The organism is Cohaesibacter sp. CAU 1516 (assembly GCF_005771485.1).
Classification (GTDB): domain Bacteria; phylum Pseudomonadota; class Alphaproteobacteria; order Rhizobiales; family Cohaesibacteraceae; genus Cohaesibacter; species Cohaesibacter intestini.
This window is the reverse complement of sequence record NZ_VANT01000008.1, coordinates 57672-115342: the sequence shown is the minus strand read 5'-3', so window position 1 is coordinate 115342 and position 57671 is coordinate 57672. Positions and strand designations below refer to the sequence as shown.

At 55.1% G+C, this 57671-nt stretch carries 59 protein-coding genes and 1 pseudogene (1 of these 60 only partly in view); 14 read left to right on the top strand and 46 right to left on the bottom strand.

What is annotated here, in order from left to right:
• A protein-coding gene (gene ppk2 / locus FDK21_RS17860) for a polyphosphate kinase 2 (protein WP_114010362.1) crosses the window boundary here: on the bottom strand, positions 1-152 show its 5' portion. The gene continues 673 nt to the left of window position 1, outside the view; the window shows 152 of its 825 coding nt (coding positions 1-152); it begins with the start codon at positions 150-152; its stop codon lies beyond the left edge, outside the window.
• A gap of 482 nt (positions 153-634) precedes the next feature.
• Between ppk2 and FDK21_RS17855 the strand changes: the two genes are divergently transcribed.
• The gene (locus FDK21_RS17855; RefSeq protein ID WP_138150313.1) at positions 635-916 is read left to right on the top strand and encodes a hypothetical protein; all 282 of its coding nucleotides are present in this window, start codon (positions 635-637) and stop codon (positions 914-916) included.
• A gap of 1156 nt (positions 917-2072) precedes the next feature.
• On the opposite strand, the pseudogene FDK21_RS17850 reads toward FDK21_RS17855, so the two are convergent.
• The 6 genes and pseudogenes from FDK21_RS17850 to FDK21_RS17825 all read right to left on the bottom strand — a co-directional run.
• Positions 2073-2303 (bottom strand): annotated as a pseudogene (locus tag FDK21_RS17850) (MerR family transcriptional regulator); the annotation flags it as partial.
• A gap of 165 nt (positions 2304-2468) precedes the next feature.
• Positions 2469-2780, bottom strand: coding sequence for an integration host factor subunit alpha (locus FDK21_RS17845; protein WP_114010360.1), 312 nt, complete (start codon positions 2778-2780; stop codon positions 2469-2471).
• A 334-nt stretch (positions 2781-3114) separates the two neighbouring features.
• Entirely contained in the window at positions 3115-4092 is a 978-nt protein-coding gene (locus FDK21_RS17840) for a beta-ketoacyl-ACP synthase III (protein ID WP_114010359.1), read from the bottom strand.
• A complete protein-coding gene (gene plsX, locus FDK21_RS17835) occupies positions 4093-5154 on the bottom strand; it encodes a phosphate acyltransferase PlsX (protein ID WP_171022147.1) in 1062 nt (353 codons plus the stop codon).
• A gap of 188 nt (positions 5155-5342) precedes the next feature.
• A complete protein-coding gene (locus tag FDK21_RS17830) occupies positions 5343-5945 on the bottom strand; it encodes a DUF177 domain-containing protein (RefSeq protein WP_138150312.1) in 603 nt (200 codons plus the stop codon).
• 151 nt (positions 5946-6096) lie between these two features.
• Entirely contained in the window at positions 6097-6654 is a 558-nt protein-coding gene (locus FDK21_RS17825; RefSeq protein WP_114010356.1) for a ubiquinol-cytochrome C chaperone family protein, read from the bottom strand.
• Between the two features lie 264 nt (positions 6655-6918).
• Between FDK21_RS17825 and FDK21_RS17820 the strand changes: the two genes are divergently transcribed.
• Positions 6919-7422 (top strand): outer membrane protein assembly factor BamE, encoded by a 504-nt coding sequence (locus FDK21_RS17820; protein ID WP_114010355.1) that lies wholly within the window; start codon positions 6919-6921, stop codon positions 7420-7422.
• A gap of 100 nt (positions 7423-7522) precedes the next feature.
• Here FDK21_RS17820 and thiL read toward each other — a convergent pair whose 3' ends face one another.
• From thiL to FDK21_RS17750, 14 genes are all read right to left on the bottom strand, one after another.
• A complete protein-coding gene (gene thiL / locus FDK21_RS17815) occupies positions 7523-8518 on the bottom strand; it encodes a thiamine-phosphate kinase (protein WP_138150311.1) in 996 nt (331 codons plus the stop codon).
• Between the two features lie 11 nt (positions 8519-8529).
• On the bottom strand, positions 8530-9021 hold the full coding sequence (nusB, locus tag FDK21_RS17810) for a transcription antitermination factor NusB (protein WP_138150310.1): 492 nt from the start codon (positions 9019-9021) through the stop codon (positions 8530-8532).
• The gene (gene ribH / locus FDK21_RS17805) at positions 9021-9476 is read right to left on the bottom strand and encodes a 6,7-dimethyl-8-ribityllumazine synthase (protein WP_138150309.1); all 456 of its coding nucleotides are present in this window, start codon (positions 9474-9476) and stop codon (positions 9021-9023) included. The genes nusB and ribH overlap by 1 nt, the downstream gene beginning before the upstream one ends.
• A gap of 161 nt (positions 9477-9637) precedes the next feature.
• Positions 9638-10249 (bottom strand): riboflavin synthase, encoded by a 612-nt coding sequence (locus FDK21_RS17800; RefSeq protein WP_138150308.1) that lies wholly within the window; start codon positions 10247-10249, stop codon positions 9638-9640.
• A gap of 12 nt (positions 10250-10261) precedes the next feature.
• Positions 10262-11437 carry a bifunctional diaminohydroxyphosphoribosylaminopyrimidine deaminase/5-amino-6-(5-phosphoribosylamino)uracil reductase RibD gene (gene ribD / locus FDK21_RS17795; protein ID WP_171022142.1) on the bottom strand — a complete coding sequence of 392 codons (1176 nt, stop codon included), beginning with the start codon at positions 11435-11437 and terminating at the stop codon, positions 10262-10264.
• 61 nt (positions 11438-11498) lie between these two features.
• Positions 11499-11981, bottom strand: coding sequence for a transcriptional regulator NrdR (nrdR, locus tag FDK21_RS17790; RefSeq protein WP_138150306.1), 483 nt, complete (start codon positions 11979-11981; stop codon positions 11499-11501).
• Positions 11982-12066: 85 nt separating this feature from the next.
• Positions 12067-13377, bottom strand: a complete 1311-nt coding sequence (gene glyA / locus FDK21_RS17785; protein WP_138150305.1) for a serine hydroxymethyltransferase — start codon at positions 13375-13377, stop codon at positions 12067-12069.
• A gap of 358 nt (positions 13378-13735) precedes the next feature.
• Positions 13736-13930: a serine hydroxymethyltransferase gene (locus tag FDK21_RS17780; RefSeq protein ID WP_114010347.1), complete on the bottom strand. Its 195-nt coding sequence runs from the start codon at positions 13928-13930 to the stop codon at positions 13736-13738.
• 33 nt (positions 13931-13963) lie between these two features.
• Positions 13964-15202, bottom strand: coding sequence for a L,D-transpeptidase family protein (locus FDK21_RS17775; RefSeq protein WP_171022141.1), 1239 nt, complete (start codon positions 15200-15202; stop codon positions 13964-13966).
• A gap of 574 nt (positions 15203-15776) precedes the next feature.
• Positions 15777-16289 carry a winged helix DNA-binding protein gene (locus FDK21_RS17770; protein WP_114010345.1) on the bottom strand — a complete coding sequence of 171 codons (513 nt, stop codon included), beginning with the start codon at positions 16287-16289 and terminating at the stop codon, positions 15777-15779.
• 305 nt (positions 16290-16594) lie between these two features.
• Complete coding sequence (gene mmsB / locus FDK21_RS17765; protein ID WP_246657616.1) at positions 16595-17551, bottom strand: 3-hydroxyisobutyrate dehydrogenase; 957 nt, start codon at positions 17549-17551, stop codon at positions 16595-16597.
• Positions 17548-17973, bottom strand: coding sequence for a hypothetical protein (locus FDK21_RS17760; protein WP_114010344.1), 426 nt, complete (start codon positions 17971-17973; stop codon positions 17548-17550). The genes mmsB and FDK21_RS17760 overlap by 4 nt, the downstream gene beginning before the upstream one ends.
• Positions 17970-18998 carry an enoyl-CoA hydratase/isomerase family protein gene (locus FDK21_RS17755; RefSeq protein WP_138150304.1) on the bottom strand — a complete coding sequence of 343 codons (1029 nt, stop codon included), beginning with the start codon at positions 18996-18998 and terminating at the stop codon, positions 17970-17972. Before FDK21_RS17755 ends, FDK21_RS17760 begins: the two co-directional genes overlap by 4 nt.
• An 85-nt stretch (positions 18999-19083) precedes the next feature.
• On the bottom strand, positions 19084-20223 hold the full coding sequence (locus FDK21_RS17750; RefSeq protein ID WP_114010342.1) for an isobutyryl-CoA dehydrogenase: 1140 nt from the start codon (positions 20221-20223) through the stop codon (positions 19084-19086).
• A gap of 382 nt (positions 20224-20605) precedes the next feature.
• On the opposite strand from FDK21_RS17750, the gene hemB reads away from it, so the two are divergent.
• Positions 20606-21568 carry a porphobilinogen synthase gene (hemB, locus tag FDK21_RS17745; RefSeq protein WP_246657615.1) on the top strand — a complete coding sequence of 321 codons (963 nt, stop codon included), beginning with the start codon at positions 20606-20608 and terminating at the stop codon, positions 21566-21568.
• Between the two features lie 17 nt (positions 21569-21585).
• Here hemB and FDK21_RS17740 read toward each other — a convergent pair whose 3' ends face one another.
• Complete coding sequence (locus FDK21_RS17740; protein ID WP_138150302.1) at positions 21586-22116, bottom strand: GNAT family N-acetyltransferase; 531 nt, start codon at positions 22114-22116, stop codon at positions 21586-21588.
• Positions 22117-22362: 246 nt separating this feature from the next.
• On the opposite strand from FDK21_RS17740, the gene FDK21_RS17735 reads away from it, so the two are divergent.
• A complete protein-coding gene (locus FDK21_RS17735) occupies positions 22363-23601 on the top strand; it encodes a threonine ammonia-lyase (protein WP_138150301.1) in 1239 nt (412 codons plus the stop codon).
• Between the two features lie 177 nt (positions 23602-23778).
• Here FDK21_RS17735 and FDK21_RS17730 read toward each other — a convergent pair whose 3' ends face one another.
• Complete coding sequence (locus FDK21_RS17730; RefSeq protein ID WP_138150300.1) at positions 23779-24072, bottom strand: hypothetical protein; 294 nt, start codon at positions 24070-24072, stop codon at positions 23779-23781.
• Here FDK21_RS17730 and FDK21_RS17725 point away from each other — a divergent pair.
• The 4 genes from FDK21_RS17725 (at position 24049) to FDK21_RS17710 (ending at position 28634) form a co-directional block, all read left to right on the top strand.
• A complete protein-coding gene (locus tag FDK21_RS17725) occupies positions 24049-24567 on the top strand; it encodes an RDD family protein (protein ID WP_114010338.1) in 519 nt (172 codons plus the stop codon). The two genes, FDK21_RS17730 and FDK21_RS17725, sit on opposite strands and share 24 nt — an antisense overlap.
• Positions 24568-24816: 249 nt before the next feature.
• Positions 24817-26649, top strand: coding sequence for an SLC13 family permease (locus FDK21_RS17720; protein ID WP_342635052.1), 1833 nt, complete (start codon positions 24817-24819; stop codon positions 26647-26649).
• Positions 26650-26733: 84 nt separating this feature from the next.
• Positions 26734-27480, top strand: a complete 747-nt coding sequence (locus FDK21_RS17715; protein ID WP_138150299.1) for an arginyltransferase — start codon at positions 26734-26736, stop codon at positions 27478-27480.
• Positions 27481-27602: 122 nt separating this feature from the next.
• Positions 27603-28634, top strand: a complete 1032-nt coding sequence (locus FDK21_RS17710; RefSeq protein WP_138150298.1) for an endonuclease/exonuclease/phosphatase family protein — start codon at positions 27603-27605, stop codon at positions 28632-28634.
• Between the two features lie 60 nt (positions 28635-28694).
• Here the strand turns inward: FDK21_RS17710 and parC are convergent, their stop codons facing one another.
• The 10 genes from parC to rpoZ all read right to left on the bottom strand — a co-directional run bounded on the left by parC (position 28695) and on the right by rpoZ (position 39836).
• Positions 28695-30935, bottom strand: a complete 2241-nt coding sequence (gene parC / locus FDK21_RS17705; protein ID WP_138150297.1) for a DNA topoisomerase IV subunit A — start codon at positions 30933-30935, stop codon at positions 28695-28697.
• A gap of 57 nt (positions 30936-30992) precedes the next feature.
• Entirely contained in the window at positions 30993-31733 is a 741-nt protein-coding gene (gene recO / locus FDK21_RS17700) for a DNA repair protein RecO (RefSeq protein ID WP_138150296.1), read from the bottom strand.
• 82 nt (positions 31734-31815) lie between these two features.
• Positions 31816-32286: a peptidoglycan-binding protein gene (locus FDK21_RS17695; RefSeq protein ID WP_210238833.1), complete on the bottom strand. Its 471-nt coding sequence runs from the start codon at positions 32284-32286 to the stop codon at positions 31816-31818.
• Between the two features lie 421 nt (positions 32287-32707).
• Positions 32708-33622 (bottom strand): GTPase Era, encoded by a 915-nt coding sequence (era, locus tag FDK21_RS17690; RefSeq protein WP_245418486.1) that lies wholly within the window; start codon positions 33620-33622, stop codon positions 32708-32710.
• Positions 33623-33689: 67 nt separating this feature from the next.
• Positions 33690-34397 carry a ribonuclease III gene (gene rnc, locus FDK21_RS17685; protein ID WP_114010330.1) on the bottom strand — a complete coding sequence of 236 codons (708 nt, stop codon included), beginning with the start codon at positions 34395-34397 and terminating at the stop codon, positions 33690-33692.
• A gap of 243 nt (positions 34398-34640) precedes the next feature.
• Complete coding sequence (gene lepB / locus FDK21_RS17680; protein ID WP_114010329.1) at positions 34641-35375, bottom strand: signal peptidase I; 735 nt, start codon at positions 35373-35375, stop codon at positions 34641-34643.
• A gap of 281 nt (positions 35376-35656) precedes the next feature.
• Positions 35657-36058: a holo-ACP synthase gene (gene acpS, locus FDK21_RS17675; RefSeq protein WP_114010479.1), complete on the bottom strand. Its 402-nt coding sequence runs from the start codon at positions 36056-36058 to the stop codon at positions 35657-35659.
• A 49-nt stretch (positions 36059-36107) separates the two neighbouring features.
• The gene (locus FDK21_RS17670) at positions 36108-36716 is read right to left on the bottom strand and encodes a DUF2062 domain-containing protein (protein WP_245418477.1); all 609 of its coding nucleotides are present in this window, start codon (positions 36714-36716) and stop codon (positions 36108-36110) included.
• 233 nt (positions 36717-36949) lie between these two features.
• Complete coding sequence (locus tag FDK21_RS17665) at positions 36950-39211, bottom strand: bifunctional (p)ppGpp synthetase/guanosine-3',5'-bis(diphosphate) 3'-pyrophosphohydrolase (RefSeq protein WP_138150294.1); 2262 nt, start codon at positions 39209-39211, stop codon at positions 36950-36952.
• 220 nt (positions 39212-39431) lie between these two features.
• Entirely contained in the window at positions 39432-39836 is a 405-nt protein-coding gene (gene rpoZ / locus FDK21_RS17660) for a DNA-directed RNA polymerase subunit omega (protein WP_114010326.1), read from the bottom strand.
• 374 nt (positions 39837-40210) lie between these two features.
• Between rpoZ and FDK21_RS17655 the strand changes: the two genes are divergently transcribed.
• Positions 40211-40798, top strand: coding sequence for an NYN domain-containing protein (locus tag FDK21_RS17655; protein ID WP_114010325.1), 588 nt, complete (start codon positions 40211-40213; stop codon positions 40796-40798).
• Positions 40799-40931: 133 nt separating this feature from the next.
• Here FDK21_RS17655 and FDK21_RS17650 read toward each other — a convergent pair whose 3' ends face one another.
• The 6 genes from FDK21_RS17650 to FDK21_RS17625 form a co-directional block, all read right to left on the bottom strand.
• Complete coding sequence (locus FDK21_RS17650) at positions 40932-41978, bottom strand: dipeptidase (protein ID WP_138150293.1); 1047 nt, start codon at positions 41976-41978, stop codon at positions 40932-40934.
• Positions 41979-42038: 60 nt separating this feature from the next.
• On the bottom strand, positions 42039-42767 hold the full coding sequence (locus tag FDK21_RS17645) for a gamma-glutamyl-gamma-aminobutyrate hydrolase family protein (RefSeq protein WP_138150292.1): 729 nt from the start codon (positions 42765-42767) through the stop codon (positions 42039-42041).
• 39 nt (positions 42768-42806) lie between these two features.
• Positions 42807-43103: an AzlD family protein gene (locus FDK21_RS17640; protein ID WP_138150347.1), complete on the bottom strand. Its 297-nt coding sequence runs from the start codon at positions 43101-43103 to the stop codon at positions 42807-42809.
• Complete coding sequence (locus FDK21_RS17635; protein ID WP_138150291.1) at positions 43103-43894, bottom strand: AzlC family ABC transporter permease; 792 nt, start codon at positions 43892-43894, stop codon at positions 43103-43105. Before FDK21_RS17635 ends, FDK21_RS17640 begins: the two co-directional genes overlap by 1 nt.
• 110 nt (positions 43895-44004) lie before the next feature.
• Positions 44005-44457 carry a YtoQ family protein gene (locus tag FDK21_RS17630; protein WP_138150290.1) on the bottom strand — a complete coding sequence of 151 codons (453 nt, stop codon included), beginning with the start codon at positions 44455-44457 and terminating at the stop codon, positions 44005-44007.
• A 102-nt stretch (positions 44458-44559) separates the two neighbouring features.
• Positions 44560-44970 (bottom strand): helix-turn-helix domain-containing protein, encoded by a 411-nt coding sequence (locus FDK21_RS17625; RefSeq protein ID WP_114010320.1) that lies wholly within the window; start codon positions 44968-44970, stop codon positions 44560-44562.
• 202 nt (positions 44971-45172) lie between these two features.
• Here FDK21_RS17625 and FDK21_RS17620 point away from each other — a divergent pair, with 202 nt between their 5' ends.
• A complete protein-coding gene (locus FDK21_RS17620; RefSeq protein ID WP_138150346.1) occupies positions 45173-45817 on the top strand; it encodes a cation transporter in 645 nt (214 codons plus the stop codon).
• A gap of 123 nt (positions 45818-45940) precedes the next feature.
• Positions 45941-46534 (top strand): hypothetical protein, encoded by a 594-nt coding sequence (locus FDK21_RS17615; protein ID WP_138150289.1) that lies wholly within the window; start codon positions 45941-45943, stop codon positions 46532-46534.
• Between the two features lie 58 nt (positions 46535-46592).
• On the opposite strand, the gene FDK21_RS17610 is transcribed toward FDK21_RS17615, so the two are convergent.
• Positions 46593-46913 (bottom strand): hypothetical protein, encoded by a 321-nt coding sequence (locus FDK21_RS17610; RefSeq protein ID WP_138150288.1) that lies wholly within the window; start codon positions 46911-46913, stop codon positions 46593-46595.
• A gap of 297 nt (positions 46914-47210) precedes the next feature.
• A complete protein-coding gene (locus FDK21_RS17605; RefSeq protein ID WP_138150287.1) occupies positions 47211-47516 on the bottom strand; it encodes a hypothetical protein in 306 nt (101 codons plus the stop codon).
• 239 nt (positions 47517-47755) lie between these two features.
• On the opposite strand from FDK21_RS17605, the gene FDK21_RS17600 reads away from it, so the two are divergent.
• The 3 genes from FDK21_RS17600 (at position 47756) to FDK21_RS17590 (ending at position 52921) form a co-directional block, all read left to right on the top strand.
• Positions 47756-48364, top strand: coding sequence for a PadR family transcriptional regulator (locus tag FDK21_RS17600; RefSeq protein WP_114010315.1), 609 nt, complete (start codon positions 47756-47758; stop codon positions 48362-48364).
• An 88-nt stretch (positions 48365-48452) separates the two neighbouring features.
• Positions 48453-49574, top strand: coding sequence for an efflux RND transporter periplasmic adaptor subunit (locus FDK21_RS17595; RefSeq protein ID WP_138150286.1), 1122 nt, complete (start codon positions 48453-48455; stop codon positions 49572-49574).
• 5 nt (positions 49575-49579) lie between these two features.
• The gene (locus tag FDK21_RS17590) at positions 49580-52921 is read left to right on the top strand and encodes an efflux RND transporter permease subunit (RefSeq protein WP_138150285.1); all 3342 of its coding nucleotides are present in this window, start codon (positions 49580-49582) and stop codon (positions 52919-52921) included.
• A gap of 86 nt (positions 52922-53007) precedes the next feature.
• Here FDK21_RS17590 and FDK21_RS17585 read toward each other — a convergent pair whose 3' ends face one another.
• The 5 genes from FDK21_RS17585 to gor all read right to left on the bottom strand — a co-directional run bounded on the left by FDK21_RS17585 (position 53008) and on the right by gor (position 57452).
• A complete protein-coding gene (locus FDK21_RS17585) occupies positions 53008-53889 on the bottom strand; it encodes a phosphatidylcholine/phosphatidylserine synthase (protein WP_138150345.1) in 882 nt (293 codons plus the stop codon).
• Between the two features lie 57 nt (positions 53890-53946).
• Positions 53947-54648 (bottom strand): phosphatidylserine decarboxylase, encoded by a 702-nt coding sequence (locus tag FDK21_RS17580; RefSeq protein ID WP_114010312.1) that lies wholly within the window; start codon positions 54646-54648, stop codon positions 53947-53949.
• Positions 54649-54892: 244 nt separating this feature from the next.
• Entirely contained in the window at positions 54893-55531 is a 639-nt protein-coding gene (locus FDK21_RS17575) for a gamma-glutamylcyclotransferase family protein (protein WP_138150284.1), read from the bottom strand.
• Positions 55532-55573: 42 nt separating this feature from the next.
• Positions 55574-56080 carry a GNAT family N-acetyltransferase gene (locus FDK21_RS17570; protein WP_138150283.1) on the bottom strand — a complete coding sequence of 169 codons (507 nt, stop codon included), beginning with the start codon at positions 56078-56080 and terminating at the stop codon, positions 55574-55576.
• Positions 56073-57452, bottom strand: coding sequence for a glutathione-disulfide reductase (gene gor / locus FDK21_RS17565; protein WP_138150282.1), 1380 nt, complete (start codon positions 57450-57452; stop codon positions 56073-56075). The genes FDK21_RS17570 and gor overlap by 8 nt, the downstream gene beginning before the upstream one ends.
• Positions 57453-57671 lie beyond the last annotated feature (219 nt).

Sequence of the window (57671 nt, the reverse complement as noted above, 5' to 3'; positions counted from 1 at the left end):
TCAAAGATGACGACCACCCGATGTCCGGTCTGCTTGATCCATTCCTGCATTTTCACAAGTTCAATCTGCAGGCGCAGCAACTCGCTTTCATACAGTTCGCTGGAGATCTTGCCGCTCTTTTTCTGGTCTTCGGAAGAGTTTTTCTTCGCCATCTGCCTGCCTCGCTGTCGTTACCGGAAAAAGCCTAACATAGGGAGACGCACAGTTTGCATACGTAAATTTCCCATGCCCCATAAAAAAGATGCACAGACACAGCTTGTTTGGCACTGAATGACAAACAAAGCCCAGAGCTGCTTGCTGACATCAAGACATGTCACATGAGTGCAATATCCGATGCCTAGGTTCGCTGCATCACATTGGCAGGGGTGACATCCACTGAGTCGCTCTTGTCGGAGATCGTTAGGCTCAGCGCATGGCCATTTGCCACGCTGGCCGAACCACGCACACCAGAGCGTCATGGTTTCTGACCGATGATGCCTATACTGGCCCTGTTGGATTGCGGGGCCATTTTTTTGTCCGGCAGTCTGTTCTGTCGTAACAGTTAACGACATTCTTACAAAAAGCACAGATTTTTGCGGTTCGGGCAAAAAGACGATTAAGATTTCGGCGCTATACTGAAGCAATGATACCAGCATTGTCCATAGCCTCCGCCGGAATGACGGCTGCAGCAGATCGCCTCGAGGATATCGCGATCGGCATCGCCAATCCTGTGCCCGACAATGCGCCGGAAACGACAGTCAAGGCACAGTCAGAGGTCAAGCCGACCGATCCGATTGCGCCAGTCTCCGCATCCCCCAGTCTTGATCCTGCCAAATTGGTGGAATTGATTGAAGCGGAGGTTGCCTTCAAGGCCAGTGCCTTGGCAACCAAGACGGTTGCATCTGCCTCTCAGGACCTGATGGAAGCCCTGCGCTAACCTCCCTGCCCTCATGGCGACCCTATCTGTCTTCAGAGCGAGCCTGATCAAGGATTCGCTTGCATTCGAGCAGTTCGAACAGCGTGGATTGCAGACGGCGAATATCGTCTCTTGCCATGCCGGCTTTGGGCTTTTCAGACTTGGCGGCATCTTCCGAGCGTCCACGCAGCCGATTGAACAGGCTGGTACCGCCGCTTTGTTCACCCAAGACGCGCTGCGCTTCGGAAACCGAAATAGACGCAGCCTCACCAGAAACGAATTTGGGTTCACCCATTGCCAGATCGCGGGGTAGCGCAACGCCGTGATGCTCGCCCTCATGCGGATGCATCCGCGCCAGATTGGCGGCCTTTGGCGGCTGCATGTCGCTGGTTGGGACCTGTTGCTGAGTTGACTTTGCGACGACTGGCTGTGGGAGGGTAGTGGATGAAAGCAGCTGCTGCGGTTCTTGCCAAACAGATGGCTGACCGACGGGCTGAGCTTGGTCCGGCTCCCTTGTGACAACAGGTTGGGCCGGTTGTGGGGCAGAAGACTGAGGCTGCTGGTCCTGATAGTGCGGCTCGGCCACCGGACGTTGAGCCAGAGCAGTTGCGGCATATGGCCCTGTCAGAGGCCCGGTCTGGGACCCAGTCTGAGGCCCGGTCTGGGACCCAGTCTGAGGCCCGGTCTGGGGCCCTGCTTGAAGTCCTGAAGGTGGCGCAGCTTGCGGGCCCGGTTGGTTCGGAGCGGGAGCGGCTGGGTGGGCAGGACCCGCGTCACCTTGTCCGAGCACTGCATTTGCTGCCGCCTGCTGGATCGCATGCACGGCCGCAGCCGGTTGCGGAACGGGTGCTGTAGCTGTTCCGTGATTGACTGGAGCTGAGGGAGCGGCTTGAGGGGCATTGTATCCCCCCGCAGCAGGATGCACAGGTTGGGCGGCAGAATGATCCGCTCCTTGCGCTGGCATCTGACCTGCCGGGTGAGCCATCTGTTGCTGAGGCGATTCCGGTGCCGAGGTGCGTGGCGCAACCAATGGCGGACGGGCCACTTCCAACTGATTGGGTTCAAGATAGTCCTGATGTGCGGAAGTCGCCCCTGCATCAGTCTGTGCGGCAGTTGCGGTTTCTGATGTCTCATCGGTGCCGACGATCGTGTCGATCACATGGCGGACACCTTGCTCTTTCAGAATGCGCTGCACGCCTTTGATCGTGTATCCCTCATCATAAAGCAGATGGCGGATACCCTTGAGCAGATCAATATCATCGGGACGATAGTAGCGACGACCGCCGCCCCGCTTCATCGGCTTGATCTGGGAGAAGCGGGTTTCCCAAAAGCGCAGCACATGCTGCGGCAGGTCGAGATCCTGCGCAACTTCGCTGATCGTCCGAAATGCATCTGGGCTTTTGCGCAAGATTCCCACCTAGCTCGCGTAACCGATTATCGCCGCCGCTAAAAAACAACAAAATATATCATGCCGCCAGACCATCCAACCCCGGCGCAATGCGTACATATCATACAAATCAGGCGTGATTTGGGTCACGCCCATCCGCACGATGAGAAAACAGCCTTCATGAAATCAGGATTTAACCGGAGCAAGCGAATCGTTGATCTTTTTCTTCAGTACGTTGGATGGCTTGAAAACCATGACCCGACGTGGAGAAATCGGCACTTCCTGCCCGGTTTTCGGGTTACGCCCGATCCGTTCACTCTTCTCACGCACGAAGAAAGTACCAAACGAAGACAATTTGACCTGTTGCCCTTCTACGAGGCTATTGCTTACTTCTTCCAGAACCATCTCAACCAGTTCGGCAGATTCTGTTCGAGACAGGCCAACTTTCTGATAGACCGCCTCACACAAATCCGCTCGTGTAACTGTCTTGCCCCCCATGCTACAACCCTCATCTAGAAGCATAAACTCTGACTCACCTAGGCTAAAATGGTATTGCCGGAATCGGGTTCCGTCAACTGCAAGAGTGCGCAATTGTCTGTATGGACGGTCATTAATTCGGCTATTGTTGGATGAAACGGCTATCGGCAGCTTCGTTGATGCCTGTCAGGTCCCATAATCTCGACAAGAGTCGTTGACCGTTGAAGTTCTGATTGAACCATGGATAGCAAGCCTCTGTATTGTCGCAGGAAATAATGACGCACAAAAAACCCGCCGAGCTTGCCATGGTGCAAGCCCTGCGGGCAAACCAAATATCTCAAAGGCCAGAAGTCGACTACCAGCGCAGCAGGACGGACCCCCAGGTGAATCCGCCGCCCATGGCTTCGAGCATCACCACATCCCCTTGCTTCACACGGCCATCGCGAACGGCGGTGTTGATGGCCAGCGGAATGGACGCTGCCGAGGTGTTGCCATGCAAGTTGACTGTAGTGACCACCTTGTCTTTGGCGATATGCAGCTTCTTGGCGCTGGCATCGATGATCCGGCGGTTGGCCTGATGCGGGATGAACCAGGTCAGATCGTCCGCCGACATGCCCGTCGCGGCGAAGGCGTCGGTGATCACATCGGTGATCATGCCCACCGCATGCTTGAAGACTTCCTTGCCTTCCATGCGCAAATGACCGGTGGTCTGTGTGGTGGAGGGACCACCATCGACCAGCAGCTTTTCCTTGTGGCGGCCATCAGACCGGATATGGCTGGTCAGAATGCCGCGATCGTCATTCGTCCCTTCCCCTTCCTGTGCCTGAAGCACAAGAGCACCGGCCCCATCGCCGAACAGCACACAGGTGGTCCGATCCTCAAAGTCGAGAATACGGGAAAACGTTTCGGCTCCGATAACAAGTACATTCTTCGCGCGACCGCAGCGGATATACATATCGGCAGTCGACAAGGCAAAAACGAAACCCGAGCATACGGCCTGCAAGTCGAATGCGGCACCATGATGAATGCCCAGACGGTTCTGGATGGCAACGGAAGTCGCAGGGAATGTGTTGTCCGGAGTGGCAGTGGCACAGATGATCAGATCAATGTCCTGCGCATCCATTCCGGCGTTGTTCAGTGCGTCGATTGCGGCATTGTACCCCAGATCAGAGGTATATTCGCCCTCCGCAGCAAAGTAACGCTGCTCGATACCAGTTCGCTGGCGGATCCACTCATCCGACGTATCGACGATTTTCGTCATATCGTCATTGGTGACGACATTTTGCGGCAAGTAGGCACCCGAACCTACGACGACTGATCGTAACACACTCACTTATGCGTTCTCCTCATCGGTCGCGAGTTCTTCTTCGATCGCGTACCGGTTTTTGTTGAAAACAGACAAATCCTGTTCAATATTTTGCGTCAGGCCATTTTTGACCATGTCATATCCAAGACCGATGGCAGATGAGAATCCCTCGCCGTCGGCACCGCCGTGACTTTTGATCACGATGCCATTGAGGCCGAGAAAGACACCGCCATTGACCTTGCTCGGATCCATCTTTTCGCGCAATCGGTCAAAAGCCGAGCGCGCAAAGACATAACCGAGCCGTGACATCCAGGTCCGCTTCATCGATTCCCGCAAATAGGTTGCCAACTGCTTGGCGGTCCCTTCTGCAGTCTTCAGCGCGATGTTGCCGGAAAAGCCTTCCGTCACAACCACATCGACGACACCCTTGCCCAAATCGTCGCCTTCCACAAATCCTTTATATTCGATATGCGGCAGCTTGAAATCGCGAAGAAGGCGGCTGGCTTCCTTGACTTCATCAAGGCCCTTCACATCTTCCTCGCCAATATTGAGCAGGCCCACCGTCGGGCGCTCAATGCCAAACAGGGATCTGGACATCGCACCACCCATCATCGCGAAGTCGATGAGTTGTGATGCATCGGCACCAATGGTTGCCCCAACGTCAAGCACAATAGACTCGCCACGTAAAGTTGGCCAAATGGCAGCAATGGCCGGACGTTCGATATCCGCCATGGTTCGAAGACAGAATTTCGACATCGCCATCAGGGCGCCGGTGTTGCCCGCCGAAATGCAGACATCGGCGGTCCCGTTCTTTGTAGCTTCGATTGATTGCCACATGGAAGACTTGAATCGGCCGCGCCGCAAGGCCTGACTCGGGCGCTCATCCATCTGGACACTCACCTCGCAATGGATCAGCGTGCTGGCAGCTTTGACCTTCGGGAATTGTTCCAGCAGCGGCTCGATAATGGCGCTGTCACCATAGAGCACATAACGGATATCCGGATACCGTTCGAGTGCGATGTCAGCCCCTGACAGCACAGTTGCAGGTCCCTTGTCACCACCCATCACATCGAGGGAAATGTTCACAATTTCTGCCATACCTGACTACTCTACGCCGCTTTCTGTTCGTTCGGACATCCGGTCCGCTGGCCCTGCGCCTGCTATCGAATATCGTCCTTTGGATTTTAGCCAAATCGCACCGTCACAAGATTGTGATGGACAATATCGATTTCTAATCAAGAAACAACCGCCTTATGGGTTAGTTGATCGAAAGGCCCTTAATTCTCGCCATCTGTTGACAATTGATCCTTCAGGCCTGCAAGGGCTGCAAATGGATTGTCAGCGCTGTCGGGGCCGCCTTTGTCCTCGATATGATCGTGGAAGTCGGCATCATCAGCACGCGGATAGTCATCAAGGGCCAGTGCGAAGAACTCTTCGGCATAGGCTCCGACATCAATCACTTCGCCTTCAAATACCTCCGGTGGATCTTCTCCTTCCGGATCGATGATCATTTCGCCACCAGAGAGCTCGTCATTGGACTTGCGGGCGAAGGGCGATCCTTCCGGCACCAGGGTCAAGGAGAAGGGTTCGTCAATCACTTGCAGAACTGGTTTCAGGGTGACGACGCAAGCTTGCTCCACCTCACCCATCACGCGCCCCTCCATCCGTGCTCCGGTTTTCTTGAATGGTGTCACACGCGCATCGATCGCGAAGGACTTGACCGACAAGATCCCCAATCGACGGCACAACTCGGCGCATTGGTCCGCGTCAGCCTTGGCCTTGACGACTTCGCCAAGGCTCTTGATGCGGGCTACGATGACCGGCAGGGACAAAAGGGGGTCACGTTTTTCAGTGACGGGGTCGTTGTGTTTTTGCGTCACGGGCGTTGCCTCGGATCGCGCATCTTGCTGCGCTGTTATCTTTATTGGGCTGTTTTCTTTGCTTGGTGTAGATTTAGAGGCTTTTGAGGCCGTTCCTAGGCCCGTTGGCAAATTCCTTAGGGCAAGGCGTCAATCATACACAGATTTGTTGTCAAACAGCCCCTGTTTTGCTCACCGCAATGATTGCCGGGAAGTGGATCTGTCCTTTGGCAAAGTTTTCGACGCTTTGTTCAGCCAAGGCTTGGGTGCAGGCCTGAACATAGTCGACCAATGCAGGGGCCTTGTCATGAATGCCATCTGTATCGGGATAGATGTTGCGGGTAAGGGCGGCAGCAAAGCTCTCGTCGCCCTCTTCGCGACTGGTGTCATAGGCACCCACATGGCCATAAAAGGCCTGTGCCATTTTCTTGATCTTCTTTGGCACCGACAGATCCCCAATACCGATTTCGCGCAAGGAATGGTCCATATCCTTGAAGAAGCGGTCAAACACAGCCTGCCCCAGATCCCGTGCCTGCTGGTCTTCGTCCCGCAACCGGTGAAACAGCATATAGGCATGCAGAACGATCATTTCGAACCGCCCCGTCACACTATCTTCTACTTGATAGTCGATATAGAATTCAGGTTGCCGTGCCTGGGCAACAATCTCGCGATAAAGAGCGTCGGCGGCCTTTTCCTGAGCAGTTTCCTTGTGAAATAGGCTGAAGATCATGCTTTAATCCGTCTTGTCGATCCAAAATGTGCGAAAGCGGGGCTTTGCTTGGTTGTTAGTATCACAATTGCCAGAAATCATCGCCCGATTTGCGACAAAGATTGCATTTAAACAGCAAAAAGGATACCGACTAGAAAAAATGACAGACATCGAGATGTCTGTGGTCTGGCGTTTGCATCGGCCGCGCCTCATTTTACCCATTGCGTTGCATGTTGCTCGTCAACAGGCATGTGGATCAGTCATCAGCAGGAGTAGCACACTCACATGTTCAGCCTCAGTCACCGCGCCGACAGTCGCGACGCCCGTCAAAACCACAAGATCCTATCGTCTGTCAAGGCCGTGAGCGCCGCTGTTTGTCTCGGTACTTTCCTGTTGGCAGGCTGCTTTACCGAAGAGACCTCGGTCCACGGCTTCGTGCCGAGCGATTACACGCTCGACCAGATTGCTGTCGGCTCCAGTCGTGAACAGGTGATCCTCACTCTGGGCTCCCCATCAACGACGGCCAACTTTGGCAATGAGGTGTTCTATTATATTTCGCAGACCCGCAAAAAGCCGGTTGCCTTTATGAATGCCAAACCCGTCGATCAGACCGTTGTCGCCGTTTATATGGACGAAGAACAGCGCGTGGCTCGCACCGCTCGCTATGGTCTCAAGGATGGCAAATTGTTCGACTTCACCAATCAGGTCACCCCGACCGGTGGTGCGGAAGCTTCGTTCCTTGGTCGTCTGATGGAAGGCCTTGGCCCGGCAAGCCCGTTCGGAAACTAGTTTCTTTGATCCGAACCTTTTCCGACAGATCAGCTCTGAATACCACAACACCGTCAGCCTCAGGTTGACGGTGTTTTTTATGGCTCCGATTGCATTGTGATCAAAAATGCTCGTAGGCGGTCATGTTGCCGATGGACTGCAAAGCACCCTGCTTGTCGCGCAAGTGCACATCGTTGCCTTCGCCAACGGAACCGACATGGGTGATCGGGACACCACAGGCCCTCGCCACGCTTTCCGCTTCGATGCGATGCTTCGGTGGAATCGTGAAAAGAAGCTCATAATCATCACCACCGCCCAACACTGACTGCCACATGTCGGGCATCAGAGTCACAACGGCGCGGGCCGCGTCGGAAATAGGAACGTTTTCCTGACTGATGGTGATTGCAACCTTGGCAGCCTGTGCCATCTTCGTGGCGTCTCCCAACAATCCGTCCGATATATCCATCGAAGCAGTGGCCAGACGAGCAATCATCTCGCGCAGGGCGACGCGTGGTTGCGGCAATAGAAACCGATCGGCCAGAAAGGCATGCTGCTCTTGTGTCAAGATATCGGCCAATTCGCCCTTGCATACCTGAAGCCCGAGCGCACCGTCACCGATGGTGCCAGACACATAGACCAGATCGCCGGGCGCGGCATTCTTGCGCAACACCTGCCGATGGTGATCTAGCAGGCCAAAGGCGGTGATGGAGAGGGTCAGTCGCTCCGGACTTTTGACCGTATCGCCGCCCAGCAGAGGAAAATCGAACAGCTTCTGGTCGCGCGCAAGCCCGACACAGAATTGCTCAAGCCAGTCTTCGGTCCAATCGAGGGGCAGCCCCAGACCGAGCATGTAGCCATAAGGCTTTGCACCCTTGGCGGCGAGATCGGACAAATTGACCCGCAGGGCTTTCGCGGCAATCAGGTCAGGGCGATCCTTGGCAAAGAAATGCACGTCGGCGACCAGCATATCTTTGGTGAGCACCAATTGCTGGCCGTCCGGCACGCTCAAAAAGGCCGCATCATCGCTCAGGCCATAGGCGGCATCCTCTTTGCACAAAGGGGCGAAGTAACGCGCAATCATCGCGCTTTCGCCAATCCGCCGCTTCTGGTCTGACATGAGTAGGCCTGTTACTTGTTGCTTTTCTTCTTCATTTCGTCGGCGCGCATGCCACGGGCCAGAGTATCCAGAACCGCATTCACCAGACGCGGCTCATCTTCTTCAAAGAAGGCTTTGGCAACATCGACATATTCAGTCAGGATGACTGGAACCGGCACTTCCTTGTGTGACATCAATTCATAGAGGCCACAGCGCAGAATGGCGCGCATCGTCTGGTCGATACGGGCCAGAGGCCAGCCCTTTTCGAGGGCTTGATGGATCATCGGGTCAAGGGTGCGCTGTTCACGCACCACACCGCTGACCAGTCCCTTGAAATAGGAATAGTCTGCAGGCAGATACAGTTCGTCATCGACTTCCTTGCCGAGACGATACAGTTCGAATTCCTGCAGAACTTCCACCAGCGGCGTTCCGCCGACATCCATTTGATACAGGGCCTGCACGGCACCAAGACGGGCGGAGCCGCGCTTGTTGGCCGTGCGCACCGGTTTCTCACTATCGGTCATTATTCGATTCCGAATTTTTCTCGCAGTTCAACCATGGCGAGGGCTGCTTTCGCGGCAGCGCCACCTTTATCCTTGTCCGTGACATTTGCGCGGGCCCAAGCCTGGTCTGAATTTTCAACGGTCTGAATGCCATTGCCGACAGCCACACAGCCCTCGACGGCCAGATCCATGATGGCACGAGCGGATTCGTTCGCCACAATATCATAGTGGCTGGTTTCTCCGCGGATCACCACACCAAGGGTGACATATCCATCATAGTCGGCTTCCCCTTCTTCCACGGCGGCCATCGCCATGGAGAGGGCAGCAGGAATTTCCAGCACACCTGGAACGGACACACGCTCATAGGTGACACCTGCTTCCTCAAAAGCAGCCATGGCACCTTTCGCCAACTCGTCGGCGAGATCGTCGTAGAAGCGAGCTTCAATGATCAGAAAGTGGGGGTCTTTTGCACTCATTGCTTTGTCCAATCGTCTTGTTCCAGCGATAGCGCTGTGAGGGCGTGTCAAACCACGAAAGGTGGAATTTGTCCAGCCCAAAAAGGCAATCAGGTGCGCCGAACCTCAATCCGCCGCACCTGTCGATCCATTATAGCATGGTCCGGTCAGACCGTCCCCTGTCAGGATGGGGTATATTCATTCAGTCGGGCAACATATCGGGCCATCATGTCGACTTCGAGATTGATCTGATCTCCGACCTGCTTTTCCGCCCAACTGGTATTTTCCAATGTGTGAGGAATGAGAAAGATGGTGAAGTCATCTCCCTCGACATCGTTAACGGTCAGCGAGGTGCCATCAAGAGCGACCGAGCCTTTGGCCGGAATGAAGCGCGCCAACTGATCCGGGGCGCGCAACTTGAAAAAGACGCTGTCGGGATGATCTTCGCGCTCGACGATCTGAGCGACGCCATCCACATGGCCAAGCACCAGATGCCCACCCAGCTCGTCTCCCATTTGCAGGGAGCGTTCCAGATTGAGCTTGCGCCCGACAGACCATTGACTAGCGTTGGTCAGATCGAGGGTTTCCTTGGCGGATTCGACCACGAAATAGTTACTGCCACCGTCCAGGGCACCACAGGCAATAACCGTATGACAAACGCCGGAACAAGCAATGGAAGCACCAATCTCGATGGTTTTGGGATCAAAACGGGTGGCAATCTTGACCCGCTGACCTGCGGGTATCTTTTGTTGTTCGATCACTTCGCCAACGTCGGTTACAATTCCGGTGAACATCTTTGCTTCCCTTTATTCCACTGGCGCCCAGTCAGAAGGGGCGCCATACAAGTCTGACAGGCTTTGAGGACGTATATAGACCTCCATCCGGTCCTTGCCCAGACTTTCCTGTCGTTCGCGATGCAATCCAGCCTGTTTCATCACTTGATCCGCTGAGGTTTTAAACGCGGGAATGCCGTCCGGGCCAACGCAGGATCCACTGCGATACAGGAAAAACTCATCAATCAGATCGACAGATATCAACGCAGCGGCCAGCGCAGCACCGCATTCGGCAAAAAGCGTGTTGATGCCCTCCCCGGCCAGCCTCCGCATCGCCGCATCCAGCGGAACATGACCGGACGGGCTTTCATCAAACAGGAACAACCGACAGCCAGCCTCCTCGAGCAACAGGGCCTTGTCGGCAGCAATGCGTCCTGTCGCCAATATCCAGACGGGGACATCGCGGGCGCTTTTGACCAACTGGCTATCGTGCGACAGGGTACCTGCACCATCCAGAATGATCCGGATTGGCGAGTGTTGCGTCAGGCCGGGGCTGCGCACGGTCAAGGCAGGATCATCGATGCGTACGGTTTGCGAGCCAATCAGAATCGCATCGGCTGTTGCACGTAGCGCATAGGTCTTGTTCTTCGCCAATTTGCCGGTAATCGGGTGGTTCGGCACATTGGGCATGCCGATTTTGCCGTCTTTGGACAGCGCCATTTTGGCTTGCAGCCAAGGCCGCCTGCGCACAGTGCGCGATAAGAATCCGGCCAGATCCCGGTGCGCGATGCTTTCCAGCAGACCGGTTTCGGTTTGAATGCCAACGGCCTCGAGCATGGCAAAGCCGCGCCCGCCGACACGTGGGTCGGGATCAGGATGCGCAGCAACGACGCGCGCAATGCCAGCTTCGATCAGGGCTTCGGCACAGGGGGGCGACTTGCCGTGGTGCGAACACGGCTCCAGCGTCACATAGGCAGTGGCCCCTCTTGCGGCAACACCCGCCTCTGCCAATGCGACGCGTTCGGCATGGGGACGTCCCCCGGTCTGGGTCCAACCGCGGCCAAGAATGGTGGTGCCATCGACATCCTGACGGGCAATCACGCAACCTACGGCGGGATTTTCGGCGGTATTGCCCTGCCCCCGGCGACCAAGCCGCAGGGCCAGTGCCATCAACTCTTCGTCGCTCAGTTGGCGTGTAAAGCGTTGCATGTCGTCCATGCCTCCCACTTTGCCTCGCTGTTCGAGCAACCCGGTTTGATGTCACGCTGCTCTAGCTGGCTGGTTCGCCGCCGTCTTTGACCTGATCTTCGGACAGCTCATCAAGCATATCCGAAAAATCCTTGGCTTCGCGGAAATTCTTGTAGACGGACGCGAACCGGATATAGGCGATCTCGTCAAGGCCTTTGAGCCCCTCCATCACCAGGGTCCCAATATGCTCGGCCTGGACTTCGGCGTCGCCGGCGCTTTCCAGCTGGCGCACAATGCCAGACACCATCCGCTCGACCTTCTCGTCTTCTACGGGGCGTTTGCGCAGGGAGACCTGTACGGAACGCATCAATTTGTCCCGATCAAACGGGACGCGGCGACCTGTGCGTTTGATCACCGACAATTCACGGAGCTGGACACGCTCAAACGTGGTAAAACGACCGCCGCAACCTGCGCAAACGCGGCGGCGGCGGATCGCGGTATTGTCTTCGGTGGGCCGGGAATCCTTGACTTGGGTATCATCAAATCCGCAATAGGGACATTTCATCGCTTGGCCTCACCTCAATTCTTGGCATGCCTCATAGTCAGGCATGCATGGGCGGGCTCAGGGAAGAGCCCTGCCCGCACCTTTTTTAGAGATCCGCATAAATCGGGAAGCGACTGGTCAGGGCGATGACCTTTTCCTTCACGGCTGATTCCACGGCTCCATTGCCTTCTTCGCCATTTGCGACCAGACCGTCAAGCACTTCGATGATCAATTGACCGATGAGCTTGAACTCTTCTGTGCCAAATCCGCGCGAGGTGCCCGCAGGCGTGCCAAGACGAATGCCGGAAGTGATCATCGGTTTTTCCGGATCAAACGGCACGCCATTCTTGTTGCAGGTGATGAAGGCACGACCGAGGGCCGCTTCGGCCACTTTACCGGTCAGCCCCTTTGGACGCAGATCAACCAGCAGCAGGTGGTTATCGGTGCCGCCCGATGCCAGCTCGACGCCACCAGCATAGAGGGTATCGGCCAGCGCCTGAGCATTGTCCTTGACTGCCTTTGCATAGACCTTGAACTCATCGGTCAAGGCTTCCCCGAAGGCCACAGCCTTGGCGGCAATCACATGCATCAGCGGACCACCCTGCAGGCCCGGAAAGACCGCGGAATTGACCTTTTTGGCGATATCCGCGTCGTTGGTCAGCACCAGACCACCACGAGGACCGCGCAGGGTCTTGTGGGTGGTGGAAGTGGCAATGTGCGCATGCGGGAATGGGCTTTGATGCAGGCCTGCGGCGACCAGACCGGCAAAGTGAGCCATATCGACCATCAGGTAAGCGCCGACGGAATCAGCGATCTCGCGGAAGCGTTTGAAATCGAATTCGCGGCTGTAGGCAGACCCACCTGCAATGATCATGGCGGGTTTATGCTCGTTTGCCAGCTCTTCCACCTGATCGAAATCGATGCGCCCGTCCTGCTTGCGCACGCCATACTGGATGGCGTTGAACCATTTACCGGACTGGTTCGGTTTGGCACCATGGGTCAGGTGACCACCAGCATCAAGGCTCATGCCGAGGATGGTGTCGCCCGGCTTGATCAGCGCCATGAAAGCCGCCTGGTTGGCCTGAGAGCCAGAATTGGGCTGAACGTTGGCAAATTCACAACCAAACAGCTTGGTGACCCGTTCAATGGCGAGATTTTCGGCCACGTCCACAAACTGGCACCCACCATAATAGCGACGGCCCGGATAGCCTTCGGCATATTTGTTGGTCATGATCGAGCCCTGCGCTTCGAGCACGGCCTTGGAAACGATATTCTCAGACGCGATCAGCTCGATTTCGTGCTGCTGACGACCAAGCTCGTCCTGAATTGCCTTGGCGATTTCCGGATCACCGGCGGCAAGATCGCGGGAGAAAAAGTCCGGGAAAATGACTCCCGCATTGTTATCATTGGCAGACATGAAACGTACCCCTTCGATTGGCGGAAGCAAGGATGGCGGTCAACACATGCCAGACCTGCTCGCGATTTTGAGTGCCTTTTGGTGTCCAAGGTGCCGAGGAAGCACAAGGGACTCAGCATTCCGTCTGATGCGCAAGACAAAAATGGAGGCTATTAGCTAGCACAAACAGCCTCGCAATGTCTGTCACAAATATCTCTATGAAACTTGATTTCATGATCACATATTGGCATCACTGTGGACACTTTTTGCGACTTCATGCTCGTCATATTTTGGGATTAGCACACTCGCTTCTCAAACCCAATAAGGATTTAGAGCGACAGTGGATGCAGAGGAGTGAATATTCCCCAAAAAGATGGTTTCAGGAATGGCCGAGTTGGCGCAAACGCATTTGCAGCTTTCGGACGGCCAGATTCTGCAGGTCATGCTGTGAAACGCTTGCCGGGCCGAAAACCGTCACCTCGACACCTGTGGTGGCATCGACCGCAACGGCTTTCACCTGCTGTCCGATCTGGAAGAATTCGATGTAGATTTCACCGGGTTTTGGCGCAACCATTGGCGATCCCTCAGCTTCAATCCTGTTGTCTCATCACAGTGGCTGGGAAGCCTGCAAGGTCGGCTCCATGGCGGACAGACCATCGCGGTTATAGATATCATCGCGGAAATGGATCATGCCGCCGTTGGTAGACCAAGCGGTGATGTATGTCATGTAGATCGGCACGCGACCACGCACGGAGACATCGACCCGCTCGCCGGCCCGGATCGCTTCATCAATTGCCAGCCGGTCCCAGCCCTGGGTATCCTTGAGAACCCATGTCACGAACTCGCGGACATTCTGCACGCGAACGCAGCCTGAAGAGTGGAAACGATAGCTCGACCCGAACAGCGTCTTGGACGGGGTGTCATGCAGATAGACCGCATGTTTGTTATGGAAGTTGATCTTGATCGACCCCATGGAGTTCTTGGCGCCCGGCTCCTGACGGAACTGATAGTTCAGAGCTTCATCGGTCGTCCAGTCCACTTGCGTGGCATCCAGCTCAACATTGTTTCTCAGATCGCGGATCTTGATCTTGTTGTCGGACAAATAGCTGGGATCCTTCTGCATCTTCGGAATCAGATCCTTGATGATGATGCTTTTGGGAACATGCCAGTAGGGATTGAAATTAATCTCGTGGATCTTGGAAGCCAAGACGGGTGTCTGACGGTCAATCTTGCCAACGACGCCGGTATGACGGGAATGGACATAGCCACCTTCGACGGTCTCGATCTCGGCGGCTGGGATATTGACCATTACATAGCGCTCACCGAGATAGCCGGACATGGAGCGCACGCGCACGAGATTGGTTTCCAACTGGCGCATGCGCACCTCTGCCGGCACATTCAAGGCTGCAAAGGTGTCCTTGCCAACAATGCCGTCCGGGGAAAAGCCATGACGGGACTGAAAGCGGCGCACGGCGGCATCGACGTAGGAGTCAAACACATCGCTCATGCCGACATTCTGTTGCAAATCACCGGACATCAACAGGCGACGGCGCAGAATGGCCACGGTTTGCGACCGCGCACCAATGCGCAAGGTCTGATCATCGGGCACCAGAGGCCAGCCACCCTGTTGAACAATGCCATAATAGGTCTGGATTGCCATCTGGATATTGTCGGCGGTGTTTTTTGAAAGAGTTGGCTCGGCGGTCCGTACCGCAGCGACGGTCTGGCCGGGCGTATCGAAACGATCCCCCCATTCGGCCGGTCGCTGCTTGAGCACTTCATCAATCGGATTGGTGCTTTGTGCCCAAACCGGAGTGGCTGTGAGCGAAGCGAGACCAGCAAGCATAGAGCCGCTCGTGGTCAAGAAGCTGCGCCGAGCGCTGTTCACGCCCGATGCCTTTGCGCACTCTGAGGAATAATTCGTCTTCTTCATCGCCTTCTTCACCAATTCTCACTCCATAGACGGTCTGTTTGCCACACAGCATCGGATTTGCAAAGTCATCTTGTGATGCCAAGCTGCTGGTGGTCCTGAATGACCGGATCAATGACCGCCGTGATGGGCGACCAGTCAGGCAGATCAAGCTATTATTGATTCTGCCACGTTCGACAACAACTTCACTGACGCGTGCCAGCATAATGTGGCAAATTCTGGATGAATGACAGATGAACCGCGCCAATCGCATCACTTCCCTTCACGTCGTTGTGAAAGGGCAACGGTTTACTGGGTCTGTTGGTTCCCCCTGTTGTCAATGAAAGGGGCATTATAACACAAAAAACCCCCGCAAGTGTCCTTGCGAGGGTTCGTGCATGTGGTCAGAACATGAACGCCGTCAAATTGTGTTCAAGTGTCGCAAACTTGAGCCCCACGGCCATGACGAGCCGTGACGACGTTCCAGATTTCTGCTGGACATGCCGCAGAATTAAAGACGGTAAAGAATCTGGTCGGTCCAGAAGCGTTCCAGACGCTGAAGCGATTTGTTCAGGACCATGAAGTCTTCGGACGACACGCCACCCAACTGCTCGATCGTGTTGATATGACGATCATACAGTTCGCTGACAATCTCCCGCACTTCCACGCCTTTGTCAGATAGGGAAATTCGCACGGAACGACGATCTACCTTGGAGCGCTCGTGGTTCACATAGCCCATATCGACCAGTTTCTTGAGATTGTAAGAAACGTTTGAGCCTTGATAATAGCCACGGGAACGCAATTCGCCTGCCGTCACTTCTGAATCGCCGATATTGAACAACAAAAGGGCCTGCACACTGTTCACATCAGTCCGACCACGGCGTTCAAATTCATCCTTGATCACGTCAAGGAGCCGGCGATGGAGGCGTTCTACCAACCGCAGAGCGTCCATATAAAGCGGCTTAACTTCCGCTTCACCTTCGGCTTGCTCGGCTGCATCCATTGCTTTTTGTGCTGTAATCATCCGTCTGAGCCTCGTTTTCTAGACTTTTTTCTTGGCGGTTTTTCCGCTTCTGAACCAAACGTAGCTATTTCGAAATAAAATCTGCTTAAACAACACCCTAAACAAAGGCTTAATACGCAGAAAGTCGGCCTTTTAACGGGCCGACTTCCAACTGTGGTAAATAAGTGGTTAGAGAAAAAGACTGAATACGCAGTTCGCCCAAGTCAAAGCTTTCGAGGCGTCACGATGACTGAATAAGCCGACCCCGACCAAGCGTGGCCGGGGTCTCGTTTGCATCCCCATGCGGTCGCTTTGGCGCGAAGGCATTAACCGCGCAGCATCTTGATGATGCCTGAGAAGTCCACCCCGTCATTCCCCTCTTCACAGAAGGCATTATAAAGGGCACTGGCTTGCGCCCCCAAAGGCGTGTTGGCGGCAACTGCATCCGACGCATCCTGCGCCAGCTTGAGATCCTTGAGCATCATGGCTGCGGCAAAGCCGGGCTGATAGTCGCGGTTGGCTGGCGATGATCCCACCGGTCCGGGCACTGGACAATAAGAGGTCAGCGACCAGCATTGTCCCGAAGCGGTGGAGGAAATGTCATAAAGCTTCTGATGATCAAGACCCAGCTTCTCGGCCAGAGCGAAGGCTTCGCAAACCGAAATCATCTGAATGCCAAGCATCATGTTGTTGCAGATTTTGGCTGCCTGTCCATTGCCTGCACCGCCTGCATGGATGATGGTCTTGCCCATAATGTCGAGAAACGGTTTGGCGGCTTCAAAGGCCTCGTCAGGTCCGCCGACCATGAAGGTCAGAGTGCCGGCCGTGGCTCCCCCTACCCCGCCGGAAACCGGGGCATCGACCATTTTCATGCCAGCCTTGGCAGCGGCCTCAGCCACAACGCGGGCGGATTCGACATCAATCGTCGAGCTATCGATCAGGGTCGCGCCGGACTTAACGGTCGACAAGATGCCATGTTCACCAGAATAGACGGTGCGCACATGTTTGCCGGCAGGCAGCATGGTCACAACCACATCTGCGTCTTTTACAGCTTCAGCGACGGAGACGGCAGCGGTGCCGCCTTGCTCCTTCAGCTTGGCAAGCGCCTCCTCGCTCAGGTCATAACCGCAAAGCTGATGACCGGCAGCCAACAGATTGGCCGCCATCGGCCCACCCATATTTCCCAGACCGATGAATGCAATATTCGCCATGGTTTCCTCCCCCAGCAATATCTTATGTGGTGTTGCGGGCCGGGTATCAGGTCCGGCCCACCTTTGTTTCAGGCCTCTTCTTGTGGTCTTAACGCCTTGAAGTAGATCCAGCCACAAGCCGCCGCCAACATCAACAAAGCGGTGAAGTGGCTGATCGAGATGATCGCCTGATAGGGCATGAATTTATCAATCATCACGATCGAGGCAGTCTGTGCGGTGGTGCTGAGCACCCACATGACCACGCCCCAGAAAGTCAGCTGCCAAACGCCAACCGAGGCGATCAGGAACGAACAGGCGAGCAGCACCCGCGCCCCGGCCTCCTGCCATGGCCCACGAACCAACCCGCTCTCTCCCAGAATTCCCAACATATCCACCCAGTAGAGTATGCCAGTTGCCATCAGGAACAGGCTGGCAATGCGTGCAATCGCGCTGAACCAGAAGGGTAGCTGTTCGCCCCAGATTTTGGGTGCCGGGTCTGTCAGTTTCAGTGTCATTGTGTCTCGAATTCAAGCTCCGGACCATCGAGAGGTTCGAAATGGGCCGCGATGAGGGATGGATTGACCGATTCAAGGTCTGCCGGATTCCACTTCGGCGCCCCATCTTTGTCAACAATCGTCGCACGGACACCCTCATAAAAATCCTCATCCTGAAGTATGCGATGAACAATGCGATATTCCAACCGCATGCAATCTTCAAAATCGAGCTTTGCACCGCGCATCACCTGCTCAAAGGCGACATGGACGGACGTTGGGGACTTGGAGCGGATCACTTTCAGTGTCGTCTGGGCGAATTCGGATGGATCGTCTTCAAGCGCGGCAACGATGTCGGACACGTTGGCGGCGGCAAAGGCCGTGTTGATGGTGGCCATCTCAGCGTCGGACAATTCCGATGGCACATTTTCAGCCAGATCAGCCAGCACCGCATCAACAGCCTCGCCCGCAGCAACACGCTCGATGATGGAAGCATGCTTTGACGCTGTCACCGCATGGGTGACCAGACCGAGATCAAGACAGGCTCCCTGTTTCAGGCGCGCGCCAGACATGGCGCAATAGGTGCCGGACTTGCCTTTCATGCGGGGCAACAGATAAGAACCGCCAACATCGGGGAAGAAGCCGATCCCAACCTCTGGCATGGCAAAGCGAATGCCTTCGCCCGCAACACGATATTGGCCATGGAGCGAAATGCCGACGCCACCGCCCATGACGATGCCATCGATCAGCGACAGATAGGGCTTGGGGTAGCGGAAGATTTTCTGATTGAGGCGGTATTCCGCATAGAAAAACTCGAAGGGCGGATTGCCTTTTCGCTCCCACATATGACGAATGTCGCCACCTGCGCAAAAGGCTTTTTCACTGGCAGAGGTCACGATGACAGCCTTGATGTTGTCATTCTCGCGCCAGGCATCAAGCTGGTCTGTCAGCTGGACAATCATGTCATGGGAAAGTGCGTTGAGCGCTTTAACGCGGTTGAGGGTTACAAGTCCGACAACACCGCGTTGCTCAAACAGAATATCATTCATTGCCCGATGGCCTCCAGATCATGATGAAGAGAGAGAGGAGAAAAGAGCGCGTCCGAAAACACGCCCCTCTTGGCCTATCAACTTGTCAGTCTTTCAGCAAGTCGCGGGAAATGATTAGGCGCATGACCTCGTTGGTCCCTTCGAGGATCTGATGGACCCGGACGTCACGGAAGAAACGCTCGATCGGATAGTCACGCAAATAGCCATAGCCCCCATGCAGCTGAAGCGCCTGATTGACTACGTTGAAGCCGATGTCGGTTGCCAGACGCTTGGCCATGGCAGCCTGTTTTGTGGCCTCTGGTTTTTTGGCGTCAACGGAAACAGCCGCGCGATGCAGCATCAAGCGGGCGCTTTCCAGCTCGGTTGCCATATCGGCAATGCGAAATTGCAGGGCCTGAAAATCGGCAATCGGGCGGCCAAACTGCTTGCGCTCTTTCATGTAGGTGATGGCACGATCGAGGCAGAATTGGGCCCCGCCCAGCGAGCAAGCGCCAATATTGAGGCGACCGCCATCAAGCCCGGACATGGCGATGGAAAAGCCCTGCCCTTCTGCGCCAATCAGATTGTCGACGGGCACGCGGCAATTCTCGAAAATGACTTCTGCGGTTGGCTGGCTCTTCCAGCCGAGCTTTTGTTCCTGCGCACCGAAGGACAGGCCGGGTGTGTCTTTTTCGACCGCAATGCAACTGATGCCCTTTGGTCCCTCTTCACCGGTGCGCACCATCACCAGATAGATATCTGCCGCGCCACCACCGGAGATGAAGGCCTTTGAGCCATTGAGCACATAATGGTCGCCGTCTTTTTCAGCCCTTGTGCGCAAGGACGCAGCGTCTGAGCCGGAATTTGGCTCGGTCAGACAGTAGGCCCCGAAGAGATCCATACTACACATGGAAGGCAGCCAGCGCTGGCGCTGGGCTTCATTGCCATAGGTGTCGATCATCCAGGCCGTCATATTGTGAATGGAGATATAGGCCGCTGTCGAGGTGCAGCCCTTTGACAATTCCTCAAAGATGATCGCCGCATCGAGACGGCTGAGCCCTGAGCCGCCGACATCATCGCGCACATAAATGCCACCAAAGCCCAAGGCAGCCGCCTCGCGCAACTTGTCGACCGGAAAAATGGATTTTTCATCCCATTCGGCCGCATGGGGTTCGAGCTCGTTTTGCGCGAAATCCGACGCCATTTGCTGAAATGCGAGTTGCTCTTCTGACAGTGCAAAGTCCATTGCGTTCCTCCCCGGCCCCTATCGGACCACGTATTGTTCCTTATGCTCTGTCACAGATGGTCCAACAGGTCAATGCAATTTCGCAAATTCCGGCCAACCATAAACCTTCTTACTAGATGTAATATATATCAAAATGTCCCCTCTAATATCGTTTACGTAAATGTCCATCAATAAGCATTACCAATTGGTCAGTTTTCTGCTGGCGGAAATATGATAAGCATGACAACAACAACCGGCATGGTCACCTGAGACCTAGACCAAGGTTGATTTGAGAAAAGACTGATCAACGGGACCGACCATCATGAGCAGATCCAGCAAGAGCAATGTGGACAATGCATCCGCACCGCATATCGATGTCAGCGCAATCACCGGCGGGCGCCGGATGCGACGCAACCGAAAGAGCGACTGGTCGCGTCGGCTGGTCCAGGAAAATGCTTTGACGGTGAATGATCTGATCTGGCCGATCTTCGTGGTGGATGGAGACAATGTCCGTCAGTCCGTCACATCGATGCCGGGCGTCGAACGGCTTTCGGTTGACAATGCAGTACGCGCAGCAGAGCGGGCTGCCAAGCTTGGCATTCCAGTCTTGGCGCTGTTCCCCTATACCGACCCGGATTTGCGCGATGACACCGGCTCTGAAGCCCTCAATGAAAACAACCTCACCTGCCGTGCGCTCAGGGCGATCAAGAAAGAGGTGCCCGAAATCGGTCTGATGACCGACATTGCGCTCGATCCCTATACCAGCCATGGCCATGACGGCCTTTTGCAAGACGGAGTGATCGTCAATGATGCGACCGTACAGCAATTGTGCGTACAGGCATTGGTGCAGGCAGATGCTGGCTCTGACATTATCGGCCCATCAGACATGATGGATGGCCGGATCGGTGCGATCCGCGAAAGCCTCGATGCCAACCATTATCAAGACGTACAGATCATGGCCTACACGGCCAAATATGCGTCCGCTTTCTATGGCCCGTTCCGCGAGGCGGTTGGTGCCAATGCAACACTGAAGGGCGATAAGAAAACCTATCAGATGGATCCATCCAATGGCAGCGAAGCCATGATGGAAGCTGAGCTCGACATTCAGGAAGGCGCTGACATGATCATGGTCAAGCCGGGCATGCCTTATCTGGACATTGTCCATCGGCTCAAGTCAGCCTTTTCCCTGCCGACCTTTGCCTATCAGGTGTCGGGCGAATATGCGATGATCTGTGCTGCTGGCCAGAATGGCTGGCTCGATCAGGACCGCGCAATGTGGGAAAGCCTGCTGGCCTTCAAACGCGCAGGCGCCGATGGCATTCTCACCTACTTCGCGCCACAAGTGGCCGAGGCCCTGGCCAAATAGTGTTTGAATTCTGTGTCTTAGGCCAAAATTTTATACATGTAGGTGGTCGAATCCAGACGGTCTGAATCCGTTGCTCGGGCAAAGTTCGGGATCCGGCCAGCAATCTTGTAATTGAGCATGATATAGAGCGGCTCGGCCTGATCGCCTGATCTTGTATCCAGAGTGATCAGGCTTTTTCGCAATGTGCGGGCTTCGCTTTCGAGCATTTCCATCAGCAAGGTGGCGATGCCGCGTTTGCGAAACTCCGGATGGACCAGCAATTTGGCAACCTCACAACGATGAGCCTGATTGGGGGGCATGGCGATTTGCAGCTGAACCGTGCCGACGATCTTGTCTTCGCTCCGGGCGATCATCAACAGGGTTGCTCCATCACGCACTGACGGGAAGACCTTGTCATGCCAGAAGGTGCGGGCATCCTCGGGGCCAAAAGGTTCGATAAAGCTGACACTTGCGCCTTTGTTGACACAGGCATGGAGAATCTCGGTCAGATCCGGCAAGGCCGCATCCAGATCGTTGCTGGTCAAACTTTCAATGCGCATGTCAGTCATAAACTCTCTCCCCATAGAGGGCATGTATCATTTTGGCTAGCTATTGCTGATACAGCTTTGATGATCGCACCTCAAGCACGAAGCGGTGGTTTGGGGGATCTTTTTGCGCCCATTGCCCACCCACAACATGCAGACATCCCCGACGAATGGCCAGTCTTCGGCCCGTAAGTGCTCAGAGCATTTGAAAGTGGGGGAGCAATAGGGCATTGTCGGCGGATCACTCCAACCCAGATAGAAAAGAAATCCATGTCTCAGTCCCTGTCTGATTTGCGTCCAAGCCTGTCTGATATCGAAAAAGCTGCCGAGAGCATCGCAACTGCCGTGCTTCGCACGCCAACGCTGCCTGCGCAGATTCTATCACAGATTTTCGGGGCCGAGATTTTCGTCAAATACGACAATATGCAGATCACCAATGCCTTCAAGGAACGCGGGGCGCTGAACAAGCTGCTGTCGCTAACCCAGGAACAAAAGGATGCTGGCGTGATTGCCATGTCTGCGGGCAACCATGCGCAGGCCGTGGCGCTTCATGCGACGCGTCTTGGCATTCCCTCGACCATCGTGATGCCTGAATTCACCCCCTTCGTGAAGGTGGCAGCAACCAAGGCTTATGGGGCCACGGTCATTCTGGAAGGCGAAACCGTTGCAGAGGCCGGGATTGCGGCGATGCGGATGGCCGAGGAGAGTGGCGCGACCTTTGTTCACCCCTATGACGACCCTTATGTGATCGCCGGTCAGGGCACGGTGGCGCTCGAGATGCTGGCCGATGTGCCAAACCTTGACTGTCTCGTTGTACCGATTGGCGGCGGCGGGCTGATTTCCGGCATGGCGACCGCTGCCAAGGCAATCAATGCGGATATCGAGATCATCGGTGTGGAGACCGAGCTTTATCCGACCATGTATAACGAGCTTAACAATCTGGAACTGCCGTGCGGTGGCCAGTCTCTGGCCGAAGGGATCGCGGTAAAAAAAGCTGGACGGCTGCCCGCCCTGATCGCGTCGGATCTGGTGTCAGACATCATTCTGGTGACCGAAGGCCAGATCGAACAGGCGATCAATGCCTATGCGACCCATCTGAAAACCATGGCGGAAGGCGCTGGAGCTGCTGGTCTGGCAGCCGTAATCGCCAAGCCTGAGCGCTTCAAAGGCAAGCGGGTTGGCCTTGTGCTGTGCGGTGGCAATATCGATCCGCGGCTTTTGTCCTCGATCATCGTGCGGCAGTTGGGGCGCAAGCAGCAGATTGTCGGCCTCAGGATCACCATTCCCGACCGTCCGGGCATTTTGGGTGAAATCTCCACGGTCATCGGCGATCTGGGCGGCAATGTTCTGGAAGTCGATCATCACCGCACCTTCCTCAATGTGCCGGTCAAGGGAGCATCAATCGACATTACGATTGAAACCCGGGACGCCGAACATGCGCGGGAGATCATCCGTGGCATTGAGGCCAAAGGCCATGCAGTGGCGCATTTGAACGCCCCTCAGGAATGAGCGAGCCGAAGCGCTTCCATGCCGGGCCTTTTCCACAGAGGCCCGCTGATTTTGATGCCCACAGTCCTTGTTATAAGCAATTAACTACTTATTTCCATTTTCGTGCGAATCTACTAGCATGACACACAGTCCTCCTGAACACGGTGTCATCGTTCCGCGAAGGTGAAGGTGAAGAGTTCAGGCTTGGTTTTCCTCCCGACCAGGTCTGATGGCCGAAAGGCCAAAATAAGAAAACCAGCTTTGCAAGACTGGCGCTTCGAAAATTTCGAAGCGCCACTTTTTTTTTGCAAATGCTGCGATCCGGCGTAAAACCTTCCAACGCGCAGATTTTCCCGCTGTTTCCTTGACAATCGTCTCCCGCATACAAATGTCTAGTATGTCGACCATGAAACCATCCGTTTCATCGGTGTTGACGAACCAACCGCATTTGAAAGGATTGTTTTCCAAATGAACCAAGCCGAAACGGCTCATGGCGACATGTCCGGCAGGACCAATGCCTTTAACCCGCAGTCCCATCCTGCGCTGTTTGACGGCGTTTTGTCGCGGCGCTTTCTGGCCTTTCTTTTTGATGCTGTGATGATCATTGCGTTAATGGCCGTGATGTCTGTCGTTATCTTTGTGATAGGCATATTGACCTTCAGCCTTGGCTGGGCGCTCTATGCGATCCTGTTTCCCTTGGTTGCCCTTCCCTATACCGCACTGACCCTTGGGGGCCATAAGGCCGCGACGCCAGGTATGCGCTTAATGGGGCTGGAGATGCGTCTGTGGTACGGGGCCAAGCCTTATGGCCTGTTGGCGATGATGCATGCAATTCTGTTTTGGGTGGGCAACACGATCCTGACCCCCTTCATCATTCTGGTGGGGCTTTTCTCTCGCCGCAGCCAGCTGTTGCATGACATGATTCTCGGCACCATGGTCATGGACAGAGACGCGCTTTGGGATCTGGAGCACAAGGTCGACCAATAGACCTCAGCCAACCCCTGAGTGAAACAAAGTGCCCGCCCAGATGCGGGCATTTGTTTTTTGAGGGCCGGAATGCGGGAATTGCTTCGCCTTTCCAACATGTTGGCTTCTTTGTCTATTGAACCAGAGCAAGGCATACTCTATCCATCAAGGTTGCGGACTGACCATCCCCTGACCATATTTTTGCCTTGGCGGGGCCGGTTGGCTGGACTATGTTGAATTGCCTTTTCAATGACCTCAAGGATATGCCGCTTGTTTCACCTCACTGTCGAAATACAGATGTGGCTGACCTTCGCGGTCATCGCCGTCACGATTGTCTCCTACAGTCTGGAGGAAATCGCAATCGAGATCACGGCGCTTGGCTCCCTGTTGGCCCTGATGCTGATCTTTGTTGGCCTGCCAACGGCCGATGGCGCGGAGAGTCTGGTCACGCTGGAAGAGTTGCTGTCTGGCTTTGCCAATCCGGCGCTGATGACGGTGCTCGCCTTGCTGATCATCGGTCAGGCCCTGTTTCAGACCGATGCACTGGATGTCCCGGCACAAATGATCACCAAGATGGCGAAGAAATATCGCTTCATGGCCTTCATCGGTGTCTATGTGGCGGTGTCCTTCATCAGCGCTTTCATCAACAACACACCCGTTGTGGTGATGTTTCTGCCGATCATGACCGTGGTTGCGTCCAACCTGCGCCTGTCCGCCTCAAAAGTTCTGATGCCCTTGTCATTCGTCTCCATTCTTGGCGGCATGACCACAATCATCGGCTCCTCGACCAACCTCCTGGTCGCCGAAGCCGCCCGCAAGAGCGGCGCCCTTGATCTGCAATTCTTCGACTTCACCATTGTCGGCCTGCTGGTTACCAGCCCCGGTGCCTTTTATGCCATGATGATTCTGCCGCGCATTCTGAAAAGGCGCGAGACAATGACCGATCAGATGAGCCAGACCACCGGCAAACAATTCATCGCCCAGATTCCCATTTCGCACGGAGACCGACTGGTCGGTCACAAGGCGGTGGCAGGCATGTTCCCGGCCCTCAAAGACATGACGGTTCGCCTCGTCCAGCGCGGTGAGACACCATATTTGCCTCCCTTTGACAATGTGACCCTACAGGTCGGAGACACGGTGGTGGTGGCCGCCACGCGACAGGCTCTGACCAGCGCGCTGAAGGGCGGACATAATGTGGCGACCGAAGGGGCAGAAGAGGATAGCGGCAATCAGGCCTACAAATCCGACTTCACTCTTGCTGAAGTCATTGTTCCCCCGGCCTCTCGCATGACCGGTCAGACGATTGAGCAGTCCGGGATGCGGTCAAAAACCAATTGTATTGCCATGGGTGTTCAGCGACGCTCGCGCATGCCGCGCATGGCAATGAGTGACATGCGTCTCGAAGCAGGCGATGTGCTGCTGGTTGGCGGTCCACGCGATGATGTGGAAGCCCTGCGGCTCAACAAGGACTTGCTGCTGATCGAGTTGTCGACCACTGAAGTGCCGCAGCGTCGCTATGCGCATCGTGCCTTGATGATCTTCGTGCTGACAGCCCTTGTCGCGTCCAGTGGTCTGATGCCCATTGCGACAGCAGCCCTTGGCGGCGCGTTTCTGATGATCATCGGCAAATGCCTCAATCTGCGACAGGCGGTGCGTGCCCTCGACAGTCGCATCTTCATGCTGGTTGGGGCTTCATTGGCAAGCGCCATGGCGCTGCAGGAAACAGGCGGAGCGCAATATGTGGCCAATGCCGTTGTTGACGCGATGAAGGGTCAACCTGCACCGGTGCTTTTGTCCGGTCTGTTCCTGCTGATTGCGGTTTTGACGAATATCTTGTCAAACAATGCAACCGCCGTGCTGTTTGCACCGATTGCGATTGCCATTGCCAATCAGACCGGCTTGCCGGTCGAGCCGTTCATTGTTTGCGTGATCTTTGCAGCCAACTGCTCCTTTGCCACACCGATCGGCTACCAGACCAACCTGCTTGTCATGGGTCCGGGTCACTATCGCTTCGCCGACTTCTTGATAGGTGGCGTCCCCCTGATGTTGATCATCTGGCTCAGTTTTAGCGTCATTGCACCGTGGTATTACGGATTTCAATGACCAAAAAGCCTTAGTCCGTAAGGACTTTTCAAGTTCGGGCAAACGTGGTTTGATAGTGTTCGACCATGTTTCCGAAAGACATCCATGACACGGCATCTGATTGACCAGCCACAGTTTTATCTGACCGCCCCACAAGCCTGCCCTTATCTTGAGGGCGAGCATGAACGCAAGATATTTACCTATCTGGTGGGACAGGATGCGCCGCATCTCAATGACCTCTTGAGCGTTGGCGGTTTTCGGCGCAGTCAAACCATTGCCTATCGCCCGGCCTGTGAGGGATGTCAGGCGTGCCTGTCTGTGCGTGTGGTGGTGCCGCAGTTTCGCTTTTCCCGCAATCAGACCCGCGTCCTCAAGCGCAATGCAGACCTGATCGGGATTATCAAGCCGGCAGAAGCAACGTCTGAGCAATATGCCCTGTTCCAGCGCTATCTCCAGTCACGCCACGGGGATGGCGGCATGGTGGAAATGGCCATGCAGGATTATGCGGCGATGGTGGAAGAAACCCATATCGACACGTTCCTGATCGAATATCGGCTACGCGATGCTGACAGCGGCATCACAGGGACCTCCAAAGGCGATCTGATCGGTGTGGCCCTCACCGACCGGCTGAATGATGCCACCTCGATGGTCTATAGCTTCTTCCGGCCGGATCTCGACCATCGCAGCCTTGGCACTTTCTTCATTCTCGACCATATACGCCGAGCGATGGCAGAGGGTCTCAGTCATGTCTATCTGGGATACTGGGTCAAGAATTCGCAGAAGATGGCCTACAAGACCCGTTTCAAACCGCTCGAATTTCTGGGCAATGATGGCTGGGAACTTCTGGATTGAGGCGATTAGCGCTTTGGCATCTCACTTTGGCCATGATAAGCCTTTCTTGCTTTCCTGAAGGCTCGCATGGGCCGTTGCGATATGCGCTCTGCGCGTGACTTACCACAAGGCCCTTTTCATTGATGATTTCCCGCTTCCGCGCCCTGCTTGACTGTCTGATTTTTGCAGGGCTTGTTCTTGCAGCTCTGCTGACCCTGTCCGGTCTTTTGGGGGCTTATGTGCCTGCCCTCGACCTGATCAACCACTTCCAGCTGCCATTGTTCCTGAGCGGCTCCCTCGCCTTTGCGATGACTTTCGTCTGGCCGTATCGTCTGCCGCGTCTCAAGCGCCCTGCGCAGGTCATTATTCTTGCCGCATTGCTGGCATCAAGTGGCTTGATTGGCACGGAAGCCGTCAAGCGGCTGATGGGGGCGGAGCAAAGCCCTGAAGTGCTGGCGGCGAGCAACAAACGGGTGCTTAAATATCTCAGCTTCAACATCTATCTTGGCACATGGGATGGCATTGGCCTTGCTGAAACCGTGCGTCGCTACGACCCGGACATTGCGACGCTGCAGGAATATGCGCCCAAGCGGTTTCGCCGCCAGCCGGACCTCAAGCGCGACTATCCCTATCAGGCACGCTGCGGCTATTGGCGGCGCTGTACGCTGGCGATCCTGTCCAAGCATCCGATGGATGAAATCAAGCGGTTCGACCTTGGACCGGAGGTCACCCGCAATCCGATGCATGGCAAGATGTTGGCCGCGACGGTGCGCGTTAAAGGCTCCGCGCCGATCCGCATCTATAATGTCCATCTGGCCTGGCCGTTGCCTGTCGCCCAGCAGAGGCGGCAAATGGAGGAAATCGCCGCGATCATCAAGCGCGAGCGCAAGCGCTATCCGCAGCAGGTGCTAAGCGGGGACTTCAATTCCACTGGCTGGGCCTTCGGCATTGATCGGCTGGCAGCCAATGCGGGGATGAACCGACAGAGTCATTTCGTGCCAACTTTCCCCTCACCCAATTCGCGGCTCAAGGGATTCTTGCAGCTCCCCGCCTTTCTCAGTCTGGACCATATTATGGTCAGCGCCCCGCTTTCAAGCGGCCCTGTGGTGCGGGTAGCGACAGAAATTGGCGATCATTGGCCGATTTTGACTGATCTTTATGTCCCGATACAATAAAGCCGCCTTGCAACCCTTTCGGTTTCAAGACGGCTTTTGATTTCGAACAGCAGATAGGTTCTAGTTGCTGAACTTGTTGCTGCGCGGGAAGCCATTTGGCGGCATCCGTCCGGCTTGGGCCCGATCACCGCGCCATTCTGCCAGATCATCTAGCGAGCGCTGGAAGGTACGTCCGGAGCTGTCGTTCCAGCTCAGCCCTTCCTCGCCAACAAAGACTTTGACATCAGAGATGCCGCCATCCTTGTAGCGCTGGAGCATGACGCCACGACCGCGGTTCATCTCTGGCAATTGCTCGATCGGGAAGACCAGAAGCTTGCGGTTTTGACCGATGACCGCCACATGGTCACCAACCGCTTCAACGCAGATCTTGGCTTCACCCGGTGCAGTGACATTGAGCACCTGCTTGCCTTTTCTGGTGTTGGCGATCAGAGCGTCCTCGCTGGTGACAAAGCCACGACCGTCAGTCGCCGCCAACAGCAATTTGCGCGTTGGCTTATGGACAAAGAGATGCACCACATCAATGCCCGGCTCCATGTCCACCATCACGCGGATCGGTTCCCCATGGCCACGACCACCGGGCAACTTGTCCGCCTGCAAGGTGTAGAAGCGCCCGTCGGTCGCCATGATCAGCACCTTGTCTGTGGTCTCCGCATGCACGGCAAATTTCAGCTTGTCGCCATCCTTGAAGTTGAGGCTCGCATAATCGGCAATATGGCCACGCAGGGCCCGGATCCAGCCTTTTTCCGACAGAACCACGGTGACCGGCTCACGCTCGACCATGGCGAGATTGATATCCTCGATATCACGCTCTGCGGCCTCACCAAAGCTGGTGCGACGGCGACCAAGCTCGGTGTCGGGACCAAAGATCTTGTAGACCTCACGGATTTGCTGGGCGATCCGCTTCCATTGCAATTCTTCAGACCCGAGCATCTCGATCAGCGCTGCACGTTCCTTGCTGAGCGTGTCATGCTCGGTGCGGATTTCTATTTCCTCAAGCTTGCGCAAGGAGCGCAAGCGCATGTTGAGGATCGCATCAGCCTGCACTTCGGTGAGGTTGAAGGTCTTCATCAACTCGGCCTTCGGCTCATCCTCAAAGCGGATGATGCGGATGACTTCGTCGAGATTGAGATAGGCGATCAAATAGCCGTCGAGCACTTCGAGCCGATGCTCGATCTTGTTCAAGCGATAACTAGAGCGCCGCTGCAAAACCACCCGGCGATGGTCCAGCCATTGGCGCAGAACATCCCGCAAGCTCAGGACGCGCGGCACACCGGCATTATTGAGCACATTCATGTTGAGCTGGATTCGGCTTTCCAGATCGGTGAGCTTGAACAAAGCCTCCATCAAAAGATCCGGATCCACGGTGCGGTTCTTCGGCTCGAGCACGACGCGGATATCTTCCGCAGATTCATCGCGCACATCGACCAGAAGCGGCAACCTGCGATTCTGGATTAAATCGGCGATCCGCTCGATCAGGCGGGACTTTTGCACCTGATAGGGAATTTCCGTGACAACAATCTGATAGGCGCCACGGGGCAGCTCTTCCTTCTCCCACTTGGCACGGACACGGAAACCGCCACGACCGGTGCGGTAGGCCTCAAGGATCTGCTCCTTGGGTTCCACCAGCACGCCCCCCGTTGGGAAATCGGGACCGGGCAGCAGTTCGAGCAGCTTGTCGTCGGTGCAATTGGGATATTTGATCATGTGAAGCGCAGCTTCACACAATTCCGAGGCATTGTGGGGCGGGATAGCGGTTGCCATGCCGACGGCAATGCCGTTGGAGCCATTGGCCAACAGATTGGGGAAGTTGGCAGGCAGGACAATCGGTTCCTTGTCCTCGCCATCATAGGTTTCGCGAAAATCGACGGCGTCCTCATCGATGCCTTCAAGCATCAGACGCGCAACCTCAGTCATTCGGGTTTCGGTGTAACGCATCGCAGCGGCACTGTCGCCATCGATGTTGCCGAAGTTGCCCTGACCATCCACCATCGGGTAGCGCGAGGCGAAGTCCTGTGCCAGACGAACGAGCGCGTCATAGACGGCCTGATCACCGTGGGGGTGGTATTTACCGATCACGTCACCGACCACGCGGGCAGATTTCTTGAAGCTCGCAGAGGGGTCCATTTTCAGCTGCCGCATGGCATAGAGAATGCGTCGATGCACAGGTTTCAACCCGTCTCGCACATCTGGCAAGGCACGCTGCGTGATCGTTGACAAGGCATAGGCCAGATACCGCTCTTCAAGCGCTTCGCGCAGGTTGATCGTTTCCAGCTCGCCGGACTGTATGATTTCGTTTCCCATGAGGTGATACCTATAGAATCAGCGCGATTCGTGCAATCTCTGCGCCGCAGGAAGCTGTTAGTCTTCCAAGGTGAGATCGCGGCGCAGCGCGTCGATAAAGCTGGAGCGCAAACCGGGTGCGCTTTTCTCTGCCGGACCGTATATGTGCTTTTCTAAAAAGAAGCCGCTCAACTGGAAGCCTTGAGCAATTTCCTCAAAGGCAAGGCGGTTGGATGCGGCCTCCCCGCGCAAAAATGCCGGCAAGGGCAGCATACGGTCGTGATAGGGGGCTCCTGCCTCCCGGCTAACCGCCCTGCCCGACTTGGGCGAGACATAGATGAGATCCTCCCGCCCCCCGGTCGCAGCACATGCATCGAGGGACAGACCATAGCCAAGCTCGCTTAGCAAGGCCAGTTCGAAGCGGACCATCAATTCGCCCGCCACGTCGCCTTCCCTGAACTCATCAACGATCACCTCAAGTGCCTGAAAGAGATAGGGATGCGGGTCACGCTCTGGCAGCAGGCGGGTGAGATCGGCAATGAACTGGATGCCATAGGTGCCCATCGGTCTGGCCATCAGGGCGGCAGCGCGTGAGGTGGTCAGTTCAATCGAGAATTGGCCGACATGACTTTCCAACCGGGCGCGCCATGTAACCGAGAGGCTGTTGCCCGGCTGAAGCACAGGCTGCTGGCGCTTGGAACGGCCGCCACGTACCAGCCCCAGATGCCGACCGTGAGTGCGCGTCATCACTTCCAGCAAAACCGAGGTCTCACCATGCCTGCGCGTTCCCAAAATGATTGCCTCATCACTCCATTCCATCAGGCGACTTTGGGCTGATTTGAGGCAAAAGGGAAGAGAGATCAGACCGTTTCAAAGCGGCTTTCCAAACCAATCGGCCGCTTCAATCATTTTCCCTGAAGGCTTTGCGATCCTGAACGGTCATCGGAATTTCCGGCTCGACATCAAGATCGAAAAAGGTCATGCGGGGCATTTTGTCCGCGAGATCAGGGTTGCTATTCAGCAGAGCCTTGAAAGGCTTGTGACTGAAATATTTCAGCAACTCAAGCTGAAAGAAAGTGAGATAACCGGTCTGGGCCAGCTCCCTCTGTTTCTGCCAAGCCGTGATGGCTGCGCGAGACCCTGCCCCCAGTTTGCCATCAATCCCCTTGGGATCAAAACCGAGAGCCAGCAACCGACCCTGAATTTCAGTTGCCAAACCGTCAGTCATGAATTCCGCCTCAAGGGCGGGCGTGCCGTGGGTTGGATCCTGGGCCGGATCGGGTTGTTGCGCCGTGGCAGTTGCGAGCATCCAGAATGTTGCAAAACAGATAACGAGAATGCGTTGCAAGTAAGATAACACCAAACGGGCCATTGCTCCCTCCTTCATCTTTTGCATCCAAATGGGTAAATGAAAAACCCTGCCTCAGCTTAGACGCTGGGCAGGGTTTGGCAATTCTCTATTTCAGCACTGCGTGTTTGTGCTTAGCTTTCGGTGTTTCTGCGAAAACATCTGTCGCTGATAGCACAGTGTCTGGGGCACCACGGTGCGCGTTTGGCGAAGGCTCTCGGTGTTTCTGCGAAACACCTGCCGCTGATAGTCCGGTGTTTGTGGCACCACGGTGCGCGTTTGGCGAAGGCTCTCGGTGTTTCTGCGAAACACCTGCCGCTGATAGTCTAGTGTTTGTGGCACCACGGTGCGCGTTTGGCGAAGGCTCTCGGTGTTTCTGCGAAACACCTGCCGCTGATAGTCCGGTGTTTGTGGCACCACGGTGCGCGTTTGGCGTTGCCAAACGCTATACTGGGAAATCGATGCCCATTTCGCGGTAGCGTTCCGGGTCGTCGACCCAACGTTCGCGGACCTTGACGAAGAGGAACAGGTGAACCTTGGTTTCCAACAGTTCCTGAAGCTCTTCGCGGGCGGCCATGGAGATGGCCTTGATCGACTTGCCACCCTTGCCCAGCACGATCATTTTCTGATTGCCGCGCTCGACATAGATGACCTGTTCGATGCGGACCGACCCATCGTCCTTCTGCTCCCATTTTTCCGTCTCGACGGTGGAAGAATATGGCAGCTCCTGATGAAGACGCAGGAAGACCTTTTCGCGGGTGATTTCTGAGGCCAGCTGACGCATTGGCAAATCCGAAATCATGTCTTCGGGATAGAGCCACGGGCCTTTTGGCATTTGCTCGGCGAAATAGTCGAGCAGATCATCGGTGTGATCGCCATTCAGCGCCGAAACCATGAAGGTTTCATCGAAGGGCACGGCATCATTGATCTTTTGCGCCAGCGCCAGCAGGCTGTCGCGTTTAACCAAATCGATCTTGTTGAGGATCAGCACGCGAGGCAGCTTGATATCTTCGAGGCGCTCGAGGATCTTTTCAATCTGCTCGGTGACACCCTTGCGGGCGTCGACGATCAAACCGATGCAGTCTGCATCCTTGGCGCCACCCCATGCGGTGTTGACCATCGCGGTCTCAAGGCGGCGTTTCGGCGCAAAAATACCCGGCGTGTCGACAAAAATGACCTGCTTTTCGTCCTTTAGCGCGATGCCGCGGATCAGCGACCGGGTCGTTTGCACCTTGTGGGTGACAATCGAAACCTTGGAGCCAACAATCTTGTTGACCAAGGTCGACTTGCCCGCGTTCGGGGCGCCGATCAGCGCGACATAGCCGCATTGGGTATTCATTTCGGGCAGATCGCCAGACATTGGGGCGTTTGGCAGTTGAGAGGATGTATCTGACATGGATGTCCTTTGTTGAGGTAATCGGGATGGATCAACCTTGATCCGTATCCCACTGTCCTTCTCGAATAAGAATGGTGCGAGCAGCATCCTGCTCGGCAATTCGTTTGGAGGAGCCTTTGCCGGTGGCGCTTTTCATACCCGGCACATCCACCCGCAGGGTGAATTCGGGGGCATGATCAGGACCGGTGCGTTCAACCATCTTGTAGGTGGGAGGCGGCAATTTCTTGCCCTGCACCCACTCCTGCAAGGTGGTTTTGGCATCGCGCAGCGGGCCGCTCCATTCCAGCATGCGCTTTTCCCAGTATCGGGTGACGAAATCACGCGCCGGATCGAAGCCGCCATCCAGAAAGATGGCACCAATGATGGCTTCGCAGACGTCGCCAAGAATGGCGTCCTTTTTGCGACCTCCAGCCTGCGCTTCTCCCTCGCCGAGGCGGATGAATGGGCCAATGCCGATTTCTCTGGCAATGTCTGCGCAGGTTTCGTTGCGCACCAGGCCATTGAAACGACGCGCCAGTTCTCCTTCATCTGCCTTGGGAAAGGCATGCAACAGCATGTCTGCGATCGTTACCGCCAGAACTCGATCACCGAGAAACTCGTGACGTTGGTAGGTTTCTTCCACCTGTAGCTTGGGCGAGGCAACGAGGCTGGTATGGCTCAGCGCCTTCTCCAGATGGTTCTTGTCACGAAATTGGTAGCCGAGTAGCTCTTCGAGCGGTCCGACATCTTTCTTTCGCATGGGAGTTTCCAGTTTCTGTCAGCGTTTTTGGTCGCCGGTTAGTGTGCAGCAGTCTGTCGCAAACAACAATGCCGCGCAGATTGTCCGCGCGGCACAAATGCTGTTCAGAGGTTGCGCTTTTGTAACAGCTTTTGCCGCAGGGTCAATGAAAAGCGTTAGCTCTCACTAACAATTTACGCCTGAGCTTTGCCCCTAGGCCGGATTCCAATGTCAAGGTCATCGATCGGAATCGGTAGCAAATACTCAAAGACCAGTGAACCAGCGATCCCAACGTGCCGCACTTGGCCATTTCCAGACCTGCCAAGGCGCGCTGCCCTCTTCGATCGAGAAGAAAATGACCTGCGCCTTGCCGATCAGATTTTCATAAGGCACATAGCCGACCGAGCTCAGCACACGGCTGTCCGATGAATTGTCCCGATTGTCGCCCATCATGAAATAGTGGCCCTTTGGCACTTCATAGACGGAGGTGTTGTCGAGATAGTTGTTTGGCCGGATGTCGAGGGTGTCGTAGGTGACCCCGTTCGGCAGGGTTTCGCGATAACGAACGACGCGGCTTTTGCGTCCCTGGCTGTCGGTTTCGATGAAATCGTCAACCTGCTCTCGCTCAACCACCGAGCCATTGATATAGAGCTGACCGTCGATCATCTGGATCTTGTCGCCCGGCAAACCGATGACACGCTTGATATAGTCCGTGGAATTGTCGCGTGGCAGTTTGAAAACAACCACATCGCCACGCTCAGGTTCACTGCCCATGATCCGGCCGGAAAAGAGCGGAAGACCAAACGGCACGGAATAACGGCTATAGCCATAGCTGTATTTGGAGACAAACAGATAGTCACCGACCAGCAAGGTCGACTTCATCGAGCCGGACGGAATGGAGAAAGGCTGGAACAGAAGTGTGCGGACGACAAGCGCCAGCAACAATGCCTGCACAATGACCTTGATGGTATCCCCAAGGCCGCTATCGGTTTCTTTCATGCTTTCGTCAGACACGTCAATTCTCTTTTCTGCTTGTCTTCCCGCCATCAGGCCGCGGGTTCGGACCAGTCGGTCGAGCTATAGGATCGGGCCAGCAGTTCGGGCAATGAGCGCCCGGCCGGCCAATATCAATTTGTCATAGCGAGCCAAAGAGCCGCTGACAATATTCAACTTTACTGAAGGGCAAAGTCACGGCCTGTTGTGAATATTGTGAGGCATACGCGCCAAACAAGGCGCTTTTCCTCAGATAATTGTCTCATTTCGGTCGAAATGAGGGGTCGTTACAGGATCGGATTGGCTGAAATGATGACATAGGCCTGTGCAAGGGGGAACTCATCCGTGATGGTGAGATCGATTTGCGGCTCGTACCCGTCCGGAATCATTGCCTTGAGACGCTCTTGTGCGCCCCCGGTCAGCACCATGGTCGGCTTGCCCGAGGCCAGATTGCTGACCCCCATATCCTTCCAGAAAACTCCGTGGGACAGGCCCGTGCCCAGCGCCTTGGAACAGGCTTCCTTGGCAGCAAAACGCTTGGCATAAGAGGCCGCTCTTTGGGCCTTGCGTTCGGAACGGGCGATTTCCTTGTCTGTGAAAATGCGCTGAATGAAGCGTTCGCCAAAGCGTTCAAGGGATCGTTCAATACGCCGGATGTCAATCAGATCGTTGCCAGTTCCAATGATCATGGAGACCTCTTTTGCCGCTCAAGGCCATGGGCCAATTGTGCGGACGTTCTCAGGCGGACTGCGCCTTGCCGCGTTTGCCATCATGCTCGGCGATCGCCTTGCGCCAACGCCCCGCTTCGTATGCACGCTCTGCCAGCATGGCCTTGCGGCGCTTTTGATAGACGAGCGCTGCCTTGCGCGTGACATAGTAGAAGATCAAGGCAAAAACCAGACCGACGGGAATCGCGCCTACCGCCATGACCTGAATGGTCGGCCAGATGGTGGAGAAGGACTCGGTCAGCAAATCATGCTTGAGACTATGCAGTTGACCATGAATGGCCTCCTTGCCGAGCAGAAAACATCCCGTCGTATAGGTCGCCCCCCAAATAAAGGGGAAGGTGATGGGATTGCCCACTCCGGTGCCGATGGCAGCAGCCAGCATGTTGCCGCCAATCAGGAAAGCGATGGCCCAGCTGATAAGGAAGTGGAAGCCGAGAAAAGGCGTGAAGGAGGTGAAGACACCCGCCGCAACGCCAGCGGCGATCATATAGGGGGACCCGGACAGACGCAGAATACGTTTGACGAAATACTTTCCAGACCGCATCCAGTTGCGGCGCGGCCACAGAAAGATGCGGATACGCTCGGCCATGGATGGCTTGTCTCTGCGGCCAAATAACACTGTCTCTTATCCTCACCCATTGCTTGGCCTCGGGGGCCCACAGGTCGATACTTATAGACCCATCGTCGACTTTTTCCAGTATGGTTTTGGTAGCATATTAGGTAATCGCAAATTTTTTCCTGACAAGAGAATGCATATTCACATTCATGCGACAGTTTCGAGCGTGAACAATCGTCGCAAAGAAGAATCAATCTCCTTTGTCGCTTGCAACTTCGCAGCCATGCTATCGGGCATCAATTGGACCGTGCGGCGCGAGATACGCTTTTCTTGGCGCGGATCTGCTCGATGATTCGATTGAGATGGTTCAGGTTCCAGACCGATAGATCGATGATCATCTCGAAGAAGTCGCTGACCTTTTGTTCCATCTTTATATTTTCGATGTTGCCGTCATTCTCACCGATAATTGTGGCAATTTCACCGAGGGTACCCGGTTCATTGATCATGCTGACTTCAATTCTTGCAGGAAAGCGGTCTGAATTTTCCTCATCAATGTCCCAGCGGACATCCAGCCAACGTTCCGGACTGTCATCAAACTGGCTGAGAGCGGGAGAATGAATCGGATAGATGGTCACGCCCTGCCCCGGCGTCAGAATTCCGACGATACGGTCCCCTGGTACGGCGCCGCCGTCAGGGTCGAACTGCACGGGCAAATTGCCAGACAGGCCGCGAATAGGAATTGAAGCTCCGTCTTCTTCCAAGCTGCCATTTTGATCCCCTCGCGCACTGGAACCCGGAATACGAAACTTCATTGCATTGGCTTGCTTGAGACCGAACCAGCCGTCACCACGATCATCACGTTCTTTGCGATCACTGCTGCTTGAGGCAGTGGCGCGCTGGTCCTGATAGTCCGGGAAAACAGCCTCAATCACGCTGCGGGACTGCAACTCGCCTCGCCCAACCGCAGCCTGCACGTCGCCGACTGAAAGATATCCCAGTCGCGACAGCGCCAGTTTGATTTGATCTTCGGTATAGTCCTGATCCGCGCGTTTGAAGGCATTGCGCAGGATCTGTTCACCCAATCCGGCATATTGCGCCCGAACCGCAGACCGGGTGGCGCGACGAATGGCGGCTCTTGCCTTGCCTGTCACCACAATGCTTTCCCAAGCGGCGGGAGGGGTTTGGGCCTTTGAAGTGATAATTTCAACCTCATCGCCATTGGCCAATTCGGTGACCAGCGGCATGATCGCACCATTGATTTTGCAGCCAACGCAGGTATTGCCGATGCCGGTATGGACCGCATAGGCGAAATCAATGGGGATCGCACCCCGAGGCAAGGCGATCAGACGGCCTTTGGGGGTGAAGCAGAAGACCTGATCCTGAAACAGTTCAAGCTTGGTATGTTCCAGAAACTCTTCTGCAGAATCGCCCGATGACAACAGCTCCACCGTGTGGCGCAGCCAGGCATAGGCGTTGCTGTCCCTGGCCAACTTGGACAAAGAGCGACCGCCCTTGGTCTTGCCGGTGATATCCTTGTAGAGGGCGTGAGCCGCGACACCATATTCGGCGAATTGATGCATTTCGTGGGTGCGGATCTGCAACTCGACCCTTTGACGACCCGGTCCGATCACCGTGGTATGAATCGAGCGATAGTCATTGGGTTTGGGTGTTGAAATATAATCCTTGAAACGCCCCGGCACGCATGGCCAGATGGTATGGACAATGCCCAATGCCTGATAACAGGCTTCGATATCAGGGACCAGAACACGGAAAGCATAAATGTCGGAGAGCTGCTCAAAGCCGATCGACTGGCGCTGCATCTTGCGGAAAATGGAATAGGCCTTTTTCTCGCGCCCCGTCACCCGGGCGGCCATCCCCTTTTCTTCGAGGGTGTGCTGAAGGTCGCCACCAATTTCTTCGATCAGGGTCTGGTTGCGCTCGCGCATGTCGTCAAGTTTTTCCGAAATAGCCTCATAGGCTTCCGGATTGACATATTTGAAGGACAGACCTTCGAGTTCCTCGCGAATGTCCTGCATGCCCATGCGTTCAGCGAGTGGTGCATAGATGTCGATGGTTTCCTGAGCGATGCGATGGCGTTTATGCTCAGGGACAAAATGCAGAGTGCGCATATTGTGCAGCCGGTCGGCCAGCTTAACGATCAGGACCCGGACGTCGTCCGAGATGGCCAACAGCAATTTGCGCAGGTTTTCGGCCTGCTTGGTGCGCTTGGAAACCAGATCGAGCTGGGCGATCTTGGTCAGACCTTCCACAAGCTTGCCGATTTCCTCACCAAACAGGTGATCCAGTTCAGCCCGGGTGGCGTCGGTATCTTCGAGCGTGTCGTGTAACAAACCAACCGCGATGGTGCCATCATCAAGGCGCAGGTCTGTCAGAATGCCAGCCACTTCAAGAGGATGCAGAAAATAGGGATCCCCTGAGGCGCGCTTTTGCGAGCCATGTTTCTGCATGGAATAGACATAGGCCTTGTTGAGCAAAGCCTCATCAGCGTTTGGATTGTAGCTTGAAACACGTTCCACAAGCTCATACTGACGCATCATGGTCGAAATTAATCCTGACTGGGCTGATTATCCGAAAACGGAATGCGGGGAAATCACTCTCACCATATTAAGCGGGAGCATCCGTTCACAATAGGTGAAAGCCCACGAAAAAGGCAAGCGACTTGAACCCGCTCATTAGGCTCGATAGGAACAGGTCATTGCGAAACAAAAAAGCGATCCCACTGGACCGCTTTTTTGAATTCTTCAGCAATGACAAGACTCAGTCGTCGGTGCGATCCGGCGGCACGAGGCTTTCGAGGCCGCGCAGCAACTCTTCCTCAGACATCTGGTCGAACACGACTTCGCTCTTTGGTTCGGAGAGAACGTCATCATATTCGGTGGTCGCCGCGTCATCAGCGGTGATCATGTGGACTTCTTCAGTCTCAGGCTCATCCACTTCAACATATTTCTGCAGGGAATGAATGAGATCTTCCTTCAAGTCACCCGGGGATACGCACTCATCCGCGATTTCGCGCAGGGCCACAACCGGGTTCTTGTCGTTGTCGCGATCAACCGTGATGGAAGATCCGCTTGAAATCATGCGAGCGCGATGGCTGGACAGCAGCACAAGTTCAAAACGATTTTCAACTTTATCGACGCAGTCCTCAACGGTCACGCGTGCCATAGACTATCTCCTGATTGGGGGGATTCGTTCCTCTCATTAAAGGCAAAAGCCGTCCTTGACAAGAGAGAAGCAGACGAAATCGCCACTTTGTTTATGGTTTTTTGTCGCTGAAATGTGGCAATTCTGGTAATATATCTGAAAAAGATTGCGTTTTCGTCCGTATTTTGAAATTCTCGATAGTGATAATTGGTAGATCCCTATAGGATATGAATCGATTTAGTTTCTTGTGATTGCACCATCTGAATGCCCATTCAAAAAGATGGTTCGGAATTGTTTGAATGACAATAATGGCAATTGCCGCCATTCTCTCTTCAAAACCAGCCATTCCCGCACGGAATTAGGTCCAAAGAAAACCAGCATAAGAAGGAAAATCCGTGTTTGATCCTCGTGAAAAGGTCGCGCTCTTCATAGATGGAGCCAATCTATACGCTACTACCAAGACACTTGGCTTCGATATCGACTATAAGCGTCTCCTAAAGGAATTTCGTGGAAAAGGCTACCTGCTGCGCACTTACTATTACACAGCACTGGCCGAAGACCAGGAATATTCCTCCATCCGCCCGTTGATCGACTGGCTTGATTATAACGGCTATCATGTGGTGACCAAACCAACAAAGGAATTCACCGATTCTGCTGGCCGTCGCAAGATCAAAGGGAACATGGATATCGAACTGACCATCGATGCGATGGAACTGGTCGAGCATGTTGATCACTTCGTGATCTTTTCCGGTGATGGCGACTTCCGCAAATTGGTTGAAGCGTTGCAACGCCGTGGCCGCAAGGTCAGCGTGGTATCCACCATGTCGACCCAACCACCAATGATCGCCGACGAACTGCGCCGACAGGCAGACCATTTCATCGATCTTGCCCACATTGCCGACCGTATTGGTCGCGAAGTCAGCGAGCGCCCGCAACGTGCACCAGTGCAGGACGATTACGAAGATCAGGAATTCGACGATTAAGATCGATACTGCTTCTGAATGCATACCAAAAGCCCGGTTACAAACCGGGCTTTTCTGTTTGTGATGGAAGAATGCTCGCAAACGCCAGAGTGGCAGGATTGGCATGGCCTCCCTGCCCGCCAGCCAATGTCAATCAGATGCCGGTGCGCTCCAGCAGGCCTAGCCAGTTCTTGAAGGCGATTTTCTCGACCAGCGTTTCACCGAACCCGCGGTGACGCATATGATCGATCAGTTTTTGGTTGAGAGACACGTCTGCCACCACGTCAGGCACCGTTGCGCCATCATAGTCCGAGCCTAGGCCCACACCATCCTCGCCAAGCTTTTCGACCAGATAGGCAAGATGGTCAACCATCAGATCCAGCGAGACATCGCGTTTGAATTTTTCACCATCGGAACGCAAGAACCCGACCGCATAGTTGAGCCCGACCAGCCCCTTGCTTTCGGCGATGGCATCAAGTTGCTTGTCGGTCAGGTTTCGGCGGCTTTGCGACAATTTGTGCACGTTGGAATGGGAGGCGACCAAAGGCTTGTCCGAGAGTTTCTGAACATCCCAGAAGCCTTTTTCATTCAGGTGGGACAGATCGATCATCACGCCAAGTTGGTTGCAGCGACGTACCAGTTCCTTGCCAAGATCACTCAGGCCGGGGCCATGATCGGGAGATCCGGGAAAGTCGAACGGCACACCGGCGCCAAAAATATTGTCCCGACTCCAGACCGGACCAAGAGAGCGAAGTCCTGCAGCATAGAACGCTTCAAGGGCGTTGAAATCCGCACCAATCGCCTCAGCCCCCTCGATATGGAGCATCAGAGCCAAAGCCTCATCGGCCATGGCCTGCTTGATGTCGGCACTGGAGCGGCAGATCCGCACCCGTCCATTGGACGCACGCTCAAGCCGACAGGCCTCGGCGATCATACCGAGTGTCCAATCGACGGCATCAGACGCCTCGATGGCTTTCTGACGGGCGACGGGATCATTCTTTTCTGCATCATTGAGAATAGGCGGCACAAACATCGCAAAGAGACCACCAGCAAAATGGCCCTTGGTAGCCTTGGGAAGATCAATCTGCAAACTCGGATGCCCATCGACAAAGGAAATCGGAGCACCATTCCTCCGGGCCATTTCAAGCCGCAACAACGTGTCATTATGACCGTCAAAAATAGGCAGTGCAGGCTTGGACATGGCTGTCTCCTTTGTTTTCGTTAAACCATATGGCTCATGCATGCATCAAAGCGCTGGCAATCAGGCATGAGCCGACTTCATGAAATTGACGATCCAACGGGCGATCAACTGATCATCGACAGGATCGGCCACCCGGATCACGGCAGCGTCGGCATCAGCATCATCCATAGCAGAGCCGCGGCGATTTTCTATCAGAAACGAGATGAAGTCAGCCGGCAGCTCTGGATGCAACTGAATCGAAAGACCTGCCTTGCCATAGAGCATCATGCCGTTGGGACAAAAATCATTGCCTGCGATCCGCTCTGCCCCTTCGGGCAATGCGGTCACCTGATCCTGATGGGAGGCTTGCAAGGCAAAGCGTGTCGCATCGCCATCCATCCATCCGGGACGCTCGGAGCCATTCAGCGAGAGGCTGTAATCATGGACGGAAATGCCCCATTTGCCCTGCTGTTCCTTTTCAACCCTGCCCCCCATGGCCTGCGCCATGATCTGATGACCAAAGCAGATGCCAACCATCGGAATGCCGGCGGCCAATGTCTGGCGGATGAAGTCTTCCAGTACCAGCATCCATGGCAGGCGTTCATAGGCACTGTTGGGCGATCCGGTAACCAGCCACGCATCACAGGCCTTGATGGTTGAGGGAAACACATCTTGAAAAACAGCAAAGGTTTCGAATGTCAGGCTGCTGTCTTGCGGTGAAAGCAATTTGGCAAACATTGATGGCAAGTCGCCGAACCGTGCAGCCAGATCTTCATTCAGGGCAGAGGTCGCCAGGATTCCGATTTTCATGCCGTCAAACCTTGTTTCGCAAATGGTCGGGTGGCGATCCTAGCCATTGAAATAACGCAAGACAATAAGCAGCATAGTGCCAATCATCACAGTCGGCACCATGGACAGGCGCAGGCCAGCAATCACCGCGGCTGTGAAGGCGAGCCACTCGTTGGGACCACCATTGACCACGGCAGGGGCAACCAATGTGGTGAGAACCGCAGCGGGCACGGCGTCCAACCCCGCCTGCACCCGTGGATGAATGGTTTCAAACCGGGACAAAACCAGATAGCCGCCAATGCGGGTCATGAAGGTGACGATGGCACCGCCAATTATGATCAGAAGGGTGCTCGAAATCATGCCTGTCCCTCTTCATTTTTGGCAGCGTTGAGATCGATGCGGTCGGTCACCGGATCAATCTTTTGCGGCTTGGCGCGTGCTGCAGGCGATACAAAGGCAGCAAGAAGCACACCGGCAACCGCTCCAACCGAGACATGCCAAGGGGAGCCGATGGTCTTGCTGGCGATGATCGAGGCGGAGGCAGAGACGACAACCACTGGCAACCAGAAGGACCGGCGGCGGAAGCCCATAACCAGTCCCATGAAATAGATCGGCAAGATGAAATCGATGCCCCAGCGATAGGAATCCTGTAAAAAATTGCCAAAGATTGCGCCCATAAAGGTCAACAGATTCCAGGCCAGATAGGTCGGAATGACCAGCCCGAGATACCAGGCAAACTGGACATCCTCCCCCTTCTCTGCGCGCTGTTCGGATTCAGCAAAGGCCGGATCAACCAAGAAGAAGTAACCGGCGATCTGCTTGGGCCAAGACCATTTGGCCAGATGGTGGCCGATGGCTGCGGAATAGAGGATGTGACGGAAATTGACCGCAAAGATCGACAGGACGATGATCCAGCCAGGAATATTCTGGCCAAACAGCTCAAGGCCGACCAACTGGCTTGCCCCGGCAAAGATGGTCAAACTCATCAACACAGCATCAAAGACCGTCAGTCCGTTTTCGATGGCCAGAGCACCGAACAAGGCCCCGAATGGCCCTGCGGTGAGAATGATCGGGACAGAGCGCGCGGCGCCTGCAAGAAACAGGCGCGAGGGCGTCATACTGTCATCGGTAAGTCTTTTTGCACACATGGATTCTTTATAGACGGGCCAGACCCATCCGTCATATGAATTGATTTTTATAGGGTATCAATTAATTTGATTATTGCGCCCTGCATTGAGTGATGGACGGGACGAGCGCTTCACCCCAGCTTTCCCTCAATGACATAATTGAGAATGCGAACAACCTGCTCGGGCGTCTTGGTGACCGCAAGAGCGGCTGCATCCACTTCCTTGAGGGCATGTTGATGCTCTTCATTGTGCATGACGATGATCGGCTTGCCCATGGCCGCGGCATAGCCTGCATCAAAGGCTGCATTCCACTGGCGATATTTGTCTCCAAACCGAACGACGACGATGTCGGCAGCCTCGATCAGGGTACAGGTGCGAATGGCATTCATTTGCGCGCCCTTGTGATCGTGCCAGAATTTGTCAGCCTCGGCACCAAGGATTTCCACGCCGCAATCATCCGAAGTACCATGGTCGGTAACCGGGGCCGCAAAAGAGATCGGGAGGGAGAGCGCTTTGGCTCCAGCCTCGATTTCCTCGCGCCAGTTGGTGTGAATTTCTCCGGACAGATAGACAGACCAGTTCATAGAGCCGCTCCCCTTTTGCCCGATCCCTTCATGGACAAGGCATAATGCTGTTTTTGCTGATGGCGTGCGGTCACGCACAGGATTGAGGCCTTTCTATACGCCTCAGTGCTCACTCAGGCAATGGCTGTGGTCAGACAAGCTTTCCAGAACGGAGCATTGGGCCTTACAGTTTTCGTGACAATCGAGCATGCGGTCGAGTTCACTTTCCAGTCGCTGGAGTTTCTGGATGCGCTTTTGGACGTCGGTCAAATGTTCCTGCACAATGGCAGTCGCCTTGCGGCAAGCTTTGCCTTCCTGCTGACTCAGCTGCAGGAGCGACCGGATACCATCGAGAGAAAAACCCAGATCGCGAGCATGCTTGATGAAGGTCAGGCGTTTGAGTCCCTCCGCTTCATAACGCCGTTGATTGCCCTGACTTCTGTCAGTGGGTTCCAACAAACCAATCTGTTCGTAATAGCGAATGGTCGGCACCTTTACGCCACTCGACTTTGATAGTTCACCGATCGAAAACATTTTGCGTTTTTGCCCCTTGAAGCTCTAGTCACTAGAGCAATTATAGTCATGGTGACTGATTGAAATCCAGCTCTCCGATAAAGAGTAGTTCAGAAAGGCCACGATCATGAGCGCAAGTTGTTCCCATTCTTCCTCGCAGGCAGCCCCCTCCTCTTGTTGCGGCGGGGCAAAGGATCACCCGCATGATCACGCACAGACAGCCATGCATGACACACAAGAGGCAGCGGGCACTGCTTGTGGCTGCTCGGGCAATCCGGTGTTTGATGGGATGGATCAGCGCTACAAGACGATTCTCTGGACGGTGATCGGATTGAATGGCGGCATGTTCCTGATCGAGTTGCTGGCAGGTAAGCTGGCGGGATCTCAGGCTTTGCAAGCGGATGCGCTCGACTTTCTGGGTGACAGCCTGACCTATGGCATGAGCCTTGCCGTGATTGGCATGAGCCTCAAAGTTCGCGCGACGGCGGCGATGGTCAAGGGTATCAGCTTGTTGCTGATGGGCCTTTGGGTGTTTTCCGCGACGCTCTATCAGATCATGTTTCTGGATGTTCCCAAGGCTGAAGTGATGGGCGTCATCGGTCTGATGGCCTTGGCAACCAATCTGGGCTCGGTGCTTTTGCTCCGCCGCTACAAGGATGGAGACGCCAACGTGCGCTCTGTCTGGCTCTGCTCACGCAATGATGCGATTGGCAATGTCGCCGTCATGGGGGCGAGTCTGATGGTGTTTGTCACAGACTCGGCCTGGCCAGACATTCTGGTCGCTATTGCCATGGCAGGCTTGTTCCTGCGTTCAGCCCAGCTAATCCTTGTTCAGTCGCGACAGGAATATCGCCAAAGCCACGCATAGCAGGCAGCATTCACCGGCCAGGGCGCGACCATTTCCTTGGTTCTCGCCCCTGCCGTTCCATGGTAACCTAACCTTATATTCAGTCTATCTTTTATTATCGCGTGTTTTTGGGGAGCTCATTCCATGCGTAGTCTGCGTTCATTTCTGGCCAGCTTCTTGCTGGTTCTTTGTGCCATTGGCGCTGTCCCTTCCCTTGCCAACGCTCAGTCAACCAGCGATCCGGCAGAGCGGTTGAAAGAGGCCGACGCCTTGATCAATTCCGGTCAGCCCAAGGCGGCCTATGCGGTCCTGAACTCGGTCGTAGACGACTATTGGCAACGCATTCCGATGTTTGTCCAGAAAGCGACCTTTGCGACCAACATCACTGGTTATGGCACCTATTCGGAGCGGGTGCCGATCTTCAAGGTCAATGAACCTCAGATCATCTATGTAGAACCGGTTGGTTTCGGGTATGGCGCTCGGGACGATGGCAAGATTTTTGCCGCTTGGGCTGTTGACTATAATTTGACGGACACACAAGGGGCGAGCCTGTTCCAGCGAAATGAGTTTCTCAAAGTCAACGTGCCGCTTGGCATGCATAACCGTGAAATCCACCTGACCCTGACCATCAATCTAACTGGTCTACAACCGGGCAACTATATCTCGCACTATGTCCTAAAGGATCAGAATTCCGAAAAGCAAACCCAGTTCTCCCTGCCTTTCGAAGTCACCGAATAACAAAAAAGGGCGTCGTGATCAGGACGCCCTTCCTTCATTGATATGGTACGATGGCTCTTTATTCGACCGAAGACCGAATGCTGGCCGTCTGGATCTTTTTCGGCAAATTCTGTTTGGCAACTTCATAGCCCATTTCGAACATCTTTGCATGAATCTGATCGACAATCAGTTTGCTGCCATTGACCACAACGCCAAGCGAACCGGCCACCAACAGGCAATAAAGCCCCAGCTGCAACCCGGTCTTCTGAATTGTCCGGATAGAATCAACAGCAGCAACCCTGCCCCTTGCCTTGATCAGAATTTGCGATGCCAATGCGGACGCGGCCTGCTTCACCGCATCGGCCGATATTTGTGCCTCGAAACCTCGTTTGAAATTCATTGTTCTAGCCCCCGCCTGAAATATGTCTGTTTAATTTTTCTTCATTCATTAAACGCGCTGACCACGCTTCAGGTTCAATTTACTTGTTCAGAATGACGCAGAAAGTTTCTGTGGCGCGTAAAGACTGGCGGGGATTTTGCACGCTAGACGCGCATTTCTGCTGACAGGGTTTGCGAAGTATGAAGGCCGGAAGGGTGGCGCAAGGCTTACCCACCTTCCCTTTGCAATTCGCGCCAAACAGGGTGTGATAGCGTTAACACTTGGTATGCGGCAGGGACCGCGCCATCACAGGGTAACCTAGTAGATCTGGTCATCGTCATCCTTGGGCACCATCATCACGGCCATGCCCATCGCGACACTGCAAATGGTGATCAGCAGCCCAAAGAATAACAGAGCCATCGGGATCAGAGGCTCGTCGCTACCGAAAATCAAGTCTTGCAGCCCGGCAGCATTGGTCAGGATCAGCCCGACAAAGACGATGATGGTTGCAAACAACCCGATGACCCAATTGATCGCCAGCAGCCGCATGAGCGGATCTCGAAAGATGCCCTGAATGCCCTTTTCCTGCCGCCGTTCCGGCGGCACAAGGTCGTTGATCGGCATGGATCTGCTCCTCTGGGGTTTCTGGTTTTTGACCAGTTCTATTGTCTCGCAGCGTTGCCATCGAAATCAAGCAATTATCCTGAGACGCATTACCGCATGCCTGTCATGCATATATCGCATGGATATATGCGATGGACAAATATATCAAACAAGCATATATTGCCCCGCGATATCGTAAAAAACCTTAATCCCTTTGTTGAGGGATACGAACAGCCCCGAAGTTCAGATCAGGATACCTTATGAATGTACGCAGCATCTGTCTTGCCATTCTCTTTTGTGGCGACAAGACCGGTTATGACATCCGCAAATTTTCGACGGAAGGCGACTTCAGCTTTTTCGTCGAGGCGAGCTATGGATCCATCTATCCGGCATTGAATCGTCTGGAAGCGGAAGGGTTGGTGACCTGTCGCCATGAAACGCAAGACGGCAAACCGGCGCGCAAGGTCTATTCCATCACGGATGCTGGACGGGCAGCCCTGTTGATCGAATTGATGCAACCGCACAAGCCGGATATCTATCGGTCCGAGTTTCTGATGATTTCGCTGTTTGCTGGTGTCATGAAGCCTCAGGATGTGGAGGCCGCAGTGGCGCGGCAGATTGTGCATCTGGAAGACGAAATGGGCCTGATCGACGCCTGTACCTCACCCGAACGACAGCAGACTGAAGGCAATCTGGACGTTGAACAGTCCGAAGTCTTCGAAAATGCAGGAAATTGGGCTCGAGACTACGGACGCGCTTGTCTTCAGTCAGCGATTGACTATCTAAAGACTCATGGTGTGGAACTTGTGGCACTGGCAGAGGAAGGTCAGGCTGCAAATTTGGTCTCAAGCGAACAACAGGCAAGCTGATTTCAGCTGCGGGCAACTCTGTCCGCGGCACCGTAACCTATTGTGCGAATACACTTTTTAATAAGTGAAATAAACGAGGATAACTCTTATGGCATTGCGTCTTAAAGGCTCTTACGGCCTCGCCCTGTTGTTCACAACGGGCATTGTTGGCTGGATGGCAACCGGACAGGCCGTATTCAGTGGTCAGGATAAGGACGGATCCCTACCTCCTCCTGCGGTCCGCAACCATCAGACTGAAATCAAGGCAACACGGGTTGCTGTTACAGCATTCGACATTGAGCCGATGGAAACCTCACTGACTATTCGAGGCCGCACGGAAGCGGACACCAAGGTGACCGTTCGCTCCGAAACCACCGCGATCATACGCGCACGCCCGATCGAGAAGGGTCAGTGGGTCAACAAGGGTGCCCTCATGTGTGAACTCGATGTCGGCTCCCGCGAAGCAGCGCTGGCTCGGGCTGAAGCGGCTCTTGCTCAGGCCGAACTCGACTATCAGGCCAAAGCAGCGCTCTCCAAGAAGGGGTATGCGTCCGATACCCAGCTGGCCGCCTTCAAGGCCCAGCGCGACGCGGCTCTGGTGGGCACCAAGGAAGCCCGTCTTGAACTGGATCGCATTCGGATTCTTGCGCCGATTTCGGGCATTGTTCAGGGGACTATCGCGGAAGTCGGGGATCAGCTCAAGGCAGGCGATGCCTGCGCAACGCTGATGCAGCCCGATCCGATGCTCGTTGTCGGTCAGGTGTCCGAGCGTGACATTGCCCAGGTATCGGAAGGCGCAAAGGCACATGTCCGCCTTGTCACGGGCGAAACACTGGATGGCACTGTTCGCTATGTTAGCCCTGCTTCCGACGTTGAAACCCGGACCTTTCTCGTCGAGGTTGAGATTCCCAACAAAGACAAATCTTTGCGTGACGGGGTGACGGCGGAAGCGCGTCTCGATCTCAAGCCCGTGATGGCCCATCACATGAGTCCGGCGCATCTGACTCTTTCCGATGACGGTCTGGTCGGCGTGATGCTGGTCGTGGATGGCAAAGCACAGTTCACCCCCGTCAAAATCCTGTCCAACGACAGTGGCGGCATGTGGCTCGGCGGTCTGCCGCAAGAGGCTCAGGTCATCACCGTCGGGCAGGAATATGTGAAGAATGGCCAGCCGGTCGAGATTGTCAATGCGCAAGCCAATCAGCTTGCCAGCTCCGAATCTGAAAGGTAGGCGCAATGGGTATTCTTGAAGCCATATTGCGGGCTCGACGCGTCGTCATGACCCTGATGACGGTATTGGTGATGGGTGGCATCGCCAGTTATATCGGCATCCCCAAGGAAGATAGTCCCGACATTGACGTCCCGATTTTCTATGTCTCGATCTCTCAGAGTGGCATTTCGCCTGAAGATGCTGCGCGTCTGCTGGTCAAGCCGATGGAGAACAAGCTCCAGAGCCTTGATGGCCTCAAGGAGCTAACCGGGACAGCCTCAGAAGGCCATGCCGGTATTCTGCTCGAATTCTCGATTGATTTCGACAAGGACCAAGCCCTTGCGGACGTGCGCGACAAGGTCAATCAGGCACAGGCAGAATTGCCAGAGGACGCCAATGAACCGACGATTTCCGAATTCAACATGTCGCAACAGCCGACTCTCTACATCGCCCTGTCCGGTGCGGTGCCTGAGCGGACGCTCTATCAACATGCGCGCAAGTTAAAGGATGAGATTGAAGGCATCTCGACGGTTCTTGAGGCCAATTTGTCTGGCCAGCGTGAGGAAATGCTGGTGGTCGAGATCGACCAGTTGCGGCTGGAATCCTACAATGTGACCCAGACAGAGCTGATCAATGCGGTCTCGCTCAACAACCAGCTGGTGCCAGCTGGGTTCCTCGACAATGGCAAGGGGCGCTTTAACCTCAAGGTTCCCGGCCTCATCGAGGATGCCGAGGATGTCTACTCCATTCCCATCAAGCAGAATGGCGAAGGTGTCGTTACACTGGGTGATATCGCCACGATCAAGCGGACATTCAAGGACCCGACCACCATCACGCGTGTCAATGGCAAGGCCGCCATCACCGTGGAGGTTTCCAAGCGCCTGGGAACCAACATCATCGAGAATAACGAGGCAGTACGTCAGGCGGTTGAGGCCGAGATCAAAACATGGAACCCGGCCATCAAAGTGGACTTCCTGCTTGATCAGGCCGAACCGGTCAACGACACACTGGGCTCGCTTGAATCCTCGATCATGACCGCTGTCGCACTGGTTATGATGCTTGTATTGGCTGCGTTGGGCTTCCGCTCGGCACTGCTGATCGGCATCGCGATCCCCACCTCTTTCATGATGGGCTTCCTCGTGCTCTCACTGATCGGCATGACACTGAACACCATGGTGATGTTCGGGCTTGTGCTGACTGTGGGGATGCTCGTCGATGGCGCCATCGTGATCGTGGAATATGCCGACCGCAAGATCGCCGAAGGACTGAAGCGACAGGAAGCCTATGTCCGGGCGGCCAAGCTGATGTTCTGGCCCGTTGCTGCCTCGACAGGCACGACGCTCGCCGCCTTCCTGCCCATGCTGCTATGGCCGGGTATGATCGGTGAGTTCATGAGCTATTTGCCGATCATGGTGATTATTGTCCTTTCGGTTGCCCTGCTCACGGCCATGGTGTTCCTGCCGGTCATTGGCAGCTTCATCGGCAAGTCCCATGCGAGTGAAATCGAAATCGAGAATGCCAAGCATCTTTCTGGCGGGCATCACTTCGACCCGAAGGAAGTCACCGGCCTCACCGGTTTCTATATTCGCGGACTGCACATGCTCGTCTCCAACCCGCTTGGCAACCTTGCGACCATCGGGCTGGTGCTCGGTCTTGGCTTCATGATCGTCACCTCCTACATGGTGCACAACGCCGGGACAGAGCTTTTCGTGAATGACGAGCCGCGCATCGCCATGGTGCATGTCTCGGCGCGGGGCAACATGTCCGCACTTGAGAGCCGAGCACTGGTGAAAAGCGTTGAGGATGTAGTGCTGCAGGTCAAGGGCGTGCGTGACGTCGTTACCGTCTCGAACCCGTCCGGCATCAGCAGCGGTGGTGGGCTTGGCAGTGACAGCAACAAACCAAGCGACGCCATTGGCACACTGAATCTCGAACTCACAGATTATTGCTGCCGACGCCCAGCGGAACAGATTTTCGAGGAAATCCGTGCCCGTACGGCTGACATACCCGGCATTCGCGTCTCCGTGAACAAAAAGGAAGAAGGCCCGCCAACAGGCAAGGACATCAATCTTCAGATCTCTTCTGCGAACTATGATCAGGTCGCAGAAATGACTGGCATCGTGCGCAATCACTTCGAGGATGTCGATAAGCTGATGGAGATTGAGGACGCCCGTCCCCTGCCCGGCATAGAATGGGAGCTCAAAATCGACCGGGAAGAAGCCGGCCGCTACAATGCTGCCATCGCCCCAGTCGGCTCGATGGTCCAGCTTGTGACCAATGGCTTGTTGATCGGCAAGTATCGTCCCGACGATTCCGAGGACGAGTTGGATATCCGTGTCCGCCTGCCCCAAGAACAGCGCAATCTTGACCAGCTAGACATGCTCAAATTGCCGACTAGTAACGGACAGGTTCCGATCTCCAACTTCGTCCGCATCGAAGCCAAGCCCAAGGTCTCCTCCATCACCCGCAAGGATGGCTTCTTTGCCATGAATGTGAAGGCGACAGTGGACAAGAGTGATGGCACGACGGTGGATGATAAGGTCAAGGAGATCGACAGCTGGATCAAGGCACAGGACTGGCCGGCCGGAGTGACCTTCAATTTCCGCGGTGCGGATGAAGACCAGAAGGAGTCAGGCGAGTTTCTTGGTAAAGCGGCCATTGGTGCACTGTTCATCATGGCGATGATCCTCATCACCCAGTTCAACAGCTTCTATCAGACCTTCCTGACGCTGACGACAGTGGTGATGTCCATCTTTGGCGTATTGCTGGGCATGCTGGTGACCGGACAAGGCTTCTCGGTCATCATGACCGGCACCGGGGTTGTGGCTCTGGCAGGGATCGTGGTGAACAACGCCATCGTGTTGATCGATACCTATAACCGCTTCATAGACGAAGGGGTTGACGTGATCGAAGCCGTGGTCAAGACCGCCGCCCAGAGGATCCGCCCGATCCTGTTGACGACGATCACCACTATTGCCGGTCTCATCCCCATGGCGACCGGGATCAACTTCGACTTCTTCAACCGTGTGATCTCCGTCGGGTCGATCACCGCCGCCTGGTGGATCCAGCTTTCTACCGCCGTCATTTCAGGCCTTGCATTCTCCACCCTGTTGACGCTGGTGCTGATCCCTGTGCTGCTGGCCTTCCCATCGGTCACATTGAGACCGTTCTTCGGGCTGCTGGCCCGTCTGGTCGGGCTGCGCAAGGCAGACAAGGCAGAACGATCGGAGCCTTTGGCTGAAGAGACTTCGGCTCAAAAGGCGTCTGATCTGGCGGCCAAGGACACGGGCACTCTGGTGGCTTTGAAGCCGCGCAAGAAGGATGAACAACCAAGCCATCCAGCCGAGCTGCCTCAGGCAGCAGAATAAAGGCTTGCGACACGAGCAAAGAAAAGGGCCCACCGATCCATTCGGTGGGCCCTTTTTTGTTGCCAAGCGGAGAGGCCGCAAGCGTCCTAGTCGTCGTCCTTGTTGGTCAACAAGTCGGCCTCTGTCTTGATCTCGTCGTCGCCCAGCTCACCCGCAACCATCATGCGGTTTTTGCGGTGCCATGAACGGCGGGCAAAGGGAATGGAAACCAGATAGCCAAACACGATCACCAACAGGCTTTCCCATGGATAGGAAAAGAGGATGGCAACCGCTGCGACAAAGCCCCCCATCAACGGCAGCACATAGGCGCGATTGATGCGCAGGCCAACGGTCTTGCCCGAATAGGTCGGCAGAGACGAGACAACCAGCATGGCGATCAACAGCGTATAGAGCACGACGATCAGCGCCAGTTCATCATGATGCGGCATGCCTGCCAGCTCAAGATAGATGGGAGCCAAGACGGCCAGAGCGCCAGCAGGTGCCGGGACACCAACGAAGAAATCCTTCTGCCAAGCAGGTTTGTTCTTGTCGTCAAGTGCCACGTTAAAGCGGGCCAAACGCAAGATCATCGCAATGGCAAACAGCAGCGAGGCAATCCAGCCAATCGACGGGATGGCATGGAGAATCCAGACATGGAGGATGAGCGCCGGTGCCACACCGAAATTGACGAAGTCGGTGAGCGAGTCCAGTTCGGCTCCAAAGCGCGAAGTTCCCTTGAGCATGCGAGCCACACGCCCGTCGACCCCATCGAGAAAGGCTGCGGCAGCAATGGCAATCATAGCCAGCTCGAACCGCCCTTCAATGGCCATCCGCACCCCGGTCAAACCAGAGCAGAGCGCCATCAGCGTAACCAGATTGGGTGCCAGCAATCGAAACGGAACGGCCTTGAAGCGGCGCTTGGGTTCGTCTTCATCCGGATCGAAGCTTTGAAACGGATTGGTGATGCCGTGATCCGAATTGTCTTCCATCATGGTCCTTTGTCCCCTTGCGGGCAGTTCAAGTTCTGGTGCTAGTCTGTTTGCGGATTACTGGATGCGATGGTCTTTGGCGGGACGTTGTTCACCTTCCAGATTGGCAAGAATGGTTTCCCCGGCAATCATGGTTTGGCCGACAATCACCGACGGGATGATGTGGGCAGGCATATAGACATCCACACGGCTGCCAAAGCGGATCAGACCAAAGCGTTCGCCGGCTTCGATTGTGTCTTCAGGCTTTGACCAGCAGACGATCCGGCGAGCAATCAGGCCGGCAATCTGGGTGACGCCAATCGGGCCATAGGCACTGTCGATGATCAGGCTGTTGCGCTCATTGTCTTCGCTGGCCTTGTCCAGTTCGGCATTGAGAAATTTGCCCGGCTTGTAGGCGACCGCGCTGATCTTGCCCGGCACCGGGGCGCGGTTCACATGGACGTTGAAGACATTCATGAAGACAGAGACGCGCATCATCGGCTCGGTGGACAGGTTCAGCTCTGGTGGCGGCGTGGCAAGGCCAACGCTTGACACCATGCCATCAGCAGGAGAGATAACCAGCCCCTGTTCCAGCGGCGTCACACGCTCGGGGTTGCGGAAGAAGTAGGCGCACCAGAGGGTAAGGAAGGTTCCAATCCAGAAGAGAGGCGAGAAGAACCATCCAAGCACACAGGATGCAAGGGCAAACAACGCAATGAAGGGATAGCCTTCCGGATGGATCGGGACCACGCTTTTTTTGATGGAGTCAATGATTGTCATTCAGACTTGCCTTCTTGTTGAGCGCTGTCGGCCCGATATGTCGGGACCGGGCCAGGGCCTCTATCCCGAGCCACGCGCCGCCAATTCTCAGATATGGTGTTGCTCGCTTTTAGCGAAAGTTTTCCCATTCGCCAAGGCTCAATGCACCGACTGGGTGAAACGGAGGCCAAACCAGCCGAAAAGCCAACAAAAAGGGCCCCAAATGCGGCCCTTTGTCAAAAGTCGGTAAGCTGCATCGGATCGATCAGGGCAGAGACACCAAAGGGGCACCGCTGAGTTTCACATAATGATCGATCAGCTCCTCTTCTTCCAGGCTCAGTGTGACCGAGCGCGGATAGAAGGGACGGTCGCGATCCTGAACGATGGGGGTTTGCCAGCCGTCGGTCTCCGCAACAAAGCGCGCAACGCCCTCTTCTCCGAACTTGTGCAGGAACCCTTGCATCACCGCGTCCACATAGGACTGTAGAATGGGATAATCCGGATCGGCGACTTCGGTGTGTGGGGTGTGGCCAACATAGATGTAACAATCGATGCCAGCGGGCAGGTTCTCCTTGCTGGAGAAATTGCACAAGTCCAGCTTTACCCGATCATACATTGCCTCGCGCTCGTCAACTTTGGGCAAATGGTCCTTGCGGTCAAAAATCAGAAGGCCATCGCAGAGGCTCTGAGCATTGGCAGTCACCGACAAGGCAGCCACCCCTCCGAACCCGAAGGCGCGGCGTTCTGCACTGGCAGACCAGATCGACCAGCGGCGGCGATATCCCTTCAAACGACCGGCAAAGCCAAAGCTTTCTGCATTGCGTGTATCGTCATTGACGAGGGAGCCATAACCAAAATAGCCGACCCATTCTTGTGGTTTTTCTCGTACCTGTTCGAGCGTCACTTTGATCTTTTCCGTTTCTGGATGGGCTGAGCGAGGCTGTGATCAGCCATCAAGCCTCAACCGCATGATAATTTTTTCCAGCCTCTGTTGGAGCGCGGCATCAAATGCAGTCTGCCGACCCGCCTCTTCCATGCCTTCTTTGCGATAAAATGCCAAGGCCCTTTGGTTGCCGACCAACACTTTCAGTTTGAGTTCTTCGCGGCCAGCGCGCCTGCTCCGCTCCTTGGCATCGCCAAACATGCGTGTTGCAATGCCTTTTCCATGCCATTGAGGAGCGAGCCAGAGGTCAGTCAACTCGCCGGTTCGGGTTTCAAGGCAATAGAATCCGAGAATTTGGCCCTCCAGATCGGCGACGATCAGTTGGTCATCCTTTGTCTCTATGCCGGCAAGAAGAAAGTCATGAAACAGTCGCTCGATGCGCAGAATATCCAACGCACCAAAGCCATTGAGCAAGGGTAGAATTCCACCACACCAAGCGTCGAGGCCGCATTGGGTTGCGGGCTCGACGTCAATTGGTTTGATGGGCCTCAAGATGAGCGTGTCAGTCATCCTTGCGGATGCGTTTGGATGGCTCTTTCATCGTGACCAGCTCTTCCGAAGCGGTCGGATGCACCGCCATTGTGGCATCAAAATTGGCCTTGGTTGCCCCCATCTTGATGGCAATACCCAGAAGCTGGGACATTTCACCAGAATCCGGGCCCAGAATATGACAGCCCAACACCTTGTCGCTGTCCGCATCAACAATCAGCTTCATCAGCATCTTCTCGTCATTGCCCGCCAGCGTGTTTTTCATCGGACGGAACTTGGCGAGATAGATGTCGAGATTGTCATGGGTTGCGACAGCTTCTGCTTCAGTCATGCCAACGGTGCCGATTTCCGGCTGGGTGAAGACTGCAGTGGGAATATTCTCATAGTCGACAATTGTCGGATTGTCGTTGAACAGGGTTTCGGCCAAGGCAGCCCCTTCACGGATGGCGACCGGGGTCAAATTGACCCGGTTGGTGACATCCCCGACCGCATAGATATGGTCGACATTGGTGCGATTCTGCGTATCAACCTTGATCGCACCTTTGCTATCCAGTTCGACGCCGACCGTTTCCAGTCCCAGCCCCTTGGTGTAGGGCGAGCGGCCAATCCCTGACAGGATCTGATCAACAACCATCGTCTCACCCTGTTTGGTGGTGACATGCAGACCATCAGCCTTCTTCTCGACAGAGGTCAGGACATCATGGAGCACAATGCGGACGCCACGTTTCTCCATTTCCTCGTGCAGGGTGGCGCGGACATCATCGTCGAAGCCACGCAAAATTTCTTCGCCGCGGTAAAGAACCGTTGTCTCTGTGCCCAAACCGTTGAAAATGCCAGCAAATTCCAGCGCAATATAGCCGCCACCGGTGATCAATACCCGTTTTGGCTGTTCGTCGAGATGGAACACTTCATTGGAGGTGATGAGATGTTCAACACCCGGCAGGTCCAGCGGCAGGTTGGGTACGCCACCGGTGGCAATCAGGATGGTGCGGGCCGTGACGGAGCGATCCTCACCGGTCAGCCGGATCCGATGCGGCGCTTCGAGCTCCGCTCGTGACTGGATGATCTCGACATTGTGTCGTTCGAGATTTTTGATATAGAGGCCATTGAGCCGATCAATTTCCGCATCCTTGTTCGCGATCAGCGTATTCCAGTCGAACTGACTCTCCCCGACCGTCCAGCCAAAGCCTGCCGCGTCCTCAAATTCATGAGAGAATTTCGAAGCATAGACCATCAGCTTCTTTGGCACACAGCCACGGATCACGCATGTTCCCCCAACACGGTATTCCTCGGCAATTGCCACCTTGGCACCATAGGTTGCCGCCATGCGGGCAGCCCGAACGCCGCCGGAGCCAGCGCCAATTACGAACAGGTCATAATCAAATTCACTCATTTTCGCCTCTTTCTTCATCCCGACAGCGTCAGTGATCAATCCCAGCAGGATAATTCACCCCGCTCATTTGTCTCAAACATAAGGGGTGGGACAGAGATTGAAAGCCCCTAGCCTGATCATCGCCCGCGATGACACATGACAAGTGATCACAAATCCGCGATTTTCTTGCAACCAAACTGCGCCTGATACAGACAAAAAAGCGCCCCCAACCCGAAGTTG

Bases quoted from the DNA above. Each gene is read 5' to 3' on its own strand.
- FDK21_RS17845 (WP_114010360.1), bottom strand. From the start codon at position 2,780: ATGGGGGGCAAGACAGTTACACGAGCGGATTTGTGTGAGGCGGTCTAT.
- FDK21_RS17825 (WP_114010356.1), bottom strand. From the start codon at position 6,654: ATGATCTTCAGCCTATTTCACAAGGAAACTGCTCAGGAAAAGGCCGCC.
- FDK21_RS17820 (WP_114010355.1), top strand. From the start codon at position 6,919: ATGTTCAGCCTCAGTCACCGCGCCGACAGTCGCGACGCCCGTCAAAAC.
- thiL (WP_138150311.1), bottom strand. From the start codon at position 8,518: ATGTCAGACCAGAAGCGGCGGATTGGCGAAAGCGCGATGATTGCGCGT.
- nusB (WP_138150310.1), bottom strand. From the start codon at position 9,021: ATGACCGATAGTGAGAAACCGGTGCGCACGGCCAACAAGCGCGGCTCC.
- ribH (WP_138150309.1), bottom strand. From the start codon at position 9,476: ATGAGTGCAAAAGACCCCCACTTTCTGATCATTGAAGCTCGCTTCTAC.
- FDK21_RS17800 (WP_138150308.1), bottom strand. From the start codon at position 10,249: ATGTTCACCGGAATTGTAACCGACGTTGGCGAAGTGATCGAACAACAA.
- ribD (WP_171022142.1), bottom strand. From the start codon at position 11,437: ATGCAACGCTTTACACGCCAACTGAGCGACGAAGAGTTGATGGCACTG.
- nrdR (WP_138150306.1), bottom strand. From the start codon at position 11,981: ATGAAATGTCCCTATTGCGGATTTGATGATACCCAAGTCAAGGATTCC.
- glyA (WP_138150305.1), bottom strand. From the start codon at position 13,377: ATGTCTGCCAATGATAACAATGCGGGAGTCATTTTCCCGGACTTTTTC.
- FDK21_RS17780 (WP_114010347.1), bottom strand. From the start codon at position 13,930: ATGGTTGCGCCAAAACCCGGTGAAATCTACATCGAATTCTTCCAGATC.
- FDK21_RS17775 (WP_171022141.1), bottom strand. From the start codon at position 15,202: ATGCTTGCTGGTCTCGCTTCGCTCACAGCCACTCCGGTTTGGGCACAA.
- FDK21_RS17770 (WP_114010345.1), bottom strand. From the start codon at position 16,289: ATGATTACAGCACAAAAAGCAATGGATGCAGCCGAGCAAGCCGAAGGT.
- FDK21_RS17760 (WP_114010344.1), bottom strand. From the start codon at position 17,973: ATGACACTGAAACTGACAGACCCGGCACCCAAAATCTGGGGCGAACAG.
- FDK21_RS17755 (WP_138150304.1), bottom strand. From the start codon at position 18,998: ATGAATGATATTCTGTTTGAGCAACGCGGTGTTGTCGGACTTGTAACC.
- FDK21_RS17750 (WP_114010342.1), bottom strand. From the start codon at position 20,223: ATGGACTTTGCACTGTCAGAAGAGCAACTCGCATTTCAGCAAATGGCG.
- hemB (WP_246657615.1), top strand. From the start codon at position 20,606: ATGCGACGCAACCGAAAGAGCGACTGGTCGCGTCGGCTGGTCCAGGAA.
- FDK21_RS17740 (WP_138150302.1), bottom strand. From the start codon at position 22,116: ATGACTGACATGCGCATTGAAAGTTTGACCAGCAACGATCTGGATGCG.
- FDK21_RS17735 (WP_138150301.1), top strand. From the start codon at position 22,363: ATGTCTCAGTCCCTGTCTGATTTGCGTCCAAGCCTGTCTGATATCGAA.
- FDK21_RS17725 (WP_114010338.1), top strand. From the start codon at position 24,049: ATGAACCAAGCCGAAACGGCTCATGGCGACATGTCCGGCAGGACCAAT.
- FDK21_RS17730 (WP_138150300.1), bottom strand. From the start codon at position 24,072: ATGAGCCGTTTCGGCTTGGTTCATTTGGAAAACAATCCTTTCAAATGC.
- FDK21_RS17715 (WP_138150299.1), top strand. From the start codon at position 26,734: ATGACACGGCATCTGATTGACCAGCCACAGTTTTATCTGACCGCCCCA.
- FDK21_RS17710 (WP_138150298.1), top strand. From the start codon at position 27,603: ATGATTTCCCGCTTCCGCGCCCTGCTTGACTGTCTGATTTTTGCAGGG.
- parC (WP_138150297.1), bottom strand. From the start codon at position 30,935: ATGGGAAACGAAATCATACAGTCCGGCGAGCTGGAAACGATCAACCTG.
- recO (WP_138150296.1), bottom strand. From the start codon at position 31,733: ATGGAATGGAGTGATGAGGCAATCATTTTGGGAACGCGCAGGCATGGT.
- FDK21_RS17695 (WP_210238833.1), bottom strand. From the start codon at position 32,286: ATGGCCCGTTTGGTGTTATCTTACTTGCAACGCATTCTCGTTATCTGT.
- era (WP_245418486.1), bottom strand. From the start codon at position 33,622: ATGTCTGGCGATCTGCCCGAAATGAATACCCAATGCGGCTATGTCGCG.
- rnc (WP_114010330.1), bottom strand. From the start codon at position 34,397: ATGCGAAAGAAAGATGTCGGACCGCTCGAAGAGCTACTCGGCTACCAA.
- lepB (WP_114010329.1), bottom strand. From the start codon at position 35,375: ATGAAAGAAACCGATAGCGGCCTTGGGGATACCATCAAGGTCATTGTG.
- acpS (WP_114010479.1), bottom strand. From the start codon at position 36,058: ATGATCATTGGAACTGGCAACGATCTGATTGACATCCGGCGTATTGAA.
- FDK21_RS17665 (WP_138150294.1), bottom strand. From the start codon at position 39,211: ATGATGCGTCAGTATGAGCTTGTGGAACGTGTTTCAAGCTACAATCCA.
- rpoZ (WP_114010326.1), bottom strand. From the start codon at position 39,836: ATGGCACGCGTGACCGTTGAGGACTGCGTCGATAAAGTTGAAAATCGT.
- FDK21_RS17650 (WP_138150293.1), bottom strand. From the start codon at position 41,978: ATGTCCAAGCCTGCACTGCCTATTTTTGACGGTCATAATGACACGTTG.
- FDK21_RS17645 (WP_138150292.1), bottom strand. From the start codon at position 42,767: ATGAAAATCGGAATCCTGGCGACCTCTGCCCTGAATGAAGATCTGGCT.
- FDK21_RS17635 (WP_138150291.1), bottom strand. From the start codon at position 43,894: ATGTGTGCAAAAAGACTTACCGATGACAGTATGACGCCCTCGCGCCTG.
- FDK21_RS17630 (WP_138150290.1), bottom strand. From the start codon at position 44,457: ATGAACTGGTCTGTCTATCTGTCCGGAGAAATTCACACCAACTGGCGC.
- FDK21_RS17625 (WP_114010320.1), bottom strand. From the start codon at position 44,970: ATGTTTTCGATCGGTGAACTATCAAAGTCGAGTGGCGTAAAGGTGCCG.
- FDK21_RS17620 (WP_138150346.1), top strand. From the start codon at position 45,173: ATGCATGACACACAAGAGGCAGCGGGCACTGCTTGTGGCTGCTCGGGC.
- FDK21_RS17615 (WP_138150289.1), top strand. From the start codon at position 45,941: ATGCGTAGTCTGCGTTCATTTCTGGCCAGCTTCTTGCTGGTTCTTTGT.
- FDK21_RS17610 (WP_138150288.1), bottom strand. From the start codon at position 46,913: ATGAATTTCAAACGAGGTTTCGAGGCACAAATATCGGCCGATGCGGTG.
- FDK21_RS17605 (WP_138150287.1), bottom strand. From the start codon at position 47,516: ATGCCGATCAACGACCTTGTGCCGCCGGAACGGCGGCAGGAAAAGGGC.
- FDK21_RS17600 (WP_114010315.1), top strand. From the start codon at position 47,756: ATGAATGTACGCAGCATCTGTCTTGCCATTCTCTTTTGTGGCGACAAG.
- FDK21_RS17595 (WP_138150286.1), top strand. From the start codon at position 48,453: ATGGCATTGCGTCTTAAAGGCTCTTACGGCCTCGCCCTGTTGTTCACA.
- FDK21_RS17590 (WP_138150285.1), top strand. From the start codon at position 49,580: ATGGGTATTCTTGAAGCCATATTGCGGGCTCGACGCGTCGTCATGACC.
- FDK21_RS17585 (WP_138150345.1), bottom strand. From the start codon at position 53,889: ATGGAAGACAATTCGGATCACGGCATCACCAATCCGTTTCAAAGCTTC.
- FDK21_RS17580 (WP_114010312.1), bottom strand. From the start codon at position 54,648: ATGACAATCATTGACTCCATCAAAAAAAGCGTGGTCCCGATCCATCCG.
- FDK21_RS17570 (WP_138150283.1), bottom strand. From the start codon at position 56,080: ATGACTGACACGCTCATCTTGAGGCCCATCAAACCAATTGACGTCGAG.
- gor (WP_138150282.1), bottom strand. From the start codon at position 57,452: ATGAGTGAATTTGATTATGACCTGTTCGTAATTGGCGCTGGCTCCGGC.